The following is a 57,671-nucleotide window of genomic DNA, read 5'->3' as shown; positions in this document are numbered from 1 at the left end:
GCGGGAAGTCGACCCGGAGCCCGGACAGCCGGAGCCCGGACAGGACGGCGAGGCACCGCTGTTCTGCGTGCACCCCGGCGCGGGACTGAGCTGGTGCTACGCGGGCCTGCTGCGGCACATCGCGCCCGACGTGCCCGTCTACGGACTCCAGGCGCGCCTCCTCTCCGAGGGCGGCGCGGCACCCGACTCGCTCGCCGACATGGCCCGCGACTACGTCGCCCGCATCCGCGAGGTCCAGAAGAGCGGCCCCTACCGGCTCCTCGGCTGGTCCATGGGCGGCACGCTCGCCCACGCCGTCGCGACCCGGCTCCAGGCCGAGGGCGAGGAGGTCGAACTCCTCGCGCTCCTGGACGCACGGCTCGCGGACGGCACCACGTACGCCCCGCCCGAGGCGGACGACGACACCACCGAAGCCCTCCGCGAAGGCCTGCGCGAGCTCGGCCACGACGTCGACGGCGGCGCAGGAGCGGCCGCCGCGCGCGGCGTCGCCGAAGCGGCCCGCTTCCTGGTCCGCGCCGATCCCGAGTTCGCGGGGATGGCGGAGAGCACCGCGCGGGCCATGGTCGAGCTGACGCTCGCGGGCAGGCGGCTCGCGCGGGGGCACCGCCCCGATGTCTTCCACGGGGACGTACTGTTCTTCGAATCCGGTGATGACCTTGCCGACAGCTCCACGTCCTCACCGGCACGGGCCTTCGCCCCCCATGTGGACGGGCGGACGGTCACGTACCAAATCGACTGTACGCACAAGGAGATGATGCAGCCCGAGCCGCTGCGCGACATCGCGGCGAAGGTCTCGCACCACCTCCGTACGAAGGGACGGAACAACAAGGTGCTGCCCGACGCGGTGGGTGCGCGGTGAACGCCACGACCCTCACGGCCCCGAACTCCCCGGCCCCCACGACCCTGCTGGCCGGAGCCCGGCCCCGCATCCTCGACGTGGCGACCGCCACGCCACCCCGGTCGTACTCCCAGACCGACGTCCTCGACCTCTACGGCATCACGGATCCCCGCATCCGGTCGCTCTTCACCAACAGCGCGATAGAACGCCGCAACCTGACGATCCCGCCGGCCGACCCTGCGACCGGCGCACCCCGCCTGGAGACCCAGGGCGAACTCCTCACCAAGCACCGCGAATCCGGCATCGCGATGGGCGTCGAAGCCCTGGAGAAGTGCCTGCAGCGGCTCGGCGCGTCCGTCGACGACGTCGGCTATCTGATGTGCGTGACCAGCACCGGCTTCCTCACCCCCGGCTTCTCGGCGCGGATCATCCGCGAGGCCGGCCTGCCGCGCACCTGCGCCCGCGCCGACATCGTCGGCATGGGCTGCAACGCGGGCCTCAACGCGCTGACCGCCGTCACGGGGTGGGCGAGCGCACACCCCGGCCAACTGGCCGTCATGCTCTGCGTCGAGGCGTGCTCGGCCGCGTACGTCTTCGACGACACGATGCGCAGCGCCGTCGTGAACAGCCTGTTCGGCGACGGCGCGGCCGCGGTGGCCATCCGGGCGGACGAGCCGGTCGGCACCGAGGGCGCGGATGAGCCCCTCGGCACCGGCGGCGTGGACGCCCCGGGCGGCGCGGGCCCGCAGATCCTGAAGTTCGCCTCGCTGCTGATCCCCGACGCGCTCGACGCGATGCGCTACGACTGGGACGACGCACAGGGGAAGTTCAGCTTCTTCCTCGACCGCGACGTGCCCTACGTGGTCGGCGCCAACGCGGAACAGGTCGTCGACGACCTGCTCGCGGGCACCGGAGTGCGCCGCACCGACATCGCCCAGTGGATCGTGCACTCCGGCGGCAAGAAGGTCATCGACTCCGTCATGGTCAACCTCGGCCTGACCCGCCATGACCTGCGGCACACCGTCAGCGTGCTGCGTGATCACGGCAACCTCTCCAGCGGTTCCTTCCTCTTCTCCTATCGACGGCTCCTGGACGAAGGCGTGGTGCACCCCGGTGACTTCGGCGTTCTGATGACCATGGGCCCCGGTTCGACCATCGAAACCGCGCTGGTGCGGTGGTGACATGGATGGATGTGAAAGACAGTGACGATGTTGCGCATGCGGCTCGACGCCTCCCTGGGGATGGCACAGCTGACCAAGACGCTCACCGCGTTCCGTGAGCAGGCCGAGGACGAGCGGGCCACGGCCACGGTGATCGAGCTCGGCGCGGGCCACGCGGACTGGCCGGGACCCGTCGACGTCCACACGGTCAACAAGTGGGAGCGTGCGCTGCGCCAGTGGGAGCGTCTGGACGCCGTCACGCTGGTCGCCGCGTCCGGCGCCTGCGGCGGCCCCGCGTTCGACCTGCTCCTCGCCGCCGACGTACGGATCGCGGCGCCGAACCTGCGCGTCGCCCTGCCCGTCGCGGCGGGCGGCCTCTGGCCCGGCATGGCGCTGCACAGGCTCGCGCACCGCGTCGGCGTGACGGGGGCCCGCAGGCTCGCGCTGTGCATGGCCGGGGCGGGCGCCCTCGACGCGGCCACGGCCAAGGAGCTGGGCCTCGTCGACGAGATAACGGACGCGGTCGAGGACCGCATAGACACCGTGGTGTCGGGCAGTCCCGCACCCGGTGACATCCGGCTGCTGCGCGGCCTGATCATGGACGCCCCCGCCACCTCCTTCGAGGAGGCGCTCGGCACGCATCTCGCCGCGTGCGACAGGGCGTTGCGCGCCGCGACGGGACCGGAGTCCACGGACCCCGACGGCGACCTCCCGGCAGGCCAGGGAGGCGAGCGATGACCTCCGCGCTCGTCACCGCCTGGCAGGGACCCCGCGCCGTGGCCGCGCGCGCCGAGGAGATCCTCGCGCAGGTGCCCGCGAAGGCGGGCCGCACGGCCGAGGAGCAGGCCCGCGTCGACGAGGCCCTGGCCGAGGCCCGGCGGGCGCGCGGCGCGTTCCTCGCCGAGCACGGCCAGGCCGTGTACGACGCGCTGACCGGGCACCGCACCCGCTGTCTCTGGCTCGACGAACTCGTCTTCGCCGCGGCCGAACTGCTCGACGGGCTCGTGCCGACCCGCGCACAGATGGCGGCCGAGTCCGCCCTCGCGCAGGCCGGCAAGGAGGGCAGGGAGATCGACCAGGCCGTCTTCTTCGCCGGGGTCCTGAGCCACGAGCAGGCGGGCACCCACCTGATGGAGGCGCAGCTGCGCCCCACGGACCGGGCGCTCGCACTGCTCCCCGAGTACACCGAGCGGGGCGGCGTCGACCTGGGCCCGCTGCGCGTCGACCGCGTCGGGCGCGCCACCCACCTCACGGTGACGAACGAGGCCGCGCTCAACGCCGAGGACAACGAGCTGATCGCCGCCATGGACGTGGGCGTCGACCTGGCGCTCCTCGACGACCTCAGCACGGTCGGGGTGCTGCGCGGCGGCGAGATGACGCACCCCCGCTACCGGGGCCGCCGCGTCTTCAGCGCGGGCATCAACCTCCGCCACCTGGACGCGGGCCGGATCTCCTACACGGACTTCCTGCTCCGCCGCGAGCTCGGCTACATCAGCAAGCTCCAGCGCGGCCTGCTCCTGACCGACGGGAACGGGCGACCGGTCACCGACGGCAGGGGCGAGCCGGTCCAGGTGCCCCGGCCGCACTGGTCGACGCGCACCGTGCAGAAGCCGTGGATCGCCGCCGTCGACACCTTCGCCATCGGCGGCGGCATGCAGCTCCTGTTCGCCTTCGACCGGGTGATCGCGGCGGACGACGCCTACTTCAGCCTGCCCGCGGCGCAGGAAGGCATCATCCCCGGCGTGGCCAACCTGCGGCTGCCGCGCATCGCGGGCAACCGTCTGGCACGCCAGGTCGTCCTGTCCGGCCGACGGCTCCGGGCCACCGAGCCCGAGGCCAGGCTGATCTGCGACGACGTCGTCCCGCCCGCCGACGTCGACGCGGCGGTCGACGCCGCCGTCGAGGAGTTGTCGGCGCCCGCGGTCGTGGCGAACCGCATGATGCTCAACCTCGCCGAGGAGCCGCCCGCCGTCCTGCGCGCCTACATGGCGGAGTTCGCGCTCCACCAGGGTCTGCGGCTCTACGCCGACGACGTCCTGGAGAAGACGACGAAGTTCAGCGGCAAGGCGGCACAGGGTGACGGCGGCGGCGCGGCGGCTCCAAGCGGGTCCCCCTGATGCCGCCGTCCCACAGACCGGCGCACCCGTCGACACGCCCGGCCCCCCGTGCCGAAAGGCCGGGGCCGGGCGTGGCCCCCCACCCCACCTCCCTGACCCACGCGGCCGGCGTCACAGGCCCCGCGCCCGCCCGCCGCCGCGTGCTCTTCGCCCCCGTCCCCATCGCCCCGACCAAGCCGCTCACCCTCAGCCACGTCAAGGGGCTGCTCTGGAGCGACGTACTGCACCGCGCCACCGGCCTCCTGCACGACGCGCACCAGCTGCACAGCTGGACGGTGGCCGTCGCCAACGCCCAGACGCTCGGCTTCTGGGCCCACCTCGACCGCACCAGGCCCGGCGCCGACTACGGCACGCTCGACGAGGAGGCGATCGGCCGCCTCTACGTCGCCTACCAGCGCGGCGTCGCGGCCGCGGGCCAGGGCACGGCGGCCCCGGACGGCCTCACCGCCCGGCGGTACGCGGGCCGCCTGCACCCGGCGAGCGCCCGCGTCTACGACCTGTGGGCGCTGCGCCACGCCGAACTCGGCATCCCCGACCCGGGCCTGCGCACCCACCGCAACCCGCCGCTCGCCCTCGACCCGCTGATCGAGACCCTCGAACGGCACGGCCTCTGCGTCGACCACCGCCCCCTGCACGGCCCGGTGTACCTGGACGGCACGGCGGGCGGCGTGCCGCTGCGCCAGCTGGTCTCGGCCGAGGGACACCCGAACTACCTCGCGGGCCTGCTGCGCGAACTCGTCCCGCTGATCGTCGCGTACGACTCCTTCGTCCTCGTCTGCGACGACGACTCGGCGCCCGACTACCGCCTCGTGCGGTACGTCCTGCGGCGCCTGGGCATGACGGGCGTCTCTCTCGTCTCGGTGGGCCGGGTGCGCACGGACCCGACGGCGGCGCGGGCGCTGTCCAGCAGGCACGGCGGCTGGGAGGGCCACACCGCGGCCGCGCTCGCCGAGCGGTTCCTCGGCCGGGTGGGCGAGCGCGTGTACCGGCTCGGCCTGCGCCTGTACTTCCTCGCGCTGCTCGGCAGGGGCGCTCAAGTGCCGCACCGGCACGACCTGGTGTGGCGCTGCATGGCCCGCGCCGACCGCCTCCTCGCGGCGGCGGACGCGCGCGGCACGGCGGCCGCGGACGGCGTGGCGCCACCGTCGTACGAGGAGCTGCTGCGCCGCGCCGCGCGCCCCCACCCGTACGTCGACCCCTACCGGCTCACCACCGCGCTGCTCGGGCGCGACGGCGCCGTCGTGGACCCGGCCCTGCTGGCGGAGGTGTATCTGTGACGAGCACGGCGACCACGGCGCATACGGACACGGCGACAGCCCTCGCGGAGGGCGCGGCGCACGACGGGCAGGCGGAGCTGCGCCTGGCCCTGGACGCCCGGGTGCGCGCGGCGGGTCCGCCGCGGCCACCGGCGCCCGCGGTGGCGGTGCTGCGGTCCTTCGACCCGGCGACGTTCGCCCGCTCCGTCCTCGACTTCGCGGCCCGGCTGCCAGAGGAGACCCGCCGCGACTGGCAGGCCGACTACACCCGGACCGTCTACCTCGTCGGCAACCCGGCCAACATCAGGGACCGGCTGCCGCCGGCGACCGTCTCGCCGGACGGCCAGGTCGCCTGGTACACCTGCGCGCCGTGGGCCCGCCACCGCGATCTGCGACTGCTCCTGAGAACGGTCCAGGGGCGGCTGCCCGCCGGGATGCCGGAGCGCTTCACGGTCGACGTACCCGCGCCGCCTACCACCCCGGCGCGGACCGAAGAGGCCCCGAGGCACTGGCACTTGACCGTCGCCACGGCGGGCCTCGACCTGCCGCGCTATCTGGTGCACGTCGGCCACACGCTCGCCGAGCCGACCCTCACCGGCGTGCTCGCGCCCGGCGACCGGATCACCGTGCGGCACACCGCCGACATCGGCCGACTGCCCGTACACCAAGCCTATGTGAGGGTCCATCAGGACCTGGCGGACACCGGCCGGCTGCGCGCCTACGCCGTGCTCGCCGCCGCCGAAGAGGGGGACGTCCCGCATGGGTGACTTCTGGGTGCTGCTCGGCGCCGACTACTGCGGCAAGTCCGCCGTCCTCGACGAACTCGCCGCCCGCCAGGGCCGCGTCCTGCCGGTCTCGGTCGACCCGGACACGCTGGACGAGGAGTACCAGGTCCTGGCCGAACTGCGCCGCACGCTCGGACGGATGGCCCCAGGACGCCACTCGCCCGACTACACCATGGCGATCCTCAACGTGGCCGTCGCCTACCACCTGGACCGGCTGCACCGGGCGCCGGACGGGCGCACGCTCCTGCTCGACTCCTACTACTACAAGATCCTGGCCAAATGCCGTCTCTTCGGCCTGGACGAAGAGCCCTGGCGGTCCTACTGGTCCGCGCTCCCGCAGCCCGCGGGCGTGGTCTTCCTGGACACCGACCCCGACGTCACATGGCGGCGCAGCGGCTCGGGCGAGCGGCTCAACCGCCTGGAGTACCACGGGAGTTCACCCACCCGCGACGGCTTCGTGCGCTTCCAGCGGGAGCTGCGCGGCGCGCTCGTCGACGGGACCAGGCACCTGTTCGTCGAGCACGTACCGGGCGACGGGGCGGGCGTCGCCGCCACCGCGGACCTCGTCCTGCGCGCCATGAAGGAGTGAGCGATGGAACCGTCCCCGACCACGCGAGGACCGCACCCCGAGGACGCCGCCTACCACCGTGAAGTCACCGCCGCGTCCCGCCGGTTCGCCGACGCGCTCGGCGACGCGGATGCCTGGCAGCGGCGGCTCCTGACCGAGATCGTGGAGCGCGCCGAAGGCACCGCGTTCGGCACGGAACACGGCCTGAGCGCCGTGCGCACCCTCGACGACTACCGCTCCGCCGTGCCCCTGCGCGACCACGACGCCTACGAGCCGTGGCTCACCCGCGCCGCCGAGGGCGAGCGGCGGGTCCTCACCCACGACGAGCCGAAGCTGTTCTTCACCACCAGCGGAAGCACCGGCGCGCGCAAGCGGATCCCCGTCACACGGACCTTCCTCGACCGGGTCTACGTCCCCTTCTTCCAGGCCGCGATGGGCGTGCCCGCCACGCACTTCCCCGGCGCGCTCTCCCTCGGCACCGGCACGCTCAACCTGCGCCACGACCGGCTCGCGCGCCCCGCCACCACCGCGTCGGGACGCCCCAGCCTCGGCCCGAGCCAGGCGGATCTGCGCGGCGGCTTCGGCGTCGAGCTGCGCGAGCCCGGCAGCCTCGCCCCGTGGGCCGAACTGCCGCCCACGGTCGACGAGATGGACTACGAGGCCAAGCTCTATCTGCGCGTCCGCATCGCCGCCGAACACGACGTGCGCTGCGTGATGGGGCACAACCCCGCGCTGCTCGCCGTCCTGCCGAGGCTGCTGCCCGGCTGGTGGCCCGAGCTGCTGCGCGACGTGCGCGACGGCACCCACCGGGGCCACCCCGGCGGCGTGCCGAACCCGGACCGCGCCGCCGAACTGGCGCGCAGGGCCCGCACGCACGGCCCGACGCCCGCCGCGCTCTGGCCGGACCTGCGCCTCCTGTACTGCTGGACCAGCGGCGTCGCCGCCCTCTACCTGCCGCACCTGCGCGCCGCCTACGGCGACGACGTCACCGTGCTGCCCACCCCGGCCGCCGCCTCGGAGGGCCCCGTCGGCGTCCCGGTCGACGCCCATCCCACGGCGGGTCCGCTCGCGGTCTCCTGCGCGCTGTACGAATTCGTCGACGCGGCCGACGACGTGCGCCCCGACAGCGCGACCCTGCGCTACGACGAGCTGGCGCCCGGCCGCGCCTACCACGTGGTCTTCTCGCACCTCGGCGGCCTGCACCGGTACGTACTCGGCGACATCGTGCACGTCGTGGACCGGGTCCTCGGGGTGCCGCGCGTCGCGTACGCGGGCCGGGCCGCCCTCTCGGACCTCGCGGGCGAACGGCTTCGCGAGTTCCATGTCGTACGCGCGCTCGGCGAGGCCGCCGCGCGGACCGGCCACGCGGTCGTGAACATGACGTGCCGTCCGCAGCCAGGGCCTGACGGCGCCCCGCACTACGCGGTGGCCCTCGCCCTGGAACGCCCGCCGGGCGCGGCGGAGACCACCGCGCTCGGCGACCGCTTCGACGCCGCGCTGCGCGCCGCGAGCGAGGGCTACCGCAGCGCCCGTGCCCGTGGCGCGCTCGGCGCCGCCCGGATCCTGCCGGTGCCCGTGGCGGCGTTCACCGACCACTGGCACCGGAGGGTCGCGGGCGGCATGCGTCCGGCGGAGGTCAAGGACCAGGTGTTCCAGCAGGACCAGGACGCCTGGCGGCGCCTCGTGCGGTTCGGCCGTGCCCCGTAGGGGCGCGGGGAACTGCGCGGCCGGCCGAGACGAACCCGCGGACGTCCGACGGCGGAACGCCGCACATCCGGCGGAGCGCTCAGAACGTGAGCTTCCAACTGTTGAGGTAACCCGTGTCCTGCGCCGCCACATCCTGGACGCGCAGCTTCCACGCGCCGTTCGCGGCCTCGCTGGACGCGTCGACCGTGTACGTCGCGATGACGTTGTCCGCCGAGTCGTTGCCGCTGGAGTTCTTCAGGCGGTAGGCCGTGCCGTCGGGGGCGAGCAGGTCGACGACCACGTCGCCGCGCCAGGTGTGCCGGATGTCGACGTCGACCTTGAGGGTGGCGGGGGCGTTGCCGGTGCGGCCCGTCACGTTCACCGTCGAGGTCACGGCCGCGCCGTTGTCCGGGATGGCGACGTCGGCGGTGTTCTCGTAGCTGTCGCCGGGCGGCACCGAGGTGTCCGTGCCGAGGGTCCAGATCGCGTGCGCGATGGCGTCGCTGTTGCGGTCGAGGGCCGTGTCGTTGATGTTCGACGCGCTGTCGCAGGAGGAGTGGTAGCAGCGGTCGAACGCCTGGCCGGAGGTGCCGCCCCACTTCTGCGCCTGCGCACTGGACTTGGCGCGCTCGGCGCCGCTGAACAGGCCGCCGACCGGGATGCCGACGTTCTTGAACGGGGAGTGGTCGGAGCGGCCGTCACCCTCGGTCTCGATCTCGGTGGGGACGTTCAGGCCCGCGTAGTAGTCCTTGAACGTCTTCTCGATGGTGGGGTCGTCGTCGTAGACGAAGTAGCCCGGGTTCGGCGAGGCGATCATGTCGAAGTTCAGATAGCCGCTGACCTTTGAACGCTCAGCGGTGGGCAGGCTGTTGACGTAGTAGCGCGAGCCGACCATGCCCAGCTCCTCGGCGCCCCACCAGGCGAACCGCAGGTGCTTCGTCGGCTTGAGCTGCGCGCGCGAGACGGCGAGCGCGGTCTCCAGGACACCGGCCGAGCCCGAGCCGTTGTCGTTGATCCCGGCGCCCGCGGAGACGCTGTCGAGGTGCGCGCCCGCCATCAGGACCTTGTTCGGGTCCCCGCCCGGCCAGTCGGCCACGAGGTTGTAGCCGGTGGCGCCGCTGGAGGTGAACTGCTGGACGCTGGTGGTGAATCCGGCCGCGTCCAGCTTGCCCTTCACATAGTCGATGGAGGCCTTGTAGCCGGGCCTGCCGTGCGCGCGGTTGCCGCCGTTGGCCTGGGCTATGGACTGGAGCTGCGACAGGTGCGCCTTGACGTTGGCGAGCGGGATGTCCGGGGCCGCGAGCGTCGGCGAAGGGGCGGCGACGGCGCCGGGCGCGGCGGTGGCGAGCAGCCCGGCGGCGGCGAGCGTGGCGACGCCCGCGGTGGTCCGTCTGAGCAGACGCGGCAGGGCGGGGCGGGAGAGTCTCATGTGGGGCTCCGTATTCCGAACGGCGAAGGGGACGGAACGTACGAGGCGCCCTGCGACGCGGGTGCCGCAGGGCGCTGTGGAGCTGTGCGTTGCCTGATGTTCGGGGTGGGCCGGGCCTCCGTCAAGGGCGGAATCTGGTCACGGAGCGGGATGAGCCGTCCGTATAACGGACGGCTCCGGCGTGGGTTCTCAGGAGGCTCGCGTCTTCAGAAGGACAGCCCCAGAGGAACAGCCTCAGAGGAACAGCCTCAGAAGAACACCCCGCACCGCAGCAGCACGTTCGCGTACGGCCGCGCCTCGCCCGTGCGGACCACCAGGCGGGCGTCGGCCGAGCGCCGCTTGAGTTCCTCGTGCGCGACCAGGTCGAGGTCGGGGACGCGCTGCGCGAGCAGGCGCGCCACCGCAGGATTCGCCTCCCCGGCCTCAAGTGCCGCCGTCCCGCCCGCCACCACGAGCTCGGCGAGCAGCCCGTCGAGCACCTCGGCGAAGGCGGGCACCCCCGCGCGGAACGCCAGGTCCACCACGCGTGGACCCGCCGGGATCGGCATGCCCGCGTCGCAGACGAGGACGGTGTCACCGTGTCCCAACTCGGCGAGCGCGCCCGCGAGATGGCGGTTCAGGATGCCGGACTTCTTCACGGGGACGGGACCTCCGGGGCGGCCTGGGGCAGCTCGTCGGCCGTCGGGTAGGAGCTCTGCGCGCCCTGCCGGGTGACCGCGGCCGCGCCCACCCGTACCGCGTACGCCGCGGCGGCGGCCAGCTCCTCGCCGAGGCCGAGGCGCCAGCCGAGCGCGGCGGTGAACGCGTCGCCCGCGCCCGTCGTGTCCACCGCGTCGACCTTCGGGCTCGGGACCCGTACGAAGGAGTCGGTACGCCCGTCGGCCGTCAGCGCGCCCTCGGCGCCCAGGGTGATCACGACCGAGCGGGGGCCGAGCGCGAGCAGACCCCGCGCCCACTCCTCGGGGGTGTCGCCCGCCGTCTCGCCGAGGACGACCCGTGCCTCGTGCTCGTTGACCACCAACGGGTCGCAGGCGGCCAGGACTTCGGCGGGCAGCGGGGCCGGCGGCGACGGGTTCAGGACGAAGCGCGTGCCGGGACGCAGCCCGCGCACCACCTCGGCGACCGTGTCCAGCGGGATCTCCAGCTGGGCGGAGACCACCCGCGCCGCGGCGAGCAGACTGCCCGCCGCGCGGATGTCCGCGGGGACGAGCCGGGCGTTGGCACCCGGCGACACCACGATGCTGTTGTCGCCCGAGGGGTCCACCGTGATCAGCGCGACGCCGGTGGGCGCGCCGCCCACCAGCAGGCCCACCGTGTCCACCCCGGCCGCGCGCTGCGCGTCCAGGAGCAGCGTGCCGTGGGCGTCGTCGCCGACCCGTGCGAGGAGCGCGGTGCGGGCGCCGAGCCGGGCCGCGGCGACCGCCTGGTTGCCGCCCTTGCCGCCGGGGTGGACGGCCAGGTCGGAGCCGAGGACCGTCTCGCCCGCCGCGGGGCGGCGCTCGACGCCCACCACCAGATCGGCGTTGGCGGAGCCCACGACAAGGAGGTCGTAGTCGTCGTTCATGTGCGGTTTCCTGCTTTCGTACGGCGATGTGGCGTGCGGCGGTGTCGCGTGCGGCGGTGTGTCGTGCTCAGGAGAAGTCCTTGACGTTCTTCTCCGTGACGATCTTCACCGGGACCTTCACCATGGTCCTGACGTCCTTGCCCTGCGCGGCCCTGACCGCGTTCTGCACGGCGATCCTGCCGAGCTCCTTGGGCTGCTGGGCGACCGACGCGTACAGCGTGCCCGCCTCGACCGCCTTGAGCCCGTCCGGGGTCCCGTCGAAGCCGACCACCGGCACGGAGTCGCCCGCCTTGTCGCCGAGCGCCTTGACCGCGCCGAGCGCCATCTCGTCGTTCTCCGCGAAGACGCCGGTCACGCCCTTGTGGGACTGGAGCAGGTTCGTCATGACGTCCAGGCCCTTGGTGCGGTCGAAGTCCGCGGGCTGCTTGGCGACGACGTCGATGCCGGGGTACGCCTTGATGCCCTCGGCGAAGCCCTGGCCGCGCTCGCGGCTCGCGGAGGTGCCCGCGGTGCCCTGGAGGACCACGATCTTGCCCTTGCCGCCCAGCTTCTCGGCGAGCGTCTTCGCCGCCAGCCTGCCGCCCGCGACGTTGTCGGAGGCGACGAGCGTGGCCGTCTCGGCCTTGTTCACGCCCCGGTCGGCGGCGACCACCGGGATGTCGGACTTGTTGGCGCCGCGCACCGCGGGCCCCGCCGCGTCCGAGTCGACCGGATTGACGATGATCGACTTCACGCCCTCGCCGGTGAAGTTCTGCAACTGGTTGGACTGCTGGGACGCGTCGTTCTGCGCGTCGGTGACCGTCAGGTCGATGCCCGCCTTCTCGGCCTCGGCCTGCGCGCCCTCCTTCATCTGGACGAAGAACGGGTTGTTCAGCGTGGACAGCGACATGCCGACCTTGGTCGTGCTGCCCGAGGAGCCCGAGTTGAAGAAGGAGACCGCGCCGATCACGGCCGCCGCGACCACGGCGGCCAGCGCGATCCTCACCGCCTGCGGACCCTTGCGCCCGACCCCTCCGGAAGCGCCCGAGGAGGCACCGGGCGTCGCGCCCGCCTTGCGCCGCAGCGTGTCCAGGAGGACGGCGAGCGCGATGACGACGCCGATGACGACCTGCTGCCAGAAGGCGGACACCGAGAGGAGGTTGAGGCCGTTGCGGAGCACGGCGAGGATCAGCGCGCCCACCAGCGTGCCGGACGCCTTGCCGACGCCGCCCGCCAGGCTGGCGCCGCCGATCACGACCGCGGCGATCGCGTCGAGCTCGTAGCCCTGCGCGGCCTGCGGCTGCGCCGAGACCAGACGCGAGGCCAGCACGATGCCCGCGACCGCGGCGAACAGCCCGGACAGGCCGTAGATCACCAGCTTCTGGCGCTTGACGCGGAGCCCGGACAGGCGCGCCGCCTCCTCGTTGCCGCCGATCGCGTACATGGAGCGGCCGATGAACGTACGCCCGAGCACGACGGCCGTGACCAGACCCATCGCGATCATCACGAGCACCGGCACCGGCAGCCAGCCGCCGACGGTGTCACCGAGGTGCGAGACCGAGTCGGGGAAGGCGATCGGGCTGCCCTGCGAGATCACCAGGGAGAGGCCGCGGGCCACCGAGAGCATCGCCAACGTCGCTATGAACGGGGGGAGTTTGCCGTACGAGACGAGCAGCCCGTTGACGAACCCGCAGGCTATGCCGGTCGCCACCGCGAGGATCACCGCGAGCCAGACCGGCACCCCCTGCGACGTCGCCGACCAGGCGAGGACGGTCGCCGAGAGCGCCGCCACCGAACCCACCGACAGGTCGATGCCCGCGGAGACGATCACGAACGTCACACCGAACGCGAGGATCGCGGTGACGGCCGCCTGCACGCCGACGTTCAGCAGGTTCTGCGTGGTCAGGAAGTCGCCCGAGAGCAGCGACATCGCCACGACCAGGACGATCAGGGCGCTCAGCGCGCCGTTGTCGAGCAGGACGCGGCGCAGCGAGGGCGCACCACCCGCGTCGCGCTTCAGGGTTTCAGTGGCCACGGGAGCCCTCCGCTTCGTGCGCTTCGTCGTTGTGTACGGCCGCGGTGCTGACCGCCAGGGCCATCACCGCGTCCTGGGTGGCCTCGTCCGCGGTGAGTTCACCGGCGATCCGGCCCTGCGCCATGACGAGGACCCGGTCGCTCATGCCGAGCACCTCGGGCAGGTCGCTGGAGATCATCAGGACCGCGTGCCCGGAGGCCGTCAGCTCGTTGACGAGCTGGTAGATCTCGACCTTGGCGCCGACGTCGATGCCGCGCGTCGGCTCGTCGAGGATCAGCACCTTGATGTCGGCGAGCAGCCACTTGCCGATGACGACCTTCTGCTGGTTGCCGCCGGAGAGCGTGCGCACGTGCTGGCCGAGACCGGCCATGCGCACCCCGAGCTGCCCGGCGATCCGCGCCGCCGCCCGCTGCTGCCCCTTGAGGTCCACCAGCCCGGCGCGGGTCGCCGAACGCAGCGTCACCAGACCGAGGTTCTCCCGCACGGAGGCGTCGAGCACCAGACCCTGGCCCTTGCGGTCCTCCGGTACGAGGCCGATGCCCGCGCTCATCGCGGCGTTCACGTCGTGCCGGGGCAGGCGCTCGCCCGCCACGCCGACGGAGCCCGCGTCGTAGGGATCGGCACCGAAGACCGCCCGCGCCACCTCGGTGCGCCCGGCCCCCACGAGCCCCGCGAGCCCGACCACCTCGCCGGCCCGCACCTCGAAGCTGACGTCGTGGAAGACGCCGTCCCGGGTGAGGCCCTCCACCGACAGCAACGGCGGCCCGGTGTCCGGGCGTTGACGCGGATACTGCTGCTCGATGCTGCGGCCCACCATCAGCCGGACGAGCTCGTCCTCGGGGGTGGAGGCGGGCACCTGGTCGACGCTGCGGCCGTCCCGCAGGACGGTGACGCGGTCGCCGAGGGTCGCGATCTCCTCCAGGTGGTGGGTGATGAAGACGATGCCGACGCCGTCCTCGCGCAGCGCCCGCACGATCGCGAAGAGCTTGTCGACCTCCTCGGAGGTGAGGACCGCGGTCGGCTCGTCCATGATCAGGACGCGCGCCCGCAGGCTCAGCGCCTTGGCGATCTCGACCATCTGGAGCCGGGCGATGCCCAGTTCGCGCACCTTGGCGCGCGGCGAGACGGTCAGGCCAACGCGCCCGAGCAGCTCCTGGGCGTCGTCCTCCATCTTCTTCCTGTCGATCATCCCGAAGCGGCGCGGCTGTCTGCCGAGGAAGATGTTCTCGGCCACCGTCAGGTCGGGGACGAGGTTGAACTCCTGGTAGATGGTGGCGATGCCGAGCCGCTCGGCGTCCTGCGCGCCGTGGATGCGGACGTCGCGTCCGTCCACGACGACGCGTCCCGCGTCCGGCCGGTACGCGCCGGAGAGCATCTTGATCAGGGTGCTCTTGCCCGCTCCGTTCTCGCCGAGCAGGACGTGCACCTCGCCGCGGCGCAGGTCGAAGTCGACGGAGTCGAGGGCGACGACGCCGGGGAAGGTCTTGCGGATGCCTTCGATGCGCAGCAACTCGTCCGGGTGGCTCACTTGTTGCTCCTTTCCGGGCTGGGGGTGACGTCCGGGTCCGGCCCCGGCTCGCCGCACGAACGCCGCACGACGAGCCGGGCGGGCAGGGTGACGGACCGGGGGCTCCTGCCCTCGATCCGGTCGACCAGGGCCGATACGGCGGCCCGCCCGAGGTCGCCGGTCGGCTGGGCGATCGCGGTGACCGGCGGGTCGGTGTGCACGAACCAGGGGATGTCGTCGAACGCCGCGAGCCCGATGTCGTGCGGCACGCGCAGACCGTGCGCGCGGATCGCGTCGAGGGCGCCGAGCGCCATCAAGTTGTCGGCGGCGAAGACGACTTCGGGCGGCTCGGGCAGCGCGAGGAACCGCTCGGTGGCGCGCCGCCCGCTGGCCGCCTGGAAGTCGCCCTGCCCGATGTAGGCGTCGGGCAGCGCGATGCCGTGCTCGCGCAGCGCGTCCCGGAACGCCTCGACGCGCTCGCTGCCGGTGGTGGTGGCGGCCGGGCCCGCGATGATGGCGAGCCTGCGGTGCCCGAGCCCGTGCAGATGCGCGACCAGGTCGCGTACGGCGCCCCGCCCGTCGGAGCGGACCACGGGAACGTCGAGCCCCGGGATCCACCGGTCGACGAAGACCATCGGCGTCCCGGCCCGCGCGGCGTCAAGCATCAGCGGGGAGCCGCCGTCGGTGGGCGAGACGAGCAGCCCGTCGATCCGCCGGTCGAGCAGGGTCCGTACGTGGTGGTCCTGGAGCTCGGGCCGTTCGTCGGCGTTGCCGATGATCACGCTGTAGCCGAGCGCGCGGGCGGCCTCCTCGACGGAGCGGGCCAGCTCGGTGAAGTACGGATTGAGCACGTCGCTGATCACGAGCCCGAGGGTGCGGGTCTGGTCGGTGCGCAGGGACCGGGCGACGGCGTTGGGCCGGTAACCGAGCGCCTCCACGGCGGCGAGCACGCGGGCCCGGGAGGCCGGGCTGACCGAGGGATGACTGTTCAGCACCCGCGACACGGTGGCCACGGACACCCCGGCCTCGGCCGCGACGTCCTTGATCCCCACGGAACTCGGAGCCATCGCCGTCCACCTCCTCGTGGAATCGATTACACGAGGATTGGAAACGATTACACGGGCGCGTGGCAAGAGGCGGAGGTGCCACGGGGGGTGAGCGAGACCTGATTGTGATGGAGGGGTGCTCAGGTGAGCGGGTGGGGAGGGGTGGCTGGTGTGGGCCGGGTCGACGGGTCGACGGGGCGACGGGGCTGCGGGGGTCCGGTGGGCCGGCTTGGGGGCGGGTGGGGCGGTGTGGGCGCTGCGGTGCGGGTACGGGTGTCACGGGTGCGGCCGATCCCGGTGTCGCGGGCGTTGCTCCGCAGGCGCTGGCGCGGCTGGTGTGGGCGGTGTTGGTGTCGGGGGTGCGGGTGGCACGGGTGCCGGTGTCGCGGGTGCTGCGCCGTTCATCGACCGCTTGCTCCTGTCCCAGGAGCCGGGGAGCCGGCTGCGGGTGGTCCTCGGGACGCGCGCGGATTTCTCCGCGCCCGCCGTGTCACGGCCACCCTCACCGGCCACCCCCGACCCGCCATCGGACTGGAGATCAGCCCCGACGGCACCACACTCGCCACCACGAGCGTCGACCGGAGCCTGCGTCTGTGGCACCCGCGCGACGGCCGTGAGTACGCCACCCTCACCGGACCCGCCGTGGCGGACGTACCCACCGTTCGGTTCTCCCCGAACGGACGGGCCGTCGCGGCCATCGGCTCCCGGGGGACCGTACGGGGCTGGAGCGTCGACGTCGACCATGTGGCCGAGGACGTCTGCCGGCTCAGCAGGGACCACCACTGGGACCGGCTCCTGCCGGACCGGCCGGTGGCCGAGGCGTGCCCTTCGTAGCGCCGGCGTCAGTCCTCGAAGAACGGCACCGTCAGCCAGGGGCTGTCCGGGTCCGTGGTCAGGATGCGGTGGGCGTGCAGCACGTCGGTGTACCAGGGGCCGAAGCCCTCGTCGTCGAAGTGCAGGCAGCGGCCCAGGACGTAGCCCGCGGAGAACTCCGGCCAGGAGGTGTACGCGGAGCGGGCGGCGGCGGAGGCGCGTTCGACGGCCGTGCGCAGTTCGGTGTGGGTGGCGTAGCGGGCGCCCCTGCCCCAGCGGGCCATCTTGGACGCCCGGCCGATGTCCCAGGCGGCGACGGTGGCGACGACGCCGTCCGGGGGCAGGAGTTCGTCGGCGCGGAACCGTGCCTCGTAGCGCAGCACCTGGCCCGCGAGACCGCGCAGGGCCGCCACGAAGCCGTCCAGTTCGGGGTCCTCGCCCGGCAGGTGCGGCGTGCCGGGGCCGCCGGACTCCAGGGCGCGGCCGCGCAGCGTCGACTCGACGACGTCGCGCCACTGCTCGGGGTCGACGCGCGGACCCTGCCGGGCGATCAGCTCCGACCGCGCGCCGAGCACGAAGTCCCAGTACCAGGGCGACACTTCACGGGCGAGCAGCCCCTCCTGCATGGCCAGCCAGCCCTCGCGGTTGTGCACGCCCCAGGACTCCGCGAGGCGCCCCACCTCGTTGTGGTGGCCCGCGCCGTGCCAGTCCAGGGTGTTCCACGCGTCGCCGTTGGCGAAGCAGAGGTGCGCGCCGCACGCCAGGCCGTGCAGCAGCGGACCGGGGCCCGGCGCCCCGGTGCGGCGCGTCTCGATGCGGTCGGCGCGCGCGTCGGGCCTGTGGTGGCGCGCGTGCAGGTCGGCCCAGACCTCCCGCTCGTCGTCGCTGGTCAGGTAGTGCTGCTCGCACGGCGTCGCCGCGTTGATCACCAGGAGGTCGACGTCGTCGGGACAGCCTTCGGCGAGCGCGCCGAGCGTGACGTACTCGTACACGACGGCCGGGTGCGGGCGGGGCAGCAGACCCGCGGTGTAGACCTGCGCGGCCCGCCTGCCGTCGGGCAGCGTGACGGTCAGCAGCGCGCCGGTGGCCGCGTCGGAGTCCTGCCCGGCGCGGGACACCGGACGGTACAGGCCCTCCACGGCGACGGCCCGCAGATACGTGTACGCGTCGTCGGCCTCGCACAGCTCGTACAGGTGCTCCTCCAGATCGGCGGGCGCCTGCCAGCGGCTGCCGTCCGGCGGCGCGATGATGCTGGGGAACACGTCGTCGTGGTACTCGTCGTCGGCCTCGACTGCCGCACGCATGCTCGTTCTCCGCTGTCGGACGGGTGATTCGATCTTGCACCCTACGCGGGGGAGCGGCGCGGGGGACCTAGCCGGCCACGCCCAACCGCAGCGATTTCAAGCCGTTGATGAAGTGCGAGACGAGCCGCCTGGGCGGTGCCACCAGGCGGAGTTGGGGCAGGGCGCGGCCGATCTCCTCGTAGAACACGCGGAGTTGGAGGCGCGCGAAGTGCGCGCCCAGGCAGACGTGCGGGCCCTCGCCGAACGCCACATGGGGGTTGGGGGAGCGGGACAGGTCCAGGCGGTGCGGGTCGGCGAAGACGCGCTCGTCGTGGTGGGCGGAGGCGTGGAAGACCACGACCTTGTCACCGGCCGCGATCCGCGTGCCCGCCAGCTCCGTGTCGCACGCCGCCGTGCGGCGGAAGCTGAGTACCGGCGGGTGGTGGCGCAGGAGTTCGTCCACGGCCGTGCCGAGGCCGGCCTCGCCGCGGCGCAGCCGCTCGTACTCCCGCGGGTGCTCGGCCAGCGCGAGCAGTCCGCCGGGCGCGGCGGAGCGCACGGTGTCGTTGCCCGCGACGGTGAGCAGGAAGAAGAACATCTCCAGCTCGGCCGCGGTGAGTTCGGGGTCGGTGGCCAGCGTCGTCATGACGTCGGGCTCGGCGTCCGGGGACGTCATGCCAGCGCCCTCGGCGGGGCCGTGCCGCTTCCTCTCGGCCAGCGCCCGCGCGTAGGCGAACATGTCCCGCAACTGCGCGGGTGAGCGCGGATCGGCGGGGCGGCCGTCGGGGCCGACGACCGGCGGCGCGGCCTCGTCCGGGTCCTGGTAGCCGATGACGCGCCGGGTCCAGTGCAGCAGCAGCCCGCGGTCGGCGGGCGGGACGCCCAGCAGATCGGCGAGGTTGAGCAGGGCGTACTCGTCGGTGACGGCCGTGACGACGTCGAAGGTCCCGTCGGTCTCACCGGCCCGCGCCACCGCGGCGGCGATGAGCGACCTGGCGCGCTCACGGGCCCGCGCCTCGAACCGGTCGACGCGCCGCGGCGTGAACGCCCGGCTGACGAGCCTGCGCAACCTGCCGTGGTCCGGCGGGTCCTGATTGAGCATCATGCGCCGGATGAACGGCAGGTCGGCCGGGTCGGGGTCGCGGATCTGGGTGGCGCCCAGGTGTGAGGAGAAGGTGGCGGAGTCCTTGAGGACGCGGACCACGTCGGCGTGCCGGGTGACCGCCCAGAAGCCGGGGCCCGCGGGCCAGCCGAGCACCGGCGTCTCGTCCTGCCAGGCCACCGGGTGGTGGTCGCGCAGCACCCGGTACCGGTCGTGCGGGACGCCCGCCGCGTAGAGCCGGGGGTCGAAGACGTCGGGGACCGGGGGCCAGTTGACGCGCGGGCTCACGCGTCTCCCTCCGGGGCGCCCGAGCTGCCTGAGTCGCCTGAGCTGTCCGCGCCGCCCGAGCTGTCGGCGCCGCCCGAGCTGTCCGCGCCGTCCGCGCGCAGGAAGTCCTCCACCGTACGGATCAGTTCGAGCGGGGCCTCGTCCATCGCGTAGTGCCCCGCCGCCGGGAGTTCGGCCAACTCCCCGTGCGGGTACGAGCGCAGCCAGGTGCTCCGCATGAGGTCCGCGGAGAGGGCGGGGTCGAGCGCGCCCGCGACGGCCAGCGCGGGCACGGTGGCGTCCGCCACCTCGGGGTGGAAGTCCTCGACCGCCCAGGAGTCCAGCCAGGCGCGGAACGCCTTCGGGTCGCTCACGGCCAGGGAGCGGTCCACCATGCGGTCGAGCCAGGCGCCGGGGCGTACGCCGCCGGTGGTGATGTCGATGATCGCGCGGCGGTTCTCGGGCACCCGCGCGGCGGAGGCGAACAACTCCCACTGTTCGGGCGGCAGTCGAAGGCCCTGCGCGGGCACGGGCGATATGCCCACCAGGCGCCGTACGCGGTGCGGTGCCGCGGCCAGGACGCGCTGCGCGACGCTGGCGCCCATCGAGTGGCCGACCAGCGAGAACCGCGCCCAGCCGAGCCGGTCGGCCAGGTCGAGGACGTCGGCCGCGCCCTCCGCCGTCGTGAACGAGCCGACGGCGTCCTTGGCCTCGCCGTACCCGCGCAGGTCCACCACCGCGTACTGGAAGGCGCCGAGGTCGAGGTCGTCGAGGACCGGCGCGTACGCCGACCGGTCGGCGAACCACCCGTGCACCGCGACGACCTTGTGCGGTCCGTCGCCGAGCAGGGTGTGGGGGAGCGGGAAGGAGGCCACGTCGACTCCGATCGCAGGCACCGTCGGACGGCACCGGCCGGCGGCCGCCCGCGACCACGGTGTCCGCAACCGCCGGGGTGCGCAAGGGCGCACGGCGGCCGTGGCTCCGCGGTCCCGCCGATGCGCCGGGGACGGGGGTCAACTTGGCGGACGGCCTGCGGTCCGGTGCCGTGGGTGGTCAGAATGTGGCATGGCCATCCGTCGCCTCAGCTACCGGCTCGGCCAGGAGCCGGACACCGGAGCCGTCCGTCTGATCCCCGCACCAGGAGGCCAGGGTCAACGCGCCACAGAGATAACGGAATCAGAGCGGTCGACGCGGACAGCGCGGGAGACGCGGCTGACGGACCCGAGCGAGTCGGACGTCGCCGCGGCGGTCGAGCGTGTCATCGGGGTCGGCGTCTGGGCCGGGGGCGGTGCGGGTGCCGGTGCCGGTGCCGAGTCTGATCCCGGTGCGGATGCCCAAGTCCGTGCGGGCGCGGATCCTGGTGCGGATGCCCACGCGGGTGCGGGCGCGGATCCCGGTGCTGCGGATGCCCATGCCGGTGGGGGTGCGGATGCTGGGGTCGGTGCGGGCGCGGACCCCGGTGCGGATGCTCAAGCCCGTGCGGGCGCGGATCCCGGTGCCGATGCGCTGGCCTACAGCCTGCTCCCCGACGGTGGCCGCCTGCTCTGCGCCGCCCTCCCGGGGCGGAGCGTCGAGGTTCTCTACCTCGGTGCCGATACCCCGGGGCCCGGCGCCCTGTGGCCCATCGACACCTGGCGTGCCGAGTGTTGGGAGGCGGGCGCGGCGGACGTCCTCGGTGCGGGGTTCGTCGAGTCCGAGTTGCCCGCCGGTGAACCGGCCCTGGCCGGGGGCCACTTCGACCACGAGCTGCTCGTGGAGTTCGCGCGGGCGCGCTCGGGGCGCGTCGCGCCCTTCCTCGCCGATGTGCGCCGCCTCTTCGGCGACCCCGCGGGACGGCAGATCGTCCTCGTCGAGCAGGACCCCGCCGCGGTGGCCCGCTGGGTCGCCCTGGCCTGCGCCTCGCTCCCCGAGGCGTACGTCCCCGCGCTGACGTTCACCACCTGGACCACCGACCCGCGGCGCGCCCCGCAGCAGATCATCGGCATCGGCCCGGACGCCGCGTTCGACCGCTCGGACGAGGCGACCCTCGCGTACCTCTACCGCGTGCACGACGCCACCGGAGGCCCCGAGAGCCCGCCCGCCGAGACCGACGCGTGGGCCGAGCTGACGGCGGAGCGCTGGCTCGCGGGCAACCCGCCACGACCGGCGCAAGGGGCGGGGCACGGCGTGGGCGAACCCTTCGCGCTCCTACCCCTGATCTCCGCGCCGGCGGCGTCCGGCGCCGCCTCCGGCGCCGACCTCGCCGGGCTGAGCGGAGGCTCCCTGCACGCGGTCGTCGACTCCTTCGCCGGTGCCGTACGCAGGGGTGAGGCGGACGAGCGCACGCTCGGCGAACTCGACCGGCTCTGCCGGGGACTCGACGGCGAGCACGCCGTCGCGGCGCGGCCCCTCGCCCTCGCCCTGGTCAGGCACCGCCTCGACACCGCGGGCCGGGACGCGCTGCCCGATCTGACCGCCTTCGAAGGGCTGCCGCTCGGCCAGGACGCCTGGCGGGAGCTGCGCGAGACCTACGGCGGCCGCGCCGACGACACCCTGCGGCGCAGGCTGCGCGGACCCATGGCCTCCTGGACCGAGCCGCTGCGGCTCGCCCTCGCGCTCGGCGCCGACGGCGGTCCCGGGCTCGCCGAGGCGATGGAGCGGATCGCCACGGCCCTGCTGCGGCCGGGACGGCGCGAGTGCGCGCACGCCGTACGGCTCCTGGAGGACATCGACCGCGCGTCGTTCACCCGCCGGATCCTGCGCCTGCTCATCCATGACTTCACGGAGCACAAACTCGACCTGCTGCGCGATCTCGCCCGCTCCGCGCAGGGCGACTGGCTGCGGCGCAACATCGAGGACGCGCCGCTCACCATCAAACTCGCCGCGGCCGCCGCGTACTGGAGCGGTCCCCCCGACCATCTGCAGGGCGCCGAGCTGTTCGACCGGCTCACCGAGCTGCTCTCGACGGGGCGGGTCGAGGACGTCAGGACGCTGAGGCTGCTGTGGCGCATGGTGTGGCGCAACAAGGGGCCCGTCCGCGCCGAGCAGTCCTGGGTCGCCCGCACCTGCACGCCGCGGCTGCTCGTCGAGGCCGACCTGGGGCGCCGCGTGGTGGACTGGATGAAGGACCCGGACCGGTGTGACCGCGATCTGGTCGAGTTCGCCAGGGCCATGCGGAAGGACACGCAGATCGGCGTCGTCGACCGGTACTCGGCGGAACTGCTCGTCCTCGCCCAGGACCTCGCGGACGGCCGGGTGGTCGTCGACAAGGACGCCGTGGACCGGCTGCGGGAGCTCGGCCGCAAGGTCACGCCGCTGGGCAGGGTGCTGCGCCAGGGCGTCGACGAGCGGGTGGCGAGCGCCCTCGCCAAGGCGAACCCGCTCGACCTGTGCGAAGCGCACGCACTGCACATCTTCGTCGCCGCGGGCCCCGAACTGCTGCGCGCCTACCGCGCGCACATGCTCGACGAGGCGATCTGCGACCGTCTCGTACGTGAACTGCCGCACAAACCGTCCGAGTTGGCCGGGTACTACCACATCTGGCGGCCCCGCACCCGGCACAACGACCACGCCGTCAGCGAGGAATGGCGCGAGATCTCCGCCGAACTCCTTGACCGCGCGCTCGGACCCGTCCTCGCCCACCTCGACCACCAGCGCCTCGGCCAGGTGGCCACCGTCCTGCAACGCGAGGGGCAGGACGTGCAGGAATGGACCGCCTGGCGGCACCGGGTGGCCCAGCGGCCGCAGTGACCGTCCTCCTCTCCTCCCCGGCACACCCGGGGCGCACCGCCCGCGGCTCCCCGCGCCGCACCACTCCTCCCCACGAAAGGACCAGCGTGAGCGACACCAGCGAGGCCGCCGACAACTTCCCCGGCGGCAGCATGGCGAGCCGCCCCGTGCACTTCATCTGGATGCTCGACTGCTCGGGCTCCATGGGCGTGAACGGCAAGATCGGCGAGCTGAACTTCGCCATCCGCGAGGCCATCCCCGAGATGCAGCAGGCCGCCCAGTCCAACCCCGCGGCGTCGCTCCTCGTGCGCGCCGTCACCTTCGCCAGCGGCGCCAGCTGGCACGTCAGCGAGCCGACCCCGGTCGACCAGTTCTCCTGGGAGGACGTGCACATCTACGGCGCCACCGACATGGGCGCCGCGTTCAAGCTGGCGGCCGGCGCGCTGCAGACCCCGCCGATGCCGCAGCGCGCCCTGCCGCCCGTGCTGGCGCTCGCCTCCGACGGGCAGCCCACCGACGACTGGCGCGCCGGGCTCCGCGCCATCGACGACACGCCCTGGGGCAAGCGCGCCGTGCGCGTCGCCGTCGCCATCGGGGACGACGCGGACAAGAGCATGCTCAAGGAGTTCCTCGGCAACCCCGAACTGGAGCCGCTCCAGGCGAAGAACCCGCGCCAGCTCGCCGCCGCCATCCGCTGGATGTCCACCGCGGTCGTCAAGGACGCCTCCACCCCCAAGGTCGAGGACGGCGCCAAGCCCACGACGCCGATCGACGTCCCGTCGATGACCAAGGGCGAAGACGACATCTGGTGAACGGTCCGGAGACGACGACCGCGGCGCGTGCCGCGGCGGGACCGGCGCCCGCGGCCGGTCCCTGGGCGCTGATAGAGGGCGCCGTCAAGGGCGTGGCGAAGAAGTACAGCCAGGACCGCGGCGCCGCCCTGTCCGTCGCGGACGGGCGCGCGGTCGTGCTCGCGGTCGCCGACGGGCACGGCAGCGCCGCGCACTTCCGCAGTGACCTGGGCGCGCTCTGGGCGGTCGAGGAGTTCACGGCGTGCGCGCTGGCCTTCGCCCGTGAGGCGGTCCGCGTCGGCGCCGACGCCGCGGGCTGGCCGGGCCTGCGCGCGGAGGCCCGGGGGCTGCCGCGGCAGGTGGGCCACCGCTGGCACGAGCGGGCGCTGCTGCACGACGCCAACTCGCCCGCGCGCGGCGCGCGTTCCCCGCTGTTCGGGTCCGGGGGTCGAGGGGCGCGGGACCGGGCGGGGCCGCCGGACCTGGCTCCGTACGGCAGCACGCTCATCGGGGCCGTACTGACCGAGGACATGGTGTTCTGCTGGCAGTTGGGCGACGGTGACATCGTCTTCGTCGACGAGGACGGCGCGCCGCACACACCGCTGTACACCGGACCCGACCTCGGCGACGAGACGGACTCGCTCTGCGAGCCCGAGCCGTGGCGCAAGACCCGCTCGCACTGGCAGCCCTTCACGGGCGGCCGCCCGCCGTGCCTCGTGCTCTCCACCGACGGGCTCTCCAAGAGCTTCGCGGACCACCAGGGATTCCTGGACTTCGCCACCGGGCTGCACGAGCGCGTCACCGGACAGGGCGTGGCGGCGGTGCGGGCCCAGCTCCCCGACTGGCTGGCGCGCGCGGCCGGATACTCCGGGGACGACACGACCCTCGTGGCTGCCGTCGCGGCACCGCCACGGCGCGACGACGAAACGTAAGAGCGGAAAGGTAGAGAGGAACAGCATGGTGAACGGCATGCTCGCCGCCGGAAAGACCCTGGTGGCCGAGTCGGGGGAGAAGCTCAAGGTCGCCGAGCTCTTCGGCTCCGGCGGCCAGGGCGAGGTCTACCGCGTCCGGACGCCCACCGGCGACCGCGCGGTGAAGTGGTACTACCCCCAGCTGGCCGACGCCCGCCAGCGGGAGATCCTGGAAGGGCTGATCGCCAAGGGCTGGGACGACGACCGGTTCCTGTGGCCGCGCTCCATCGTGATGGACCCCGAGGGCAAGCAGCCCGGCTTCGGCTACCTCATGGACGTACGGCCCGCCCGCTTCTGCGATCTGCCCGCGCTCTTCCGCCGCGACCCCTCGGTGTCCGCGGCGACGATGCGCACCCTGGTGACGGTGGCGCTGCACACCGTCGAGGCCTACCGGGCCCTGCACTCGCGCGGCATCGCCTACCGCGACATCAACTGGGGCAACATCTTCTTCGATCCGCGCACCGGTGACGTCCTGGTCTGCGACAACGACAACGCGGTGGTGGAGGGCGCCGAGGCGGGCGTCGCGGGCACCATGGACTTCATGGCGCCCGAGCTGGTCCGCGGCGACAAGGGCGTCCAGCCGGGCACCCAGAGCGACCTGCACTCCCTCGCGGTGCTGCTCTTCTACCTCCTGATGAACGATCACCCGCTCAACGGTGCCCTTGAGTTGAACATCCGCTGCCTGGACATGGCGGCCAAACGCAAGCTGTACGGCACCGACCCGGTCTTCGTGTACGACCCCAAGGACACCCGCAACCGGCCCGTGCCCAGCGAGCAGCCCACCGTGGTGGCCAGTTGGAACGCACTGCCGGAGATCCTGCGCGACCTGTTCGTGCGGACCTTCACCGACGGCCTGCGGTCGCCGTCCCTCAGGGTGCGCGAATCGCAGTGGCGCGAGGCGCTCAGCCAGGTCCTCGACGCCATCACGCAGTGCGGCTCGTGCGGCAAGCAGAACCTCACCCAGCCGGACGGCGCGCCCCCCGAGTGCTGGAAGTGCCGCACCACGCTGACGCTGCCGCCCCGGCTCGAACTGGTCACGGGGACCGGCACGTTGCGCACCCGGCGCGGCATCCGCCTCGCCCCCAGCGCCCGCGTCTACGCCCACCACCTGCGCGAGGACCCGGACCGGCACGACTTCACCGCCGTGGTCGGCGAGGTCACCGAACACCCGCAGCAGCGCGGCAGGTTCGGGCTCACCAACCGCACCTCGTCGGTGTGGACCGCCCGCAAGGACGACGGGACCGTACGCGACGTCGAGCCGGGCAAGACGATCGCGCTGCGGTCGGGTCTGCTGATCGAGTTCGGCGGCGGCACGGAGGCGGTCGTCAAGGAGTAACTCCCCTACCCCCGTAGGTGATTCACGGTCGGTGTCGCCGCCATCGGTGCCACCACGCCGACCACCAGTGCGGCGCGGGCGGTGTCGGCGGCGGTGGGGGCGGCGGCGGTGGCGCGGCGGGCAGGACCGCGCGGGCCGGTGCCGTCCCGATCACCACCGCGTCGGGCCTGGCCAGCGGCGTCACGGTGACGGCGCACTCGGCGTCGGACACGGGGAGCGCCACCCCGTTCCCCGCCCGGTGCGCGCTGCGCGGCACCCGCCGCTGACCGCCGAGCCGCCCGTCGCTCCACTCCACGAGGACGAGCACCGCGGGCTCGGGCCAGGCGAAGAACAGCTCGGCCCGGTCGCGCGCCACCCGACGTACCGTCAGGTCCGTGACGGCAGCCGGGTGTTCGATGACCACGCTCGGCCCGGACACGGCCCGCTCGCCGAGCACGCTCACCGCCGTCATCCGGACCCGCTCGCTGGGCCGCGGTACCAGGTCGACGCGGGAGCCGCCGTCCGGCGGCGCGGCCGGGAGCCGGTCCACCAGGTGCGAGACGTCCGTGCCCGGCGTGACGGGGCCCGCCGTCCACGGGACGAGGAGGCCCTCGCCCCGTGCGGGCGGCCGCCACGAGATGGTCACGCGCCCGCCCTCGCCGTCGCGCCGCACCGTCAGGTCCTCCACCGGCGAGGGCCACCGCTCGGCGCCGGCCGTGACGCTGACGCCGCGGGACCACACCAGGTCGCCGTCCGGGTCGCGGTAGCCGCACCGTACTTCGTAGGCGTACGTCCCCGGGGCGAGCGGAGCGTCGAGCAGCCGGTCGTGCTCGCAGGCGACGTCGACCGGCGGGGCCGCGCCCCAGCCCGTCGCGTCCGCCCCGGTCCCCGAGCGCGTCACACGGACCTCGGCGGCCGCCGGATCGGGCCGCCAGCGCAGCCGCAGCCCGTCCGGCACGACGTCGGCGCGCAGTGCCGTCACGTCCGGGGTGAGCAGCACGGGGGCCGAGACGCGCGGCACTCCGGCGATCCTGTCGCGGCGCAGCGGGAACACCGCGTACCGCAGCGGACGGCCCACGGGCGCGTCCGCGTCCACGGCGAGCGGATCGCTCTCGCGCGCCACCGTCTCCACCGCCAACTGCGGAGCGCCGTCGGGGAAGCGCAGCACGCGATACCCCAACCCCCGTACTCTGCGCGGCGGTTCGCACCAGGACAGGCGTACGGTCCGGTCGTCGAGCTCGGCCGTCACCGCGGCGTCCGCGGGGGCGAACGCGTCGTCGGCGAGCAGCGTCGCCACGTTCAGAAGGCCCGTCTGCGCGTGCGTGTCGTCCCTGGCCAGGCGCAGCGCCCCGAGCCAGGCGTCCGCGGCGCCCCGCAGGGCGCCGACGGACTCCAGGTCCGCGCCTTCGGCGGTGAGCCGGTCGACCTCCGCGGAGCGCGCGCGGACGGCGTCGACGAACGCGGTGAGCCGGTGGTCGCCGGGGCCGTCCGGGTAGGCGGCGTCCAGGGGCAGCCGCGCCAGGACCCGCTCCGTCTCGCGCAACCGCACGCCCGGCCAGACGTCGTTGAGGGTCTCGGCGGCGTGCCGCGCGGGCCCCGCCCCGGGAAAGCCCGACGCCACCGCGTCGGCGAGCGGGCCCGCCTCGCCGCGGTGCACGCCGAGGGCGACGGCGGCGGCCGCGTCGGGCGTGCCTTCGCCGTCCGCGAGCGCGCAGCACAGCTCCCACAGGACGAGTCTGCGCAGCCCCATCGGGTCGTCGCGCACCACGGTCTCCAGGACGTCGACCAGGGCGGCCGCGGTGTCCGAGCGCGGGTCCGACGACGAGAGCCACCGGCCGCGCGCCTGCTGCACGAACCGCAGGTCGACGCGTTGCCAGATGCCGCCGCGGCCGGGGAACCAGAGGCCGTCCAGGACGCGGAAGCCGTCGTCCTTCTCGGCCTTGGGGAGCGTGCCGAAGACCGTGTTCGTGGCGGCCGCGGGCGCCGGGGCGCGCAGCGCGTCCGCCGCGTGCCGGAACCGCGCGGCGCGCAGGGCGTCGCGCAGCGGCAGATAGCCGCGCATCGCGGGGAACCGCGGCAGTACGGGCGGCGGCAGCCGGGCGCCGCTCGCCTTCGGATGTGCGCCGGGGCGCAGGACCGCCATGCCTCAGCCGCCCGGCGCCGTGTAGAAGTACACCCGGACCTCGGCGGTCTGCGCGCCCTTGGCGAGGTTGTGGAAGTCGTCCGTCGCGGTCTTGCGGGTGAACATGTCCGGACGGCCCTTGCCGAGCAGGGAGTTGACCCGGTGGGCGTAGACCGTGCCGTTGGGGCCGCCGCCGAAGGTCAGTACGAGCGCGGCCGTGCGGCCCGACCACTTGCGGGTGCCCTTGGCGATCTGTTCGGTGAGGTCCCCCTTGTCGGTGCCCGACACGTGGAACTCCTCCGGATCGCGGTCCACCGAGCGGGGTCCCGTGGGCGTGGGGGGCGGCTTCGAGGTCTTGGAGTGGCCGGGTTTGGGGCGGTCGTCGGCCCCCGGGTCGGGCCGGTCGGCCATCGACACCAGGGCGAGCATGAGCAGCAGGTCCGCGAAGAGCCAGCCCGCGAGCACGACGGTGCCGATCCGTCCGGAGCGCCGCCCCCGCAGCCGGCGTCGGCTCACGCGCCAGCTCCGTCACGCGGAGTGGCGGGTCCCGGGACGCGGCCGGCGGGCGGAGTGTCCTGAGGGTCGTCCGCGGGGGCCGGGGCGGGCGGCCTGCCGTTCACGAACACGGTGGTCGTGGGGTCGTCCTCGTCCTGCGCGGTGGTGCCGCCGTGCGCAGGGGTGCTCCGGTACGCGGAGGCGCCACCGCCGTTCACCGGGCCGCTCGGGCCAGTCGGGCCGCTCGGGCCAGTCGGGCCGCTCGGGCTACTCGGACTCGGGCCACTGGGGCCGACGCTGCTCTCGGCCGAACTGCCCGAGAAGGGGCTGCTGTTGGGGGCGTACGAGGCCCCCGCGAAGGCCCCGCCCGTCAGCGTGGGAAGCGCCCCCGCGAGGGTGTCCATGCGGGCGTCGAGGCGGGCCGCGGCGTCCTGCCAGTGGGCCGCCGCCGCGTCCCAGCGCTCCGTGGCCTCGCGCATGCCGTCCACCGCGTCGCCCGTGCGCCCGGTGCTCGACACCAGGGCCTGGGAGGCCTTTTCGGTGGCCTTCGCCACCGACTCGGACTTGGTGACCAGCGACTGCTGAGCGGCGACCAGGGCCTTCAGGGACGCCTCGACGGTGTCGCCCGCGGTCTTCACGTGGTCGGCGATGCCGCGCGCGGCGAGGGCGTTGGCCCGGCCCGCCTTCGCGGTCTCCGCCGTGCCGTTGCGCAGCGTGTCGTCGATGCGGCCCGCCGCGGCGCCGAGCTTGGGCACTTCCTTCGTGAGGGCCTCGGCCGCCTGCTTGAGCGTGTCGGTGGCCTGGGCGACCGACGCCGTCGCGCCGGTGAGCGCCTGATGGCTCCTGCCCGCCGTCTTCAACAGCTTGCCGAGGTCCTCCGCCGCCTTGGTCAGCTCGGCGCCGAACTGCTGCGGCGACGCGCCACGGCGCGGCAACAGGTGCATCTGGGCGCGGGTGAGCACCGAGGCGAGCTGGGCGAGCAACTGCTCCCTCGCCGCCTCCTGCGCGGCCTCGTCGCGCTCGGCGTGGCCCCGCACGCGCGCGTGCCACACCGAGAGCCCCACCAGGAGGGCGATCAGGAGGACGGCCATCAGGGCCACGTTCTCGAACCGGCCGAACGAGGAGAGGTGCCCGCCGAAGCCGGACTGCCACAGCTGGAGGAAGGGCCGCGTCGACTGCTTGGGGTCTTCCTCGCTCAGCTCCCCGTACGCCCGCACGGCCTCGCGCAGGCCGAACCAGGTGATCAGGAGCGGGATGAAGACGAGGACGCCGAGGGCCGCCTCCAGGAGCCGGTCGCGCCGCCCCGACGTCGGCTCGGGCGGCATCCGCACGCTCTCCGGGCGCACATAGGTGTGGACGAGGTCGAGCTCGGCCCAGCGGTCAAGGCGGGTGTCGCTGCTCATGTCGCGGTGCAGCGCGGTGAGTTCGGCACCGCGCGGTTCCAGCTCTGGCAGTGCCGCGAGACGCTTCAACTCCTTGATGATCAAGGATTGGTCGAGCAGCTGTGCGGGCGTCAAGCGGTTCCCTCCCTGGGTTCCCGGGGCCTCCTATCCGAGGACGTCACCCCTGCCGCGCCGGTTCCTTCCGTCACGGTTCAACCGCCGCAACAGTGCCTCGGCATCGGCGTGTTCAGGATCCCACGTCAGACACTTCCCGAGTGCCTCAATCGCCTCATCCCGCTCCTGGCGCCGGTCCAGCTCCACCGCGTGCCGGAAGGTGCGCTCGGCGAGCAGCCCCCGCACCCGCACATTGGTCGGGTCGTGGTTGTACGCGCACTTGAGCCAGCGCTCGGCGTCGGCGAAGTGCTCGGGCGCCATGTCGGCCATCGCCGCCGAGCAGTGCACGTCGATCATCGCGTCCAGCATGTCGGCGCCGGTCGGCCGGGTCGCCGCGTCCTGCCAGGCGATGTGCGCGGCCTGCACCGCGTGGTCGTACCGGCCCAGCGACAACAGCGCCTGGGCGCGGGCGAGCTGGCGCCTGGACGCGTAGTCGAGGGCGGGCGCGGGGGTCGGCGGCGGCTGCGTGGGGGCGGTCGCGGGGGCCGGTGGCGCGGGCTCGGGGGAGGCCCGCCGGGACCCGTCCAGTTCGGCGAGCAGCTCCCGCGCCTCCGCGATGATCCCGTGGAGCAGCGCCTCCGCCTCGTCCGCGCGCCCTTGGCGTACGAGCAGCCGGGCCTGGGCGACGTCGCGGACCTGCCGGGGATCGGGTACGGCGGCGATCTCCCGCCCCGCGCCGCTCGTGCCGTCGGCGCCGCTCGCGCCGTCCGTGGCGGACGGGCCCACCCGTACGGCACCGGGCTCCCCGGAGCCCTCCGCCCCCACCAGCGTCGCCGTGAGCGGCGGGGCGTCGGAGAGGGTGTCCTGGACCGCGGCCGCCGGCTCCAGCGGGCCCTCCTCCAGGGCCGAGGGGCCGGACGAGGCCGCGCCGCCCGCGAGCCGCACCGCGTGCTTCAGGGCGCCGAGCGCCAGCAGTTCGGGCGGCGCCTGCACGCTCTGCCTGCCGAGCCCCGCCACCCGCGAACGCACCTGCTCCATGAGGGTGTTGCCGCCCACGAGGAGCAGCGTGTCCACGTCCGACGCGGTCATCCCCGACTGGTCGAGCAGCGCCTGCGCGCGGTCCATGGTGCGCCGCACGTGCAGATCGAGATAGGCGTCCAGGTCGTGCCGGGCGAACCTGACCCACAGCGGCGGGCCCGCGCCCGGCTCCAGATCGAGCACGGCGGCCTCGGGCCCGTCCGGCAGGCCCAGCGCCTCCCGCGCCTCCTGCCCCCGCGCGCGCAGCCCCTGCCACACGGCCGGGTCCACGCCGAGCACCGAGCCCGCGCCGCGGTGCCTGCGCAGCAGCCGGACCGCCGACGACAGCGTCTCCGCGTCGAACGCGCGCCCGCCGGACGTCGCGCCGCCCTCGTAGCCGAGCGAGCGGAAGTGGCCGCGCACGCTGCGGATCAGGCCGATCTCGAAGCCCTCGTACCCCATGCCGTACACCAGACAGGTGCCGCTGTCCCGGTCCGTCATGTGGCCGATCACCGCGGCCATCGAGTCGCTGACCAGCCGCGTGGGGTCCAGGCCCGCCTCGCGCGCCGCGTCCCGCAGTGCCGCCCGCTGCGCCGAACCGAACCGCGCGGGCACACTGATCACGGTCTGCGCGACCCGCCCGCGCGCCGCCGCCTCCACGCGCTCGCGCAGCGACCGCAGCAGCCGCACCACGAGGGCGTCCGGGTCGAACGGCTTGCCGCCCAGGTGCACCGGACGACCGCTGCCCACCCGGCTCTTGAGGCTGGGGAAGGTGACGGGCAGCTCCCCGGTCTCCGCGGGCTCGCACAGCAGCCACGGCCCGTCGTCGGGGACCGGTTCGACGCGTCTGCCGGGCCGGTCGGGCAGCGCGTAGAGCGCCCGCACCCCCGTCGCGCCGAAGTCGATGCCGAGGCTGACGGGCGGCGCCGCGTCCGCCCCCGTGGCTCGCGTCATCCGCCCGCCGTCTCTTCGGCGAAGCGCAGGATGCCCTCGTAGTCCGGCTTGTCGGGGAGCGTCGGCACGGCCCGCTCGGACTGCGCCACCGCGACCAGGTTGACGAGGTTGCGGGCCTGCTGGGCGGTCTGCGCGCGGTTGCCCTGCCGATGCGCCTGCTTGACGTACTCGACCGCCTCGTTGATCTGCCGCACGGTGTCCGGCGGCGCGCCCTCGGAGGCGAGCTCGGCCTGCCGGAACTGGCTGGCCAGGCCGCACTGGCGGTACATGTCGTCGAGCAGCAGTTCGGTCAGGCGCTTGTACTCGCCGCTGTCGCCCATCGCGACCGCCCGCTGCGCCTGCTCGATGTCCCTGCGCACCTTCATCGCCTGCACCGGCTCGATGTAGGGCCCGTACCGCTTCAGGAAGTGGTCGGCCTCGCGCTCCGCGAAGCCCAGCTGCTCGCGCAGGACCGCGCTGTCCAGCTGCTCCACGGGCTCGGGCGGCGGGGTGCGCGGCTTCTCCCTGTTGGGCGTGGCCTCCAGGGTCATGTCGGTGCCGCGCACGCTGATCCGCACCGTGATGATGCGGTCCGCCGAGTAGTTGAAGGAGACGTCCACCTGGCGGTTGATCTCGATCTCCTGCGGCAGCTCGAACTCGACCACGCCCTGCTCGTGGTTCTCGCTCGCCACCCTGCTGTCGCCCTCGTAGACGGGCACCCGGATGCGGCGGGCGTCCGTCGCGTGGAAGGTGCGCTGGCGCGGCTCGGAGAGCGGATAGGGCGAGCCCGCCTCGATGATCTCCACGAACACGTCGCGCTGGCTGCCCTTGATCGCGGCGATCCCCATCGCCATCGGCGTCGACTCGTACAGCCCCGTGTCGCCCTTGGAACGCCCGTCGGCCAGGCTCCTGCCGCAGTTCGCGCAGGTGTCCGCGCCGTACTCGTTGACCTTCGCGCAGCCCGCGTCCGAGCACTCCACGCCGCGCAGCGTCTCGGCGAGCACGCCCGCGCCGAACGCCACGCACTCCATCGGGTTGATGTTCCTGCGCACCTTGTCGGCGCCGAAGAACGCCTCGACCGCCTCGTACACGGGCCGGGTCAGGGTGCCGCCGCCGACCAGGAGCACGTCGGAGATGTCGTCCGTGGAGAGCTCGTAGCGCCCCAGGGTCTCCTGCACCAGGTCCATCGTCCGGGTCACCAGCGGCGCGATCATCTCCTGGAACTCGCCCCGGGTGAGCTTCATCTCGACGTCGATGACGCCGTTCTCGCTGCGGTACGCGGCCGGGATCACGATGTACGTCTCCGCCAGGTCGTTCAGCTCGCGCTTGGCGCGCTCGGCGGCCTTCTTCGCCTGGAACAGGAACGCCTTGTCCCCGGCCGGGTCCACGTGGTGCTCCGCGCGCATCCACGCGATGATCCGCTCCACGACGGCCAGGTCGAAGTCGTCACCGCCCAGCCAGATGTCACCCGCCGACCGCAGGACCTGGAACTGGCTCCTGCCCTCCTGGTCCTTGACCGCGTTCAGGACCGAGATGTCGAACGTGCCGCCGCCCAGGTCGTAGACGAGCACCCGGCTGCGCGCGCCGCCCGGCTTGTGCAGGCCGAAGGCGACCGCCGCGGCCGTCGGCTCGTCGACGATCTTCTTCACCACCAGGCCCGCCTTCTCCGCGGCCTCGCGGGTGGCGGCGCGCTGCGCGTCGCGGAAGTACGCGGGCACGGTGATCACGGCGTGCGTCACCGGCTCGCCCAGCGTCCGCGAGGCGTCCCTGACCAGGCGGTCCAGGAGCACGCTCGAAATCTCCGCGGGGGTACGGGCCCGGCCGCCGAGCAGCACGTGCGCGCGCGGGTCCTCGTCGGGGCCCGCCACGATCTCGTAGCTCATCCGGTCCCGCGCCCTGGCCACCGACTCGTCGGCGAAGTCCCTGCCCATCAGGCGCTTCACCGAGATGACGGTCTCCTTGGGCTGCCTGATCGCCCAGTTCAGCGCGTCCTCGCCGACCAGCAGCTGGTCCTTGCCGTCGCGGTGGACCACGCCCACCACCGAGGGGGTGAGCCGCTCGCCCTTGCTGTTGGTGAGCACCGCGATGTCCGCGCGATGCGGATCGTGGGCGGCCACCGCGCTGTTGGTGGTGCCGAGGTCGATGCCGATGGCCTTCATTCCCGCTCCGTCCCTTGCTCGGCGCCGCCCTCGACGGCGACGACCACCCGGGCGGCGCGCAGCACGTGCCCCCGGTATCGATACCCGCGCTGCACGATCTCAAGGACCTCGTCGTCACCGGCCCCTGCCGGTGCGGGACGGGCCTCCGCCACGTGGTGGGTCATGGGTTCGGCCCGCTCCCCGACGCGGCCGATGCGCTCCAGGCCCTCGTCGGCGAGCGCGCCCTCCAGCTGCCCCGCGATCAGCCCCAGGCTCTTGCGGTACGCCGCCGCGTCGCCCGGTGATCCGCCCGTCGATCCGCTCGCCGCGCCGTCGGCCAGGAGCCGGTCGAAGGAGTCGAGCACGTCGGCGCAGCGCAGCAGGAGCCGTTCGGTGAGCGCCTGGTGGGCGGCGTCGCGGGCGGCCAGGTCGCGGGCGTGCTCGTAGGCGAGGCGGGCGGTGGTCGCGGCGGCGCCCCCCTCCGACGGCTCAGACATCAAAGCGGACCAGGTCGGCCACGAGGCGCGCGGTGGCCTCGGGGAGCGGGCCGGGCGCCGCGTCGCCCGGCGCGGCACCGGGATCGCCCAGGGGCGCCGTGCGGCGGGCGATCTCCTCGGCGGCGAGCGGCAGTTCGGCCGCCGGGTCCACGTCGTACAGGAACAGGTCGACGAGCAGCCGACGCCGCACCGTACGCAGTTCGTCCCACGCCTGCTGGGTGACCGGGGTCATCAGATGCCGGGCGAGCAGCTCGAAGGAGACGTCCTGCATGTCGGCGTGGCTGGTCCAGGGCGTCACGCCCGCGGGGGCCAGCGCGTCGTACGGGAAGGGTCCTTCCCAGCTCGCGCGGGGGTCCTTGATCACGCGACACCGTCTCCTTCGTCGGTTCCGGACGCCACGGGGCGCCCGGCTGCTTCGTGGGCCGGGGCCAGCTCGCCGAGCCAGCGGTGCACGGCGTCGAGGAGGGCCTGTCTGATCCGGCTGTCCGTGGGGTCGGCGCGGGTGGCGCGGATCAGATGGTGCAGCGCCCACAGGATGTCGCCCCGGTCCAGGGCGGCGCGCGCCTTGTCCGTCAACTCAGCCGCCCAGGACGGCAGATCGTCGTCGTCGGGCGGGGTCTCCTGGCCGTCGCTGCGGATCAGATCGCCCATGCCCTTGACGCCGAGGTGCCGGGTGAGGAGCTTCTCCATCTCGTCGAGGGCCTCGCCGAGCGTCTCGCGGTAGCGGTGCGTCAGGGCCTGCCCTAGGCCCACGTCGAGCAGGTCGAGCGCCTCGTGCAGCAGCCGCAGACGGGCCGGAACCTCGGAGGACCGGTCGTCGAGGGTGAAGACGAGGGCGCGCGCGAGGTTGTCCCGCGCGTGGCTCGACTCCGGGTTCAGGGCGAGCGCCCTGCGCAGATCGGCCTCCGCGCCGTACACGTCGGAACGCATGCCGTGCTTGGTCCGGGTGTAGCCGCGCCACACGCCGCGCAGCGACAGCAACGCCGAGAGTTTCGCGTGCAGTTGGACCAGCAGATCACGGTCGAGGGGGTGCAGCACCCCGGTCGCCGACTCCACCAGTGTGACGGCCTCGTCCAGACAGGGGCCGAGCTGCGCGCCGTCCTCGTCGGCGAGCGCCTCGACCCGGCCGAGTACGGTGCGGATCACGGCCTTCTTGGAACGGGCCTGCATGCCCGCGTTCCTGGACACCCGCACGAGCTCCGTCCACTGGTCGAGCGCCTCGCCGAGCCCGCCGTCACCGCGCGTCAGCGCCGCCTTGGCGAGCGCGAGACGGATGTGCACGGCGAGCTCCACGCCGTCCTGGAGGAGCCGGGCGTGCCGGTGCGGCAGCCGTACGTAGGCGGGGTTGCGGCGCAGGAAGTCCGCGCAGTGCGGGCAGCGTTCGGTGTGCCCCGGCTCGGCGGCCGGGCCCGCGCAGTCCTCGGGCAGCGTGGTGAGCGTACGGAAGGCGGGCAGGGCGCGCAGCGCGGGCTCGAACTTGCGGACCTCCGAGAGGACGAAGCCCTGCGCCAACTCCGAGAAGGCCCAGCGCAGTTCACGCACCGCGTACTCGCCGGGGTCCTTGCCCTCCTTGGCCGCCGCGTCCAGGCCCGCGACCAGACCGGCGAGCTGCGCCTCCAGGGCGAGCAGCCGCAGATAGCGCGGCCCGCAGGCGAGGGTGGCGCCCGCGCCCGGCACGTCCGGCAGGCCGCCCACGTCCTTCAGGACCCGCGCGCCGCCCAGCTCCGCTTCCAGAACGGCCGTCAACGACTGGTAGGCGGCGGCCTGTTGGGGCCTGTCCTGCTCGGTGTGTCGCTGCTCGTACGCCGAGAGCTGGCCGAACAGGTGCTGGCTGAGCTCCCAGCGCAGCGAGGCCATGTCCTCGTGCGTCAGGTCCCGCTCGTAGCAGGCGGCGCGCTCGGCCCGCCAGCCGTCCCAGTAGCCGTCGTCGCTCAGCAGCGTCGCCCAGTACGCGAGCGCCGACTCCCAGGCGGCCACGGCGTGTTCCCACGCGCCGCTCTGCTCCAACTCCTGCGCCTGCCACAGCCGGGCCGCGGCGAGCCCGTGCACCACGGCCATGTCGCCGGGCGCCGCGCGCAGCCGCCGCTCCCACTCCGCGGCGGCCGCCTCCCGGTCCCTGGCCAGGAGCAGCAGCAACGGGGCGTCGTGCGGGAACCGTTCGCACAGGGCGTCAAGCAGGCCGGGGCCCTCGTCGTCGGGGGAGAGCGCGGCGAGGGCGTCGCGCAGCGCGTCGGGGGAGTGCCAGCGGTAGAGCAGCGCGTCCAGGCGCAGCCGCCGACCCGGCAGCCGCAGCCGCTCCAGGGCGACGCGCTCGTCCCACGACATGGAGCCGCGCTCCAGGAGGGCGTACGAGGCGTCCTTCACCACGTCCATGGAGGCGCCGGGGTCGACCCCCGCGTCCTTGAGGGCCAGATACGGGAACGTCGGGTCCTTGACCGCGAAGGGGTCGGCGACCAGCGGCGTGCCGGTGAGGCCGTCCGTCCAGGGCAGCAGCCCGATGAGCCGCCGCAGCCGCCGGCAGCGCACGTCGGCGCGCTCCAGGGCGCCGCCCGCCCGCTCGTAGGCGCCGACGGCGGCGCTCCAGCGGCCCGCCGCCTCCAGCAACCTGCCCTCCGCGTACGCCAGATGGGCGTCCGCGTCCCGGTGCCCCGGGCACTGCCGGAAGGCGTCGGCGGCGCGCTGCCACTCCTGGCGGGTGTCGGCGAGCCGCCCCCGCGCGTACGCCACGGTGTCCGGCCGCTCCCCGAGCGCGTCGGCCTCCGCGACGACCTGCGCCCAGTCCCCGCCGGCCTCGGCGAGCCGCACCCGCGCGTACCGGCCACGCGCGGCGACGTCCACGCCCTCGATGCCGTGGGCCTCATCGAAGCCCTCCGAGGCGGCCAGCGCCTCGTACCCCTCGATGACCCCCCGCCACTCCTCGACCCCGACGGCCCTCTCCTCCCGAACCCGCACCTCCACGTACCGCTCCCGCACGACGACATCGGCCCACCCACGATCCAACTGCCGATACACGAGCAGGGCGTCCCCCCACCGCCCGGCGAGCTCGTGGGTACGGGCGAGGGCGTAGTGGTAGAGGTGGGTGGGTTCGGGGTCGGTGGGGGCTTCGCCGGGGGGTGGGGGCTCGGTGGTGGTCGGGTTCCCGGTGACGGTGGGGCCTCCGGCCCCGGTGGCGCTTCGGTTCCCGGTGACGCCCTCGGGCGCGGCGTCCCGGTCCTCGGCGAGGACCACCGGTTCGCTGTCCGGGGCCCCGCCCTGCCCCGGGGGCGTGGCCGGGGCTGTGCCTGGGGTCTGGTCCGGGGCCGAGGCTGCGGTCGGAGCCGGAGCCGGAGCCGGAGCCGAAGCCGGAGCCGGAGCCGGGGCCGGGGCCGAAGCCGGGGCGGTGCCTGGGGCCTGGGCCGGGGCTGCGGCCGAAGCCGAAGCCGGAGCCGAAGCGGGGGCCGGGGCTGAAGCCGAAGCCGGAGCGGAAGCCGGAGTCGGGGCTGAAGGCAGGGCCGGCTTCGGGGCCGCGTCGAATGCCTGTCCGTATATGGCGCACGCCGCGCCCCAGTCGCCCCTCTCCTCCGCCCTGCGCCCCTCCGCCTTCCTCCGCAGGGCGGCCACCGTGCCCTCGCGGGCCGTGTCGGGGACGTCGGTGAGGAGGCTCAGGACCGTCGCCCAGTCGGCGCGCAGATCGGCGGCCACGCGTGCGCGTGCGTAGAGACGGCGGGTGCCCACCTCGCCGTCTCCGTAGGCGTCGGGCAGGCGGCCGAAGCCGTCGATGACCCCGTTCCACTCGTCCCGCGCGTCGGCGGTCCGCCCGCGCGCGTACAGCAGCCGGTCGGGCACGTCGAGCAGTTCGGAGGGCAGCCCCCCGAACCACTCCAGGGCGTCGGACCACCGTCCTTGCTCCTGGCAGACCCGCCCGCGGGCGTACCGGCACAGACTCCAGGCGTCGTCGGGCACCCGGTCGCCGGGAGGATCCGTGGCAGCGGGCTGCTCGGGGGCGGTGGCAGGCTCAGAGGTCACCGCCCCCGCCGCCCCGCGGCCCCCGCACTGCCCGAACGCCTCCGCCGCCGCCCCCCACTCGCCCGCTGCCGCCGCCAGCTGCCCCTCCGCGTAGCGGCTGCGCGCCCGCGTCACGCGGTAGTCGGACGGGAGCGCGGTCAGGTGGGTCAGGGCCGTCGGCCAGTCGGCCGCGTCCGATGCCGTCACCGCCGCCTCGTACACCCGGTGGCGAAGATCGCTCAGCCATGGCTCCGCGTCGCAGCCCCGCTCGGCCGCCGCGGCGAGGTCCGTCAGGGCCGCCGCCCAGTCGCCGTGGTCCGCCGCGTCCCTGCCGCGCGCGTACCGCAGGCGTACGTCGCTGTCCTGGAAGCCGCCCGCCGCCGCGAAGCCCGCCGCGGCCGCCGCCCACGTCCCCGCCGCCTCGGCCGCACGCCCGGTGCAATAGGCGTGCCAGGAAGGGGATTCGGGGCAGGACAGCCCTGCCCCGCCGAACGCGTCGCGGGCCTTCGCCCAGTGCCCGCGCGCCGCAGCGCCCCGCCCCCGCACGTACGCCGCGCGGGCCCCCGCGTCACCGGTCCCGACGCACGCGTCGTACGCCGCCTCGGCCGCCCGCCAGTCCCCGGCCTCTTCCGCGGTGCGCCCGCCCACGTACGCGGCGCACGCCGTGGCCGCCGGGTGGCCGGGCCGCAGCGCGAGCACGGCGGCGTACGCCTCGGCGGCCTCGGCGAGCGCGCCCGCCTCCCTGGCCCGGTCGGCCGCCTCGAAGGCGCGTGCCACATCGAGTTCGTCGCGGGCCGCGGCCCGGCGCGCCACGACGTCCCTGGGCCCGTCGGGCCGCAGCGCGAGCACCTCCTCGTAGCGGCCGATCGCGGTCGCCCAGTCCGCCACAGCCTCCGCCGCGCCCGCCGCGTCGACGAGCGCGGCCACCCGCGTGAGCACGTCGACCTCCGCCGCGAGGCAGCCGGGCAGCGGCCCCGGCAGCGCCGCGCGCACCACCTCCAACTGCGCGGCGGCGCCCGGCGCGTCGCGCTCGTCGGCCAGCAGCGCGCAGAGCTCCTCCACGGCGGGCCAGGCCAGTTCGAAGGCCGCCTCCGCCCGCATCCGCCGCTGCTCGTCCTCGTAACTGCGGGTCGGCGTCCGCAGCGTCCGCTGCACCTGCGCCCAGTGCCCGAGGTCCCGCTGGAAGCGCGCCGCGCCGATCAGGACGGTCGAATCGACGTGCCCGACGGGGCTCTTGAAGGTGCGCAGCGCCTCCGCGCCCTCGCGCAGCGGATCCGTGCCCGCCGCGTCCTCGTCGCGCACCTCGCGCGCCTTGAACAGCCAGCCCTGACGGCACTCCTCGTGCAGGAACAGCGCGGGCGTCGCCCACTCCACGGCGGTGTGCTCCGGCTGGTGGGAGATGCGCAGGCGCGCCGCCGCCATGGACTCGTCGATGGTCCTGTTGGCCGCGATGCCCTTGAACAGCTCGGGCCCGAACGCGCCCGCCGCCACATCGCTGACCCGCCCCCGCATCGCCACCACGGCGGGCACGCCCCCGCCGATCAGCGCCTGGGCGAGCCCGGAGAACGGCTCCATGCTCGAACTGTCCGCCCCCGAACAGAGGTTGAGCGCGACGAGCCGCAACCCCCGTGCCTTCAGGAGCAGTCCGCTGAGGAGATCGGCCGGCACCTGGTCGACGCCGCCGCCGTGCGTCTCCAGGGACACCACGCCCTTGCCGAGTTCGTGGTCGTACGCGCCGTGCGCGATCAGCAGGAGGGCCGTGGGCAGTTCGGTGTGCGCGCCGAGCGCCGCCTCGATGCCCGCGCGGGTGGCGCGTTCGACGACCTTGGTCTGTACGGCCACTTCGGAGAGCCCCTGTTGCAGCGCGGCCACCTCCGCCGTCGCGCGCAGCGGCGGCAGACCGGCGGGCGACGCCCACGCCACGACGAGCCGGATCACGCTCGGCTCGTCGGCCGGGTCGGGCAGCCGCTGCCCGAGGGGGCCGCCGGACAGTGAACGGACCAGTGAGTAGCCGTGGTTGAGCGCGAGCGACTGCTGCGGGCTGCCCGGCGGCGCGCACAGCGACTCCAGGGGCAGGTCGCGCAGCTCGGGCGGCAGGTCGAAGCGGACGCGCAGGCCGCGCGGCGGCCGCATCCGCTGGGCGCGGTCGAGCGCGGTGTCGACACAGACGCCGACGCGGGCACCGATCCCCTCGCAGGGCCCGCTGGAACTCCTGTCGGCGGCCCCCGCGAAGGCATCGCCGGTACCCGTCGCCCCGCCGCCGTGGTCGCGCCCGCCCTCCTCACGCCCGCCGCGGTCATGACCGCCACCGCCGAAGAGCAGCCGGAACACGCCGCGCCCAAGCACCCGCAGCTGCTCCACCGTGTGCTGCGCGCCCATCGGTGCGAGGCCGAGCTCCGCCGCGATCAGCCGGTCCCACTGCTCGCGGAAGGCGGCGGGTTCACCGGCCACGGCGATCACCTCGGCCGCGGCGGCGGGGCCGTTGGCCGTGACGAGATAGCGGCCCGCACCGACGCGGCGGACCCGGACGCGGAGTTCCTCGTAGGCGAGCACGGCCGTCACCGTCCGCTCTCGTCGGGCTGCCACATGACGTGATCGAGGTCGGCCACGGCGGCCCCCCGCTGTTCCTCCAGGTCGGGATCGTCGGGGAAGTACCCCAGCGCCGCTGTCAGTTGGTCGATTGCCTCGCGCAGGGTGTCCCGCGCGCCGGACAGGCTCCCCGAACTCCAGCGGGCGAGGGCGAGCCCGCGCAGCACGATGCCGAGGCTCACCTGGGCGCGCAGGAGGTGCGGATTGAAGGCCACGGAGCGCCGCAGGTCGGCGGCCGGCTCGTCCAGGAGCGCGTCTTCGTCGTTCGCCACGGAGATGCCCCGGTCGGCCAGGACCCGGGCCAACTGGCCCTCCAGACGCCCGCGTTCATTGGCCCCGATCACCGACCGGGTCGCCTCCAGGGTGTCCACGGCGAGGCTCAGACGCCCCACCTGGTGCGCGTCCCGTGCGGCGCCGAGCGCCATGTCGACGATCGCGGTCTGCGTCTCGCGGTAGCGCTCCAGCTCTCGGCTGTGGACAAGGGCGCGCCGCCAGTACGCGGTGACGGCCTCGAAGTCCGGGCGTACGGCGGTGAGTTCGGCGCGTCCCATGCTGAGCCGCGCCTCCAGGGCGAGACCGCGCGCGTCCAGGGCGAGCCTGCGGTGCCGGTCGGGCAGCCCCGCGTACCCCGGGTTCAGCTCGTCGAACCGCGCACAGTCCGGCTCGCACACGGCCCCCGCCCCCGGCCCGCCGCGCGTCCGGCAGCCGGGGCAGCGAAGCTCGGTGAGCGCGGCGAGGGCGTCGACGGGCTTTCCCTGCCCCAACAGGAGCTGGGCGAAGCCGAGTTCGGAGAAGGCGTACGTGAGGGAGGTGTACGCCGCGGGAGGGCCGGCGGTCGGCGCCCCCGTGGCCGCCGCCACGCTCTCCTGGAACGCGCGGGCCTCCAGCCTGGCGGCGAACGCGCCGAAATCGGCGGTCCTGCCGAGTGCGGCGATGCGCAGGGGCCCGCAGAACAGCGGCTCCCCGCCGCTGCCCCCCTCGGCGGACGGCAGCCCGCCGACACCCGCGAGCAGCTTCGCCGCGTCGGCCTCGCGCTGGAGCAGGGGCCCAGGGGCGACCCGGGCGCCGGTGTCGTCGTCGGGCATGCGCCGCTCGAGGAACTCGCGCAGCCCCGCGCGCAGCACGGGGATCAGGGAGTGCTCCACGGGCACGCCGTACCGCCGCGCGGCGGTGGCACGGACGTGCTCCCAGAACCCGTCGTCATAGAGCAACGCGGCCCACGCGGCGACACACGGCTCCCAGTGCGAACGGGCCTCATCGGAGGCCGAGTTGAGCAGGACCAACGCGAGGGCGTGCGTCACCCGATAATCCCCGGGCGCCTGCCGAGCGGCTTCCTTGAGCAGTTCGAGAGCGACGCGCCGGCGTCTCCCGTTCGCTCCGGGGGGCGCGGGGGTGGCGGTGTCCGCTGCGCTGGGCTGGAGCGGGACGACGGCACGCGCACCCTCCGCACCCGGCGCGGGCTGTTGGTCCGGGGCCGTGTGCGGGGTCGCTGCGCTGGGCTGGAGCGGGGGATTCTGCTTGGTGACCGGGTTCGGCCCGAGTTGGTCGTGCTGCGGGGTTGGGGTGGTCTGCGCGTTCGCTGTGCTGGACCCGAGGTGGTCGTGTTGCTGGGGCGGGACGGGCTGCGTGTCTGCCGTGTTGGACGTGAGCTGGCCGTGCCGTTGGGGCGGGGTGCTCTGCGCGTCCGCCGCGTTCGAGCCGAGTTGCCCGTGCTGCCGGTCCCGGGCGGCCTGCGCGTCCGCCGCGCTCGACCCGAGCCGCCCCTGCGACGTGGCCTCTGCGTCCGGCCCTCGCCGCCCGCTCTGGCCGGTCGGCACGGTCTGCGTGGCTTGCCCGTGCGGCCCGTCCCGGTCGGTCCGCGTGCTCCCTCCGCCCTCAGGGCTACGCTCGTTCCCCACGCCCTGCTGGGCCGACCCGCTCTGCGCGTCCCGCTGCGGCAGAACAGCTCGCGCGGCCGCCTCGGACCGTGCGCTCTGGTGGGCCGACACGGCCTGCGTGGCCTCAGCGGTCCGCCCGTCCTCCCCGACCCGCGGGGCCCGCGCACCTTGCCCGTACTCCTCGGCCCGCGCGCCCTGTTCGCCCTGAGGGACCCCCGCGCCGCGCCCGTTCCCTCCGCTCGACCCGCCCTGTCCGGCCGGCCCGCCGCGCTGGGTCGGCGCGGCCCGCGTGGCCCCAGCGTCTGCCCCGTCTGCCCCGCCCGGCCCGTCCGCCTCCTGCCGGTCAGGCCACCCGCTTCGCGCGGCCTCAACACTTCGCCCGTTCTCAGAGCCCTCGCACGCCCCCTCGCCCACCCCACCCGGCTGGATCGGCCCGCCCTGCGCGTTCGACCCGCTCCGTACCAGTAACGCCGCGTACAACGGGGCGAACCTGTCGGGATACGGGTCCAGGCCCCACGCGGCCTCCAGCAGCGCCCCGGCCCGGTCGTCGTCGCCCGTCGCCGAGGCGATCGCCGCCGCCCGTAGTCGCAGCGCCACCTCGCGGGGCGGGTGGCCGGACAGGGCCGCGAGGGTCCAGCTCGCCTCCTCGTCGAGGGGGGCCGCGCGGGACGCGGTCAGGAGGTCCGTGCGGGCGGCCGCGGGGCGGCCCGCGGCGGCGTGGACGTAGGCCCGTTGGATCAGGCTGCGGGGGTGCGGGACCGCGCAGGCCAGGGCCGCGGTCAAGTGGGTCTCCGCGGCCGCCAGGTCACCCCGGTGCGCCGCCGCACAGCCCAGCCAGTGCAACGGCCCCGCCGCGCTCGGACGAAGGGCCCGCGCGAGGTCGAACTCCGCGACGGCCGCGTCGAGTTCACCGGCGGCGAGCCGCGCCCGGCCCACCCCGGTGTGCGCCCGCGCCGCGAGGCGGGCCGCGGCCTCCGAGACGTCGCCCCCGACCAGCGCGAGCGCCTCCTGGAAGTGCTTCCCGGCCTCGGCCCCTTCGTGCCGGGCCAGCGCCGATTCCCCGTCGGCACACGCCTGTTCGGCGACGTCACGTTCCGCGTGCGAAGTCACAGTAAGCCCCCGATCCGCGGCGGTCAGCCCGCCGCGGCCTCGTCAAGGATCGAACGCCAGCGGCCCTGCGCGCGGTCGTAGTGCAGCGGCCCCGCGGTGAACTCCGCGAGGTCGAGCCCGACGAGCCGGTCGTACGCCTCCGCGGGCAGGTCCGGTTCCAGCACCACGTCCAGACCGCTCGCCTGGTCCCGCAGCACCAGCGGCCGGGCCGCGCGCGCCGCGCCGAGGGCGCCGGGCGCGGGCTCCGCGGGGCGCGCCGTTCTCCGTACGACCCCCTTGAACGCCTCGTACGCGTCCTTGACCGCCTCCGCGCCGAGCCCGCTCAGGAACGCCTGGAGGGGCAGGGAGGCCAGGACGATCCAGGGGATGTCGGCCGCGCCGCGGTGGTCGAGGGTGCGGCGGACCCGGGCGGGCGGCGCGCCGAGGGCGTCGAGCGCGGCGACCAGCTCCCGGCGCAGGTCTTCGGGGACCTCTTGGTCCAGGAGCAGCTCCGCTCGCGGCGGCGCGTCGGTCATGGAGGTGGTTCCTTCCGGGGACGTGACGGCAGCCTAGAGGCGCTGGTCGCGCTCACGCCGGGAAACGAGTGATTCGGTGGGGCGTCCACGGAACGGGCCCGGACCGCGAAGGGGGCGGCGCGGGGCGGCGCCCCATACCTGCACGCGCTCCCCGCACGCCCCGCCGCGCGCCCGATTCACGCGATGGTGCGATCATGTGCCTCCGCCCGGATGGCCGTCGGGGGCCCCGGGTAGGGCCGGTCCATGACTCAGCCGTTCGAACTCCCGCACTTCTACCTGCCGCATCCCGCGCGGCTCAACCCACACCTCGAAGAGGCACGCGCGCACTCCACCCGGTGGGCGCGCGACATGGGCATGCTGGAGGGGTCAGGCGTCTGGGAGCAGAGTGACCTGGAGGCGCACGACTACGGCCTGTTGTGCGCGTACACGCATCCGGACTGCGACGGTCCGGCCCTCTCGCTGATCACCGACTGGTACGTGTGGGTCTTCTTCTTCGACGACCACTTCCTGGACATGTTCAAACGCACCCAGGACCGCGCCGCGGGCAAGGCCCACCTGGACCGGCTGCCCCTCTTCATGCCGATGGACCTCGCCACCCCCACGCCGGAGCCGCTGAACCCGGTGGAGGCGGGCCTCGCCGACCTGTGGGCCCGCACCGTCCCCGCGATGTCCGCCGACTGGCGCCGCCGCTTCGCCGAGTCCACCGAGCACCTCCTGAACGAGTCCCTGTGGGAACTCTCCAACATCAACGAAGGGCGGATCGCCAACCCCGTCGAGTACATCGAGATGCGCCGCAAGGTGGGCGGCGCGCCCTGGTCGGCGGGGCTCGTCGAGTACGCGACGGCCGAAGTGCCCGCCGCGGTCGCCGGGTCCAGGCCGCTGCGGGTCCTGATGGAGACGTTCTCCGACAGCGTCCACCTGCGCAACGACCTCTTCTCGTACCAGCGCGAGGTCCAGGACGAGGGCGAGCTCAGCAACGGAGTGCTGGTCCTGGAGACCTTCTTCGACTGCACGACCCAGGAGGCCGCCGACACCGTCAACGACGTACTGACCTCGCGCCTGCACCAGTTCGAGCACACCGCGTTCACCGAAGTGCCCGCCGTCGCCCTGGAGAAGGGTCTTTCGGCGCCGGAGGTGGCCGCGATCGCCGCCTACACGCTGGGACTTCAGGACTGGCAGTCCGGCGGCCACGAGTGGCACCTGCGCTCCAGCAGGTACATGAACGAGGGCGCGCTCGACACCGCGCGTCCCGGCGGACCCACCGGCATCGGCACCTCGTCCGCCGACGTGCGTGCGCTGCTCGCCGCGGCGGGCGCGGAGCGGCTGCGGTCCTTCACCCACGTGCCCTTCCAGCGGGTGGGCCCCTCCGTAGTGCCGGATATCCAGCTGCCGTTCGCCGTCACCCTCAACCCGCACCTGCCCGGCGCCCGCCGCAGGGCCACCGCCTGGGCGCACGCGACGGGCATCCTGGCGGAGGGCGTCTGGGACGAGGACAAGCTCACCGCCTACGACCTGGCGCTGTGCTCCGCGGGCATCGACCCGGAGGGCACCGAGGAGGCCCTCGACCTCAGCGCGCACTGGCTGGTGTGGGGCACCTACGCGGACGACTACTACCCCCTGGTCTTCGGCCACGGCAGGGCCTTGGCCGCGGCGAAGGCGTGCACCGAACGCCTGCACGCGTGCATGCCGCTCGACGACGCCCCGCCGCCCGTGCCCGTGAACGCCATGGAGCGGGGCCTGCTCGACCTCTGGCGGCGTACGGCGGGGGACATGACGCCCGAGGGGCGGCAGCGGCTGCGGGCCTCCGTGGAGGTGATGCTGGAGAGCTGGCTCTGGGAGCTCGCCAACCAGTTGCAGAACCGTATCCCCGATCCGGTCGACTACCTGGAGATGCGCCGCGCCACCTTCGGGTCGGATCTCACCATGAGCATGTGCCGCAAGGGCCACGGCCCCGCCGTGCCGGAGGAGGTCTACCGCAGCGGCCCGGTCCGCTCCCTGGAGAACTCCGCCGCGGACTGCGCCATGCTCATGAACGACATCTTCTCGTACCAGAAGGAGATCGAGTACGAGGGCGAGATCCACAACGGCATCCTGGTCGTGCGGAACTTCTTCGGCTGCGACTACCCGAAGGCGCTCCGCGTGGTGCACGACCTGATGACGCAACGCCTGACGCAGTTCGAACATGTAGCGGCGCACGAACTCCCGGTCCTGTACGTCGACTTCGAACTGCCGGACGAGGCCAGGGAGGCCCTGGACGGGTACGTGGCCGACCTGCGCAACTGGCTGGCGGGCATCCTCAAGTGGCACCAGGAGTGCCGCCGCTACGGCGCGCGGGACCTGGCGCGGCGGGCGCACGGATTCGTGCCGGACCGGGTGCCGCGGGTGCCCTCGATCGCGGGCCTGCGCTGACCTCTCGCCGACCGCCCGGGTGCCGATGTCCGCTGGCCGTCCCCCTGCCGGAGGGGCTTCACCGGTCCCGCCGTTGAGGCCCCTTCGGATGGTTTCATCCGGAATGCTGGATTCGTGGAACTTCGCTGGTGCGTGAGGAGTCTTCTGAAGTGAAGGCGGCCTTCGACCGGCCGCGACATGGGGGATGAACACGGGGGTGTTCCATCTTGACCGACATCATTGACCAGATCACGGACCGACTCCTCGGTGACGAGCCCGGGGCGACGGTCCCCGCCGACGGTGAACTGACGCCTTTCGTGGCGCCGTTGACCGTCCCGCCCGTCCTGCGGCCCGACGCCGCGGACGTGCGCGAGGAGACGGAGATCGCGCTGCGCCCCGCCTGGGTGCGCCTGCACCCGCAGCTGCCGCCGACCCTGATGTGGGGGTACGACGGCTCGGTGCCGGGACCGACCATCGAGGTGCGCCGCGGTCAGCGCATCCGCATCGCGTGGACCAACCGCATCCCGAAGGGCTCCGAGTTTCCCGTCACGGCCGTCGAGGTGCTCCCCGACCCGCAGAAGGACCCCGCGCCCGGCACCCTGCCGGGCCGCGGCGGCGTCGCGCCCAACGCCGACGTGGCGGCGCTGCCCGCCTGGGCCGTGACCCATCTGCACGGCGCGCAGACGGGCGGCGGCAACGACGGCTGGGCGGACAACGCGGTGGGGTACGGCGACGCACAGCTCTCCGAGTACCCGAACGACCACCAGGCGGTCCAATGGTGGTACCACGACCACGCCATGAACATCACCCGGTGGAACGTCCAGGCGGGCCTGTACGGCACGTACCTGGTCAGGGACGACGAGGAGGACGCGCTCCAACTGCCCGGCGGTGACCGGGAGATCCCGCTCCTGCTCGCCGACAGGAACCTGGACACGGACGCCGACGGCCGGCTGAACGGGCGCCTGCTGCACAAGACCGTCATCGTCGATCCGAAGAACGCCGAGACGGGCAAGCCGGTCTCGCTGCCCTTCACCGGCCCCTACAGCACGGTCAACGGCCGCATCTGGCCCTACGCGGACGTGGACGCGGCCTGGTACCGCTTCCGCCTGGTCAACGCGTCGAACGCGCGCGTGTACGACCTGGTCCTCATCGACGAGGACGACAATCCGGTGACCGGCGTCCTGCACCAGATCGGCAGCGACGGCGGACTCCTGCCGCGCCCGGTGCCGGTGGACTTCGACGGCGCGCTGCCGACGCTCACCGTGGCGCCCGCCGAGCGGATGGACCTGCTCGTCGACTTCAGGGAGCTCGCGGGCCGCCGCCTGCGGCTGGTCAACAAGGGCCGCGCCCAGGCCCCCGGCGTGCCCGACGTGCCGAACGACGTGCGCTATCCGCAGGTCATGGAGTTCCGCGTCGGCGCGTGCGCGGAGCCGGACACCTTCGAACTGCCGGAGGTCCTCTCCGGCTCGTTCCGCCCGCTCACGCACGACATCGAGCACGGCCACCGCCTGATCGTGCTCACCCCGCCCGCCACCAAGGGCGGCGGCGGACACCCGGAGATCTGGGAGATGACCGAGATCGAGGAGCCGGGCGACTTCCGGGTCCCGACCGAGGGGATCATCCAGGTGCGCGGCGCGGACGGCAAGGTCAAGACGTACCGCAGGACCGCCCGCACCTTCAACGACGGCCTCGGCTTCACCATCGCCGAGGGCAGCCACGAACAGTGGAGCTTCCTGAACCTCGCGGTGAACCCGCCGGTGACGCACCCGATGCACATCCACCTGGCGGACTTCCAACTGCTCGGCAGGGACGCGTACGACGTCTCCGGCTTCGACGTCACCGTCGGCGGCACGCGCGCGCCGATCACCTTCGACCCGGACCGGCGGATCCCGCTGGCCCCCAACGAGCGCGGCTGGAAGGACGTGTTCCTGGTCCCCGGCGGCCAGCAGCTGCGCGTGATGGGCAAGTTCGACGGCGCGTACGGCCGCTTCATGTACCACTGCCATCTCCTTGAGCACGAGGACATGGGCATGATGCGGCCGTTCGTCGTCATGCCGAAGGAGGCGCTGAAGTTCGACCACGGAGCGGGTCACGGCGGCCATGGCGGCCACTCCGGCTAGGGCATGCCCGCGTGCCGCACGGCGGCTCGTGCCAGCGCCCGGACGACCGGGTGCGGCCGCGAGCCGTCGTCGCTCAGCTCGGGCTGGAAGAGCGTGGCGAGGAAGAAGGGGTGGCCGGGGAGCTCGACGATCCGCGGCCGGCCCTCCTCGTCCTCGCCCGTGAAGCGCAGACCGTGCGCGCGCAGGGTGTCCAGATGCGCGCCGGGGCCGTACGAGCAGTGGTAGCGCTCGACCGACCTGCGCGCGCCGACGACGGACTCCGCGAGCGAGCCGGGCGTGATCGTCACCGTGCCCTCGTGCCCGACGAGCGAGCAGGCGAGCGGCTCGATCAACAGGTCGTCCGCGTCGGGGTCGTTCTCGGCGTGCGCGACACCGGTGAGCCCGCACACGTCGCGCGCGAATTCAAGGAGGGTGTGCTGGAAGCCGCCGCAGGTGCCGAGGAAGGGCACGCCGTCCTCGCGGGCGGTGCGGATCGCCGCCAGCGCGCCCGCCTCACTGCGGTACGGGCTGCCGGGCAGCATCCACACCGCGTCGAAGCCGCGCACGGCACCCGGCTCCTCGGCGTCCCGGGTGGGGATCCAGTACGCGTCGAGGACGAGCCCTTCGCGCTCGGCGAGGGCGTCGAGCAGGAGCGGTATCCGGGTGTGGGAGACGACGTTCGGCGAGCGGTCGCCGACGAGGGCGATGCGGGCGACGCGGGGCGCGGGGGAGGCGGGAGTCTCCAGCACGGCCGGCTGGCCGGACGGCTGGACGGACTTCCGTACGGACTTCTGTACGGACTTCTGTACGGATGAGGTGGGTGCTTCGGCGTTCATGCCGAGCATCCTGTGCGCGATGCACCGTTCGCGTCCAACGATGAAAACTGCACCCTCCATAAGCGTTGCTGATGCGGTGGGCGACCCTTGTGGTCATGGACCCGCACCTCCTGCGCACCTTCGTGACGGTGGCCCGCGTCGCCTCCTTTTCGGACGCCGCGCGCGAACTCGGCTACACGCAGTCCGCCGTCTCCCAGCACATCGCCGCCCTCGAACAGGACCTCGGCACCGTCCTCCTGACCCGCCGCCCCGTGGCGCCCACCCCGGCGGGCGAGCGCCTTCTCGACCACGCGGGCCCCCTCCTGCTGCGTCTCGACGCGGCCCGCGCCGAGGTGGTCCGGATGGCCGCCGCACCCGAGCAGGGCCTGACGCTCGCGGTCACGCCGACCGCGCTGACCACGCGTACGGCCCGAGCGCTGCCCTCGTCGGGCGTCACCCTGACCGTGCTGCCCCGCGAGGGGATACCCGCGGCCGTCGCGGCCGGCACCGCGGACCTCGGCCTCGTGGACGGACTCGCCGCGCCCAGCGACCCGCTGCGGCTGCCCGACGTGGCACCGCTGACCGCGCGGGGCGTCGCCGAGGAGCCCGTCGCGGTGCTGCTCCCCGAGGGCCACCCACTGGCCCGCAGGGCCGGGCTGCGCCTGGGCGACCTCGTCGACGCCCGCTGGCTGGACGCCCCCGGGGTCGCGCCGTCGCCGGCCCGACTCCGCACCGCGAACGGCACGTCGGGCTTCCGCCCCGCCCTTCGCTACGACGGCACGGACCTGCGCACCCTCACCGCGCTCGCCGCCGCGGGCCACGGGCTCGTCCTGCTGCCGCGCTCGGCCGCCGAAGGGGTGCCCGGCACGGTCGCCGTGCCGCTGACGGCGCCGCGCGTCGTGCACCGCACGGAGCTGCTGCACGCGGGCACCCTGCGCGGCCCGGCGGCGGCGCTTGCCGCACAGGTGGACGTCACCCGTTCGTGAGGCGTCGGCGTCGGGTCACGCCGGGTAGGGCCCTGGCGGAGGCGAGCCATGGATCAGACCGCGTTGCGTCCCAAGCCGATGCCGGGGCAGGAGCCCGACGGTTCCGGCGGCCACGGGTGGAGTTCCGGGCGGCGCCCGGGAAGGCTCTTCGGTAAGAAGCGGGGCAAGAGGTTCGACAGGGGGTCGGGCCGGGAGCCCGACGGCAGATCCCGGAGCGGCAGATCCACGCCGGGGCACAGCCACCGCCCGCACGCCGTCAGACGTCGCGGCAGGCGCCTGACGACGCTCTTCTCCTGCCTCCTGCTGGCCGCGGTCCTGGTGCTCTCGGGCATCGGCCTGGGCACGGTGGGAGCCACCGTCATCGGCATGAGCAGGCTCGCCGAGATGCAACGGGCGGCGCCGCCACCGGGCATGGGCGCGAAGGCAGGGCACGCTCCTGGCGCTTCGTCCGCCCCGGCGAAGGAGCAGCGGCCCACCGGGGACAAGGACCAGCGGCCTGCCACGCCTCCGGCACAGGGCCGTGCCCCGCACCACCCCGCCGCCCTCGGCGTCGAGGCCGTCGACGCCCCGGGCGGCCCCGGCGCCCTGCTCATCGGCGTGCACATCCCCGGGCCCGGCTACACCGCGGGACTCGTACGCGGCGACACGCTGCTCGCGTTCGGCGGGACCCGCGTGGGCTCGGCGGCCGGACTCGCCTCAGCGGTCGCCGCCGCGCGCCCCGGCAAGGAGGTGACGCTGACCGTCCGCCACGAGGGAGGCGGCAGACAGCGGCTCACGGTGCGTCCGGGCATCGTGACGTGAACGGGACGCTGGCACCGGCCCGGCCCGGCCCGGCCCGGCCCGACCTGATCGAGGCGAGCGGGCACCCGCATCGCCCCCGCCCGACCGAGGCGGGCACCGGCCCCGGCGCCACCCACCAAGCCGACCGCGCACCCGCACCGCCCCCACCCAACCGAGGCGGACCCGCACCGACACCGCCCCCACCGCCCCCCCATCCCCACCGCCCCCCCATCCCCACCCCCCCTCGAACTCGCACTCGCGCCCCCGCCCCCCTCCGGGCAGGATGCCGGGGAGACACCAGGAGGTCCTCATGAGCAGCGCGCCCGCGCCCTTCACCGCCGACGAGCCAGCCCCCTTCACCGCGGCCGACTACCGCGCCCGCATGGAGCGGGCCGCTGACGCGGCGGCCGGCGCGGGGCTTGCGGGGCTTCTCGTCGCACCCGGGCCCGACCTGGTGTGGCTCACCGGGTACCGGCCGACCGCGGCCACCGAGCGGCTCACCACCCTCGTGCTCGCCGCGGGCCAGGACCCCGTCCTCGTCGTGCCGACCCTGGAGGCCCCGGACGCCGAGCGGGCCGCGGGCGCCCCCGCGCTGACGCTGCGCGACTGGACCGACGGCAAGGATCCGTACGCCGTCACCGCCCCGCTCCTGGACGCGGCAGGCCGCTTCGCGGTGAGCGACAACGGCTGGGCGATGCACCTGCTCGGCTTCCAGAAGGCACTGCCCGGCACCTCGTACGTCTCGCTCACCGAGGCGCTGCCGATGCTGCGCGCGGTCAAGGACGCCGCCGAGCGGCAGCGCCTCGCGGCGGCCGGTGCCGCGGCCGACGCGGCGTACGAGGAGATCCAGCGGGTGCCCTTCGCGGGCCGCGCGGAGACGGACGTCGCCGCCGATCTCGCGGAGCTGCTGCGCCGGTTCGGGCACTCCCAGGTCGACTTCACCGTCGTCGGCTCCGGGCCCAACGGCGCCAATCCCCACCACGAGGCGGGCGACCGCGTCATCGAGCACGGCGACATGGTCGTCCTCGACTTCGGCGGGCTGCTGCACGGCTATGGCTCGGACACCTCGCGCACGGTCCACGTGGGCGAGCCGACCGCCGAGGAGCAGCGCGTGCACGACGTGGTGCGCGAGGCGCAGGCGGCGGGCTGCGCGGCGGTCAGGCCCGGTGCGGCCTGCCAGGACGTCGACCGCGCGGCCCGCGCCGTGATCACCGAGTTCGGCTACGGCGAGCGCTTCATCCACCGCACGGGCCACGGCATCGGCGTCACCACCCACGAGCCGCCCTACATGATCGAGGGCGAGGAGCAGCCGCTCGTGCCGGGCATGTGCTTCTCCGTAGAGCCCGGTATCTATCTGCCGGGCCGCTTCGGGGTGCGCATCGAGGACATCGTGACCGTCACGGAGGACGGCGGGCGGCGGCTGAACGCCACCGCCCGCGAGATGGCGATCGTCAGTTGAGGCCGGTCGTCAGCTGAAGTCGGTGCGGGGCCCGGTGCGCGGCTCGCGGCCCGGGTAGTACGCCAGGACGTCGTACGGATAGGGCAGCGGCCGCGCGCTCGCCGACGTCAGACGGGCGTGCTGCTCGGCCGTCAACTCCCAGCCGACGGCGCCGAGGTTGTCGCTCAGCTGCTCGACGGAGCGTGCCCCGACGATGGGCGCGGTCACCCCCGGCTGCTGGAGCAGCCAGCGCAGCGCCACCTGCGCGGGGGTGCGCCCGGTGGCGTCGGCGACCTCCAGGAGGGCGTCGACGACCTGCCAGGTCTCCTCGCTGTCGCGGCGCTCCCAGGCGCCCGAACCCCGCGCTCCCTCGGGCGGATTCGCCATGCCGCGGCGGAACTTGCCCGAGAGCCAGCCGCCCTGGAGCGGGCTGTACGGGATGACGCCGACGCCTTCCGCCGCGCTCAGCGGCAGCAGCTCCCACTCGGTCTCGCGCGCCAGGAGGTTGTACAGCGGCTGCAGACAGGAGTACGGCTCCCAGTCGCGGGCCCGCGCCACGTCGAGGGCCTTCTGCAACTGTGCTCCGGAGAGGTTGCTCGCCCCCAGGTAGCGCACCTTGCCCGCCTTCACGAGGCCGTCCAGGGTGGACAGGGTCTCCTCGATCGGCGTCGTCGCGTCCCACACGTGCGTCTGGTAGAGGTCGATGTGGTCGGTGCCGAGGCGCCGCAGGCTGGCGTCCACCGCGGACACGATGTGCTTGCGGCTCAGACCGCCCGCGTTGGGGGCGTCGCCCATGGTCGCGAACACCTTGGTGGCGATGACCAGTTCGTCCCTGCGGCGCCCCTTGAGCCAGCGCCCGAGCACCTCCTCCGACACCCCGCGCCCGTACATGTCGGCCGTGTCGATGAACGTGCCGCCGGCCTCCGTGAACGTGTCCAGCATGCGGTGCGACGTCGCCTCGTCGGCGCCGCTGCCGAACATCATCGCGCCGAAGCACAGTTCACTGACGCGCAGTCCCGTGCGGCCCAGGAATCGCTGCTGCATGATCCGCCTCCCCTTGGTAGGCCCTCAACATAGGGGCCGGGCGCGGCGCGTGGTCGTCACGCGGTGGCCAGGATCACGCACGATTCGGCGGGCAGCCGCACCACCCCGTCGGCGCCCGGCGCCTCGACGGGGTCCCAGGCGGCGACCACGCGCGCGTGGCGCCCGTCCAGCGGTACGGCGACCTCCTCCTTGCCGAGGTTCACGGCGATCCGCAGGTCCCCGCGCCGGAACGCGAACCAGCGGGCCCGCTCGTCGTGCGCGACCCGCACCGACGCGAGGTCGGGGTCGGTCAGATCACCGCGCGCGCGGCGCAGCGCGATCAGGTCGCGGTGCCAGGCGAGCAGGCGCGCGTGGTGGCCCGTGGCGGGCTCGGACCAGTCGAGACAGGACCGGTCCCTGGTGCCGTGGTCCTGCGGGTCGGGGATGTCCTCCTCGGCCCAGCCGTGCGCCGCGAACTCCCGCCGCCTGCCCCGGCGTACGGCGTCGGCGAGCTCGGGGTCGGTGTGGTCGGTGAAGAACTGCCAGGGCGTCGTGGCGCCCCACTCCTCGCCCATGAACAGCATCGGCGTGAACGGTCCCGTGAGGGTCAGGGCAGCCGCGCAGGCGAGCAGGCCGGGGGAGAGGGAGGCGGCGAGCCGGTCGCCCTGCGCGCGGTTGCCCACCTGGTCGTGGGTCTGCGCGTAGCCGAGGAAGCGGTAGGCGGGGATCCTGGCGCGGTCCACCGGGCGGCCGTGGGCGCGGCCGCGGAACGTCGAGTACGTCCCGTCGTGGAAGAAGGCGTGTGTCAGCGTCTTGCCGAGCGCGGCGAGCGGGGCCCGCGCGAAGTCCTCGTAGTAGCCCTGCGCCTCGCCGGTGAGCGCGGTGTGCAGGGCGTGATGGAAGTCGTCGTTCCACTGCGCGTGCAGCCCGAGACCGCCCGCCGCGCGCGGGGTGACGACCCGGGGGTCGCCGAGGTCGGACTCGCCGATCAGAGCCAGTGGCCTGCCGAGCTCGTCGGCCAAGGAGTCGACGGCGGCGGAGAGTTCCTCCAGGAAGTGGCACGCGCGCGTGTCCCGCAGCGCGTGCACCGCGTCGAGCCGGAGCCCGTCGATCCGGTAGTCCCGCAGCCAGGCGAGCGCGCTGCCGATCAGATACGCGCGTACCTCGTCGGAGCCCGGCGCGTCCAGGTTGACCGCCGAGCCCCAGGGCGTCTGATGCGTCTCGGTGAAGTACGGGCCGAACGCGGGCAGGTAGTTGCCGGACGGGCCCAGGTGGTTGTGCACGACGTCGAGGACGACGCCGAGCCCTTGCGCGTGCGCCGCGTCGACAAATCGTTTCAGCGCCTCCGGTCCGCCGTACGGCTCGTGCACCGCCCACAGCGACACCCCTTCGTACCCCCAGCCGTGCCGGCCGGGGAACGGGCACAGCGGCATCAGCTCCACGTGCGTGACGCCGAGCTCCGCGAGATGCCCGAGCCGGTCCGCCGCCGCGTCCAGCGTGCCCTCGCGCGTGTACGTCCCCACGTGCAGCTCGTACAGGACCGCGTCGCGCACGCCGCGCCCCGCCCAGGGCGTGCGCCACGCGTGGCGGTCGTGCTCGACGACGGCGCTGAGTCCGTCGGGCCCGTCCGGCTGGCGCCGCGAGCGCGGGTCGGGCAGGACGGGGCCGCCGTCCAGCGAGAAGCCGTAGCGCGTGCCGTCCTGGGCCGCCGCTTCCGCCGTCCACCATCCCGCGCGGTCCACGTCACGGGCCAACGCGTGCGTGTCGCCCGCGCACCGCAGGACGACCTGCGCGGCCTCCGGTGCCCACACCTCGAACCTCACCGACGGTTCCCCCTCGTCTGCCGTCCGCCACCTGGTGCGTCCCATGGTGCGTCAGGAGCGGCGGGCGCGAAGGGAGAAGCGGACGATCGGCCGCCCCCGCCGCCCAATCTGGACACCCGGGCCGGGCTTGGCGGACAATCGCCGGGTGACATCCTCCTTCGAGTTCTCCACATACCCCGCGCGCGTGACGGACGCCGAGCGCGACCGGGCGCTGGACGCACTCAAGGAGGGCGCCGCGCTCGGCCGGCTCTCCCACGACACCTTCCTGCGCCGCATGGAGCTGGCGCTCGCCGCCCGCAAGCCCGACGAACTGGCCGTGCTCACGGCCGATCTGCGCACCGAGGGCCGCTGGCAGCGGATGGTGCTCGACGGCGTCGAGGCGGTCTCCGGGTTCACCATGAAGCTGCGCAGGGCGTGGCAGGCCGAGCGGCTGCCGAAGCTGATGCTGCCCTCGCCCGACAGCCCCTTCCCGCTGCGGATCGGCCGCGACCCGGCCAACGGACTCCGGCTCAGCCACGACACCGTCTCGCGCGTCCACGCCGAGCTGCGCAGGCAGGGCGGTATGTGGGTGCTGCGCGACCTCGGCTCGACCAACGGCACGTCGGTGAACGGCCGCAGGGTGATCGGCGCGGCCGTCGTCCAGGACGGCGACCAGGTCAGCTTCGGCCGGATGGCCTTCCGCCTCGCCGTGACCTGATCCCGTTCGAGTGGGCCGGGGTGGGCGGACGCCCCGCTGTGTCAATGGATGCAGCGGCGCGGGCGACCGCCCACGCCCACCCCGGATCGAGGGAACGGTGACGGCCATGGCCAGGACGGTACGGAACGGTCTGCTCACGACGGCGGCGGCCACGGCGGCGGGCGCGCTGCTCGCGTCGGGCGCCACGACGGCGACGGCACGGGCCACCCCCGACAGGGCGCCGCGTGGCGACTGGATGTACGTGACGGTCATGCAGGGCGACGGCGTCCTCGGCGACTCGGTCGGCAGGCTGCTGAACTGCGGCAAGGACGACGTCAACAGCCATCCCGAGGCGGACAAGGCCTGCCACCAGCTACGGAAGGCCGGCGGCGACGTCAACAAGGTCCCGCACCGGAGCGCACTCTGCACCATGATCTACAAGCCGGTGACGGCGAGCGCGTACGGCATGTGGAACGGGCGTCGCACGGCCTACGTGAAGAACTTCCCGAACGCGTGCGTGATGGCGGCGGAGACGGGCTCGGTCTTCAAGGTCGGCTAGAGGTTGTCCCGTATGGGGCGTGAGTTATCGGGTGAGGGCCAGGTTGTGTAGCCGGGCGATGCCGAGCATGGCCTGGTGAACGCCGTTGCCC

42 protein-coding genes and 1 pseudogene (1 of these 43 running past the window's edge) are annotated in these 57,671 nt (G+C 74.1%); 21 read left to right on the top strand and 22 right to left on the bottom strand.

The window, feature by feature from the left end:
- From ACIO9J_RS39675 to ACIO9J_RS39640, 8 genes are all read left to right on the top strand, one after another.
- Positions 1 to 859: the 3' portion of an amino acid adenylation domain-containing protein gene (locus ACIO9J_RS39675; protein WP_402010108.1), read on the top strand. Its footprint begins 9,680 nt before the window's first position; the window shows 859 of its 10,539 coding nt (coding positions 9,681–10,539); the start codon falls outside the window, past its left edge; its stop codon occupies positions 857 to 859.
- 44 nt (positions 860 to 903) lie between these two features.
- Positions 904 to 2,019 (top strand): 3,5-dihydroxyphenylacetyl-CoA synthase DpgA, encoded by a 1,116-nt coding sequence (gene dpgA / locus ACIO9J_RS39670; RefSeq protein ID WP_402010151.1) that lies wholly within the window; start codon positions 904 to 906, stop codon positions 2,017 to 2,019.
- Positions 2,020 to 2,055: 36 nt separating this feature from the next.
- Positions 2,056 to 2,736 (top strand): enoyl-CoA-hydratase DpgB, encoded by a 681-nt coding sequence (dpgB, locus tag ACIO9J_RS39665; protein WP_402010106.1) that lies wholly within the window; start codon positions 2,056 to 2,058, stop codon positions 2,734 to 2,736.
- The gene (gene dpgC / locus ACIO9J_RS39660) at positions 2,733 to 4,115 is read left to right on the top strand and encodes a (3,5-dihydroxyphenyl)acetyl-CoA 1,2-dioxygenase DpgC (RefSeq protein ID WP_402010105.1); all 1,383 of its coding nucleotides are present in this window, start codon (positions 2,733 to 2,735) and stop codon (positions 4,113 to 4,115) included. Before dpgB ends, dpgC begins: the two co-directional genes overlap by 4 nt.
- A 71-nt stretch (positions 4,116 to 4,186) precedes the next feature.
- Positions 4,187 to 5,392, top strand: coding sequence for a hypothetical protein (locus tag ACIO9J_RS39655; protein ID WP_402010103.1), 1,206 nt, complete (start codon positions 4,187 to 4,189; stop codon positions 5,390 to 5,392).
- A complete protein-coding gene (locus ACIO9J_RS39650) occupies positions 5,389 to 6,138 on the top strand; it encodes a DUF6182 family protein (RefSeq protein ID WP_402010101.1) in 750 nt (249 codons plus the stop codon). The genes ACIO9J_RS39655 and ACIO9J_RS39650 overlap by 4 nt, the downstream gene beginning before the upstream one ends.
- Positions 6,131 to 6,745 carry a hypothetical protein gene (locus ACIO9J_RS39645; protein ID WP_402010099.1) on the top strand — a complete coding sequence of 205 codons (615 nt, stop codon included), beginning with the start codon at positions 6,131 to 6,133 and terminating at the stop codon, positions 6,743 to 6,745. The genes ACIO9J_RS39650 and ACIO9J_RS39645 overlap by 8 nt, the downstream gene beginning before the upstream one ends.
- A gap of 3 nt (positions 6,746 to 6,748) precedes the next feature.
- Entirely contained in the window at positions 6,749 to 8,431 is a 1,683-nt protein-coding gene (locus tag ACIO9J_RS39640; protein ID WP_402010097.1) for a GH3 auxin-responsive promoter family protein, read from the top strand.
- Positions 8,432 to 8,510: 79 nt separating this feature from the next.
- Here ACIO9J_RS39640 and ACIO9J_RS39635 read toward each other — a convergent pair whose 3' ends face one another.
- The 6 genes from ACIO9J_RS39635 to ACIO9J_RS39610 all read right to left on the bottom strand — a co-directional run bounded on the left by ACIO9J_RS39635 (position 8,511) and on the right by ACIO9J_RS39610 (position 15,991).
- Positions 8,511 to 9,839, bottom strand: a complete 1,329-nt coding sequence (locus ACIO9J_RS39635) for a M28 family metallopeptidase (RefSeq protein ID WP_402010095.1) — start codon at positions 9,837 to 9,839, stop codon at positions 8,511 to 8,513.
- A gap of 248 nt (positions 9,840 to 10,087) precedes the next feature.
- Positions 10,088 to 10,477 (bottom strand): D-ribose pyranase, encoded by a 390-nt coding sequence (rbsD, locus tag ACIO9J_RS39630; RefSeq protein WP_402010093.1) that lies wholly within the window; start codon positions 10,475 to 10,477, stop codon positions 10,088 to 10,090.
- The gene (locus ACIO9J_RS39625) at positions 10,474 to 11,403 is read right to left on the bottom strand and encodes a ribokinase (RefSeq protein ID WP_402010091.1); all 930 of its coding nucleotides are present in this window, start codon (positions 11,401 to 11,403) and stop codon (positions 10,474 to 10,476) included. The genes rbsD and ACIO9J_RS39625 overlap by 4 nt, the downstream gene beginning before the upstream one ends.
- 67 nt (positions 11,404 to 11,470) lie before the next feature.
- Positions 11,471 to 13,417: a substrate-binding domain-containing protein gene (locus ACIO9J_RS39620; protein WP_402010089.1), complete on the bottom strand. Its 1,947-nt coding sequence runs from the start codon at positions 13,415 to 13,417 to the stop codon at positions 11,471 to 11,473.
- Positions 13,407 to 14,945 (bottom strand): sugar ABC transporter ATP-binding protein, encoded by a 1,539-nt coding sequence (locus ACIO9J_RS39615; RefSeq protein WP_402010088.1) that lies wholly within the window; start codon positions 14,943 to 14,945, stop codon positions 13,407 to 13,409. The genes ACIO9J_RS39620 and ACIO9J_RS39615 overlap by 11 nt, the downstream gene beginning before the upstream one ends.
- Positions 14,942 to 15,991 carry a LacI family DNA-binding transcriptional regulator gene (locus tag ACIO9J_RS39610; RefSeq protein WP_402010087.1) on the bottom strand — a complete coding sequence of 350 codons (1,050 nt, stop codon included), beginning with the start codon at positions 15,989 to 15,991 and terminating at the stop codon, positions 14,942 to 14,944. Before ACIO9J_RS39610 ends, ACIO9J_RS39615 begins: the two co-directional genes overlap by 4 nt.
- Before the next feature lie 123 nt (positions 15,992 to 16,114).
- On the opposite strand from ACIO9J_RS39610, the pseudogene ACIO9J_RS39605 reads away from it, so the two are divergent.
- Together ACIO9J_RS39605 and ACIO9J_RS39600 are read left to right on the top strand one after the other, a co-directional pair.
- Positions 16,115 to 16,555: pseudogene (locus ACIO9J_RS39605) on the top strand (hypothetical protein); the annotation flags it as partial.
- 57 nt (positions 16,556 to 16,612) lie between these two features.
- On the top strand, positions 16,613 to 16,804 hold the full coding sequence (locus ACIO9J_RS39600) for a hypothetical protein (protein ID WP_402010152.1): 192 nt from the start codon (positions 16,613 to 16,615) through the stop codon (positions 16,802 to 16,804).
- An 8-nt stretch (positions 16,805 to 16,812) separates the two neighbouring features.
- Here the strand turns inward: ACIO9J_RS39600 and ACIO9J_RS39595 are convergent, their stop codons facing one another.
- The 3 genes from ACIO9J_RS39595 to ACIO9J_RS39585 all read right to left on the bottom strand — a co-directional run bounded on the left by ACIO9J_RS39595 (position 16,813) and on the right by ACIO9J_RS39585 (position 20,310).
- On the bottom strand, positions 16,813 to 18,087 hold the full coding sequence (locus tag ACIO9J_RS39595) for a DUF1266 domain-containing protein (RefSeq protein WP_402010085.1): 1,275 nt from the start codon (positions 18,085 to 18,087) through the stop codon (positions 16,813 to 16,815).
- Between the two features lie 67 nt (positions 18,088 to 18,154).
- Positions 18,155 to 19,456: a cytochrome P450 gene (locus ACIO9J_RS39590; RefSeq protein WP_402010083.1), complete on the bottom strand. Its 1,302-nt coding sequence runs from the start codon at positions 19,454 to 19,456 to the stop codon at positions 18,155 to 18,157.
- Positions 19,453 to 20,310 carry an alpha/beta fold hydrolase gene (locus ACIO9J_RS39585; RefSeq protein ID WP_402010149.1) on the bottom strand — a complete coding sequence of 286 codons (858 nt, stop codon included), beginning with the start codon at positions 20,308 to 20,310 and terminating at the stop codon, positions 19,453 to 19,455. The genes ACIO9J_RS39590 and ACIO9J_RS39585 overlap by 4 nt, the downstream gene beginning before the upstream one ends.
- Before the next feature lie 190 nt (positions 20,311 to 20,500).
- On the opposite strand from ACIO9J_RS39585, the gene ACIO9J_RS39580 reads away from it, so the two are divergent.
- The 4 genes from ACIO9J_RS39580 (at position 20,501) to ACIO9J_RS39565 (ending at position 26,241) form a co-directional block, all read left to right on the top strand.
- Positions 20,501 to 23,164, top strand: a complete 2,664-nt coding sequence (locus ACIO9J_RS39580; protein WP_402010081.1) for a GTPase-associated protein 1-related protein — start codon at positions 20,501 to 20,503, stop codon at positions 23,162 to 23,164.
- 131 nt (positions 23,165 to 23,295) lie between these two features.
- Positions 23,296 to 23,955 (top strand): tellurium resistance protein, encoded by a 660-nt coding sequence (locus ACIO9J_RS39575; RefSeq protein ID WP_402010147.1) that lies wholly within the window; start codon positions 23,296 to 23,298, stop codon positions 23,953 to 23,955.
- A complete protein-coding gene (locus tag ACIO9J_RS39570; RefSeq protein WP_402010079.1) occupies positions 23,952 to 24,866 on the top strand; it encodes a protein phosphatase 2C domain-containing protein in 915 nt (304 codons plus the stop codon). Before ACIO9J_RS39575 ends, ACIO9J_RS39570 begins: the two co-directional genes overlap by 4 nt.
- A gap of 25 nt (positions 24,867 to 24,891) precedes the next feature.
- Positions 24,892 to 26,241 (top strand): protein kinase, encoded by a 1,350-nt coding sequence (locus ACIO9J_RS39565; RefSeq protein WP_402010078.1) that lies wholly within the window; start codon positions 24,892 to 24,894, stop codon positions 26,239 to 26,241.
- Between the two features lie 22 nt (positions 26,242 to 26,263).
- On the opposite strand, the gene ACIO9J_RS39560 is transcribed toward ACIO9J_RS39565, so the two are convergent.
- Genes ACIO9J_RS39560 through ACIO9J_RS39515 form a run of 10 tightly spaced genes read right to left on the bottom strand, consistent with a single transcriptional unit; the run spans position 26,264 to position 44,993 of the window.
- Positions 26,264 to 28,363 (bottom strand): hypothetical protein, encoded by a 2,100-nt coding sequence (locus ACIO9J_RS39560; protein WP_402010076.1) that lies wholly within the window; start codon positions 28,361 to 28,363, stop codon positions 26,264 to 26,266.
- A 3-nt stretch (positions 28,364 to 28,366) separates the two neighbouring features.
- Positions 28,367 to 28,858, bottom strand: a complete 492-nt coding sequence (locus ACIO9J_RS39555) for a hypothetical protein (RefSeq protein WP_402010074.1) — start codon at positions 28,856 to 28,858, stop codon at positions 28,367 to 28,369.
- Positions 28,855 to 30,354, bottom strand: coding sequence for a hypothetical protein (locus ACIO9J_RS39550; protein WP_402010073.1), 1,500 nt, complete (start codon positions 30,352 to 30,354; stop codon positions 28,855 to 28,857). The genes ACIO9J_RS39555 and ACIO9J_RS39550 overlap by 4 nt, the downstream gene beginning before the upstream one ends.
- A gap of 30 nt (positions 30,355 to 30,384) precedes the next feature.
- Positions 30,385 to 32,304: an Hsp70 family protein gene (locus ACIO9J_RS39545; protein WP_402010071.1), complete on the bottom strand. Its 1,920-nt coding sequence runs from the start codon at positions 32,302 to 32,304 to the stop codon at positions 30,385 to 30,387.
- Complete coding sequence (locus tag ACIO9J_RS39540) at positions 32,301 to 34,442, bottom strand: Hsp70 family protein (RefSeq protein ID WP_402010069.1); 2,142 nt, start codon at positions 34,440 to 34,442, stop codon at positions 32,301 to 32,303. Before ACIO9J_RS39540 ends, ACIO9J_RS39545 begins: the two co-directional genes overlap by 4 nt.
- The gene (locus ACIO9J_RS39535) at positions 34,439 to 34,918 is read right to left on the bottom strand and encodes a nucleotide exchange factor GrpE (RefSeq protein WP_402010067.1); all 480 of its coding nucleotides are present in this window, start codon (positions 34,916 to 34,918) and stop codon (positions 34,439 to 34,441) included. The genes ACIO9J_RS39540 and ACIO9J_RS39535 overlap by 4 nt, the downstream gene beginning before the upstream one ends.
- Positions 34,911 to 35,282, bottom strand: a complete 372-nt coding sequence (locus ACIO9J_RS39530; RefSeq protein WP_402010065.1) for a hypothetical protein — start codon at positions 35,280 to 35,282, stop codon at positions 34,911 to 34,913. The genes ACIO9J_RS39535 and ACIO9J_RS39530 overlap by 8 nt, the downstream gene beginning before the upstream one ends.
- Complete coding sequence (locus ACIO9J_RS39525) at positions 35,279 to 41,488, bottom strand: CHAT domain-containing protein (protein ID WP_402010064.1); 6,210 nt, start codon at positions 41,486 to 41,488, stop codon at positions 35,279 to 35,281. Before ACIO9J_RS39525 ends, ACIO9J_RS39530 begins: the two co-directional genes overlap by 4 nt.
- The gene (locus ACIO9J_RS39520; protein ID WP_402010062.1) at positions 41,461 to 44,478 is read right to left on the bottom strand and encodes a hypothetical protein; all 3,018 of its coding nucleotides are present in this window, start codon (positions 44,476 to 44,478) and stop codon (positions 41,461 to 41,463) included. The genes ACIO9J_RS39525 and ACIO9J_RS39520 overlap by 28 nt, the downstream gene beginning before the upstream one ends.
- Before the next feature lie 23 nt (positions 44,479 to 44,501).
- A complete protein-coding gene (locus ACIO9J_RS39515) occupies positions 44,502 to 44,993 on the bottom strand; it encodes a hypothetical protein (RefSeq protein ID WP_402010060.1) in 492 nt (163 codons plus the stop codon).
- A 243-nt stretch (positions 44,994 to 45,236) separates the two neighbouring features.
- Between ACIO9J_RS39515 and cyc2 the strand changes: the two genes are divergently transcribed.
- Positions 45,237 to 47,402, top strand: coding sequence for a germacradienol/geosmin synthase Cyc2 (gene cyc2, locus ACIO9J_RS39510; protein WP_402010058.1), 2,166 nt, complete (start codon positions 45,237 to 45,239; stop codon positions 47,400 to 47,402).
- A 206-nt stretch (positions 47,403 to 47,608) separates the two neighbouring features.
- Positions 47,609 to 49,501 carry an O-aminophenol oxidase PhsA gene (phsA, locus tag ACIO9J_RS39505; protein ID WP_402010056.1) on the top strand — a complete coding sequence of 631 codons (1,893 nt, stop codon included), beginning with the start codon at positions 47,609 to 47,611 and terminating at the stop codon, positions 49,499 to 49,501.
- On the opposite strand, the gene ACIO9J_RS39500 is transcribed toward phsA, so the two are convergent.
- Entirely contained in the window at positions 49,498 to 50,316 is an 819-nt protein-coding gene (locus ACIO9J_RS39500; protein ID WP_402010054.1) for a hypothetical protein, read from the bottom strand. The two genes, phsA and ACIO9J_RS39500, sit on opposite strands and share 4 nt — an antisense overlap.
- Positions 50,317 to 50,411: 95 nt before the next feature.
- Here ACIO9J_RS39500 and ACIO9J_RS39495 point away from each other — a divergent pair, with 95 nt between their 5' ends.
- From ACIO9J_RS39495 to ACIO9J_RS39485, 3 genes are all read left to right on the top strand, one after another.
- Complete coding sequence (locus ACIO9J_RS39495) at positions 50,412 to 51,281, top strand: LysR family transcriptional regulator (protein ID WP_402010053.1); 870 nt, start codon at positions 50,412 to 50,414, stop codon at positions 51,279 to 51,281.
- 48 nt (positions 51,282 to 51,329) lie between these two features.
- Complete coding sequence (locus ACIO9J_RS39490) at positions 51,330 to 52,082, top strand: PDZ domain-containing protein (RefSeq protein ID WP_402010051.1); 753 nt, start codon at positions 51,330 to 51,332, stop codon at positions 52,080 to 52,082.
- A 289-nt stretch (positions 52,083 to 52,371) separates the two neighbouring features.
- Entirely contained in the window at positions 52,372 to 53,520 is a 1,149-nt protein-coding gene (locus tag ACIO9J_RS39485; protein ID WP_402010049.1) for a M24 family metallopeptidase, read from the top strand.
- Between the two features lie 9 nt (positions 53,521 to 53,529).
- On the opposite strand, the gene ACIO9J_RS39480 is transcribed toward ACIO9J_RS39485, so the two are convergent.
- Entirely contained in the window at positions 53,530 to 54,543 is a 1,014-nt protein-coding gene (locus ACIO9J_RS39480) for an aldo/keto reductase (protein WP_402010047.1), read from the bottom strand.
- A gap of 56 nt (positions 54,544 to 54,599) precedes the next feature.
- On the bottom strand, positions 54,600 to 56,345 hold the full coding sequence (gene treZ, locus ACIO9J_RS39475; protein WP_402010045.1) for a malto-oligosyltrehalose trehalohydrolase: 1,746 nt from the start codon (positions 56,343 to 56,345) through the stop codon (positions 54,600 to 54,602).
- 145 nt (positions 56,346 to 56,490) lie between these two features.
- Between treZ and ACIO9J_RS39470 the strand changes: the two genes are divergently transcribed.
- Together ACIO9J_RS39470 and ACIO9J_RS39465 are read left to right on the top strand one after the other, a co-directional pair.
- On the top strand, positions 56,491 to 57,042 hold the full coding sequence (locus ACIO9J_RS39470; protein ID WP_402010044.1) for an FHA domain-containing protein: 552 nt from the start codon (positions 56,491 to 56,493) through the stop codon (positions 57,040 to 57,042).
- A 106-nt stretch (positions 57,043 to 57,148) separates the two neighbouring features.
- Positions 57,149 to 57,580, top strand: coding sequence for an SSI family serine proteinase inhibitor (locus ACIO9J_RS39465; protein WP_402010042.1), 432 nt, complete (start codon positions 57,149 to 57,151; stop codon positions 57,578 to 57,580).
- Positions 57,581 to 57,671 lie beyond the last annotated feature (91 nt).

This window comes from Streptomyces sp. NPDC087300 (assembly GCF_044744425.1).
Lineage (GTDB): Bacteria > Actinomycetota > Actinomycetes > Streptomycetales > Streptomycetaceae > Streptomyces.
Note: the sequence above shows the minus strand (reverse complement) of the source record. Positions and strands in the feature narration are given on the sequence as shown.

Coding starts and splice junctions, on each gene's coding strand:
- dpgB (WP_402010106.1), top strand. CDS start 2,056: ATGCGGCTCGACGCCTCCCTGGGGATGGCACAGCTGACCAAGACGCTC.
- dpgC (WP_402010105.1), top strand. CDS start 2,733: ATGACCTCCGCGCTCGTCACCGCCTGGCAGGGACCCCGCGCCGTGGCC.
- ACIO9J_RS39645 (WP_402010099.1), top strand. CDS start 6,131: ATGGGTGACTTCTGGGTGCTGCTCGGCGCCGACTACTGCGGCAAGTCC.
- ACIO9J_RS39640 (WP_402010097.1), top strand. CDS start 6,749: ATGGAACCGTCCCCGACCACGCGAGGACCGCACCCCGAGGACGCCGCC.
- ACIO9J_RS39635 (WP_402010095.1), bottom strand. CDS start 9,839: ATGAGACTCTCCCGCCCCGCCCTGCCGCGTCTGCTCAGACGGACCACC.
- ACIO9J_RS39625 (WP_402010091.1), bottom strand. CDS start 11,403: ATGAACGACGACTACGACCTCCTTGTCGTGGGCTCCGCCAACGCCGAT.
- ACIO9J_RS39610 (WP_402010087.1), bottom strand. CDS start 15,991: ATGGCTCCGAGTTCCGTGGGGATCAAGGACGTCGCGGCCGAGGCCGGG.
- ACIO9J_RS39595 (WP_402010085.1), bottom strand. CDS start 18,087: ATGCGTGCGGCAGTCGAGGCCGACGACGAGTACCACGACGACGTGTTC.
- ACIO9J_RS39580 (WP_402010081.1), top strand. CDS start 20,501: ATGGCCATCCGTCGCCTCAGCTACCGGCTCGGCCAGGAGCCGGACACC.
- ACIO9J_RS39575 (WP_402010147.1), top strand. CDS start 23,296: ATGGCGAGCCGCCCCGTGCACTTCATCTGGATGCTCGACTGCTCGGGC.
- ACIO9J_RS39565 (WP_402010078.1), top strand. CDS start 24,892: ATGGTGAACGGCATGCTCGCCGCCGGAAAGACCCTGGTGGCCGAGTCG.
- ACIO9J_RS39560 (WP_402010076.1), bottom strand. CDS start 28,363: ATGGCGGTCCTGCGCCCCGGCGCACATCCGAAGGCGAGCGGCGCCCGG.
- ACIO9J_RS39545 (WP_402010071.1), bottom strand. CDS start 32,304: ATGACGCGAGCCACGGGGGCGGACGCGGCGCCGCCCGTCAGCCTCGGC.
- ACIO9J_RS39540 (WP_402010069.1), bottom strand. CDS start 34,442: ATGAAGGCCATCGGCATCGACCTCGGCACCACCAACAGCGCGGTGGCC.
- ACIO9J_RS39535 (WP_402010067.1), bottom strand. CDS start 34,918: ATGTCTGAGCCGTCGGAGGGGGGCGCCGCCGCGACCACCGCCCGCCTC.
- ACIO9J_RS39515 (WP_402010060.1), bottom strand. CDS start 44,993: ATGACCGACGCGCCGCCGCGAGCGGAGCTGCTCCTGGACCAAGAGGTC.
- cyc2 (WP_402010058.1), top strand. CDS start 45,237: ATGACTCAGCCGTTCGAACTCCCGCACTTCTACCTGCCGCATCCCGCG.
- ACIO9J_RS39500 (WP_402010054.1), bottom strand. CDS start 50,316: ATGAACGCCGAAGCACCCACCTCATCCGTACAGAAGTCCGTACAGAAG.
- ACIO9J_RS39495 (WP_402010053.1), top strand. CDS start 50,412: ATGGACCCGCACCTCCTGCGCACCTTCGTGACGGTGGCCCGCGTCGCC.
- ACIO9J_RS39490 (WP_402010051.1), top strand. CDS start 51,330: ATGGATCAGACCGCGTTGCGTCCCAAGCCGATGCCGGGGCAGGAGCCC.
- ACIO9J_RS39485 (WP_402010049.1), top strand. CDS start 52,372: ATGAGCAGCGCGCCCGCGCCCTTCACCGCCGACGAGCCAGCCCCCTTC.
- ACIO9J_RS39480 (WP_402010047.1), bottom strand. CDS start 54,543: ATGCAGCAGCGATTCCTGGGCCGCACGGGACTGCGCGTCAGTGAACTG.
- ACIO9J_RS39465 (WP_402010042.1), top strand. CDS start 57,149: ATGGCCAGGACGGTACGGAACGGTCTGCTCACGACGGCGGCGGCCACG.